This window comes from Komarekiella delphini-convector SJRDD-AB1, from assembly GCF_014831675.1.
Taxonomy (GTDB): Bacteria; Cyanobacteriota; Cyanobacteriia; order Cyanobacteriales; family Nostocaceae; genus Komarekiella.
In genome coordinates, this window is sequence record NZ_VJXY01000041.1 from 1 (window position 1) to 57,486 (window position 57,486).

The 57,486-nt window shown below is 41.5% G+C and carries 58 protein-coding genes, 2 tRNA genes and 1 pseudogene; 36 read left to right on the top strand and 25 right to left on the bottom strand.

What is annotated here, in order from left to right:
* Both FNW02_RS27225 and nagZ read right to left on the bottom strand, forming a co-directional pair.
* Positions 1 to 294: transposase (locus FNW02_RS27225; RefSeq protein WP_191760607.1), on the bottom strand; the 294-nt coding region annotated here is incomplete at its 3' end.
* 919 nt (positions 295 to 1,213) lie between these two features.
* Positions 1,214 to 2,314, bottom strand: a complete 1,101-nt coding sequence (gene nagZ, locus FNW02_RS27235; protein WP_191760609.1) for a beta-N-acetylhexosaminidase — start codon at positions 2,312 to 2,314, stop codon at positions 1,214 to 1,216.
* 924 nt (positions 2,315 to 3,238) lie between these two features.
* Between nagZ and pds the strand changes: the two genes are divergently transcribed.
* From pds to FNW02_RS27255, 4 genes are all read left to right on the top strand, one after another.
* Positions 3,239 to 4,684: a 15-cis-phytoene desaturase gene (pds, locus tag FNW02_RS27240; protein ID WP_191760610.1), complete on the top strand. Its 1,446-nt coding sequence runs from the start codon at positions 3,239 to 3,241 to the stop codon at positions 4,682 to 4,684.
* Positions 4,668 to 5,600 (top strand): 15-cis-phytoene synthase CrtB, encoded by a 933-nt coding sequence (gene crtB, locus FNW02_RS27245; protein WP_191760611.1) that lies wholly within the window; start codon positions 4,668 to 4,670, stop codon positions 5,598 to 5,600. Before pds ends, crtB begins: the two co-directional genes overlap by 17 nt.
* Before the next feature lie 200 nt (positions 5,601 to 5,800).
* Positions 5,801 to 5,892: transfer RNA gene (locus FNW02_RS27250), tRNA-Ser, on the top strand.
* 282 nt (positions 5,893 to 6,174) lie between these two features.
* The gene (locus FNW02_RS27255; RefSeq protein ID WP_191760612.1) at positions 6,175 to 7,500 is read left to right on the top strand and encodes an ABC transporter substrate-binding protein; all 1,326 of its coding nucleotides are present in this window, start codon (positions 6,175 to 6,177) and stop codon (positions 7,498 to 7,500) included.
* 281 nt (positions 7,501 to 7,781) lie between these two features.
* Here the strand turns inward: FNW02_RS27255 and FNW02_RS27260 are convergent, their stop codons facing one another.
* Together FNW02_RS27260 and FNW02_RS27265 are read right to left on the bottom strand one after the other, a co-directional pair.
* On the bottom strand, positions 7,782 to 8,618 hold the full coding sequence (locus FNW02_RS27260; RefSeq protein ID WP_191760613.1) for a hypothetical protein: 837 nt from the start codon (positions 8,616 to 8,618) through the stop codon (positions 7,782 to 7,784).
* A gap of 472 nt (positions 8,619 to 9,090) precedes the next feature.
* Positions 9,091 to 10,032, bottom strand: a complete 942-nt coding sequence (locus FNW02_RS27265) for a serine hydrolase (protein ID WP_191760614.1) — start codon at positions 10,030 to 10,032, stop codon at positions 9,091 to 9,093.
* Between the two features lie 9 nt (positions 10,033 to 10,041).
* On the opposite strand from FNW02_RS27265, the gene FNW02_RS27270 reads away from it, so the two are divergent.
* The 3 genes from FNW02_RS27270 (at position 10,042) to FNW02_RS27280 (ending at position 13,254) form a co-directional block, all read left to right on the top strand.
* Entirely contained in the window at positions 10,042 to 10,746 is a 705-nt protein-coding gene (locus FNW02_RS27270; protein ID WP_191760674.1) for a C40 family peptidase, read from the top strand.
* Between the two features lie 13 nt (positions 10,747 to 10,759).
* On the top strand, positions 10,760 to 11,773 hold the full coding sequence (locus FNW02_RS27275; RefSeq protein WP_191760615.1) for a glycosyltransferase family 2 protein: 1,014 nt from the start codon (positions 10,760 to 10,762) through the stop codon (positions 11,771 to 11,773).
* 248 nt (positions 11,774 to 12,021) lie between these two features.
* Positions 12,022 to 13,254 (top strand): MFS transporter, encoded by a 1,233-nt coding sequence (locus FNW02_RS27280; protein WP_191760616.1) that lies wholly within the window; start codon positions 12,022 to 12,024, stop codon positions 13,252 to 13,254.
* Positions 13,255 to 13,300: 46 nt separating this feature from the next.
* On the opposite strand, the gene FNW02_RS27285 is transcribed toward FNW02_RS27280, so the two are convergent.
* A tRNA-Arg gene (locus FNW02_RS27285) sits at positions 13,301 to 13,374 on the bottom strand.
* 34 nt (positions 13,375 to 13,408) lie between these two features.
* On the opposite strand from FNW02_RS27285, the gene moaC reads away from it, so the two are divergent.
* Positions 13,409 to 13,918 (top strand): cyclic pyranopterin monophosphate synthase MoaC, encoded by a 510-nt coding sequence (moaC, locus tag FNW02_RS27290; RefSeq protein ID WP_191760617.1) that lies wholly within the window; start codon positions 13,409 to 13,411, stop codon positions 13,916 to 13,918.
* 1 nt (position 13,919) lies between these two features.
* Here moaC and FNW02_RS27295 read toward each other — a convergent pair whose 3' ends face one another.
* Together FNW02_RS27295 and FNW02_RS27300 are read right to left on the bottom strand one after the other, a co-directional pair.
* On the bottom strand, positions 13,920 to 14,117 hold the full coding sequence (locus FNW02_RS27295; RefSeq protein WP_191760618.1) for a DUF2795 domain-containing protein: 198 nt from the start codon (positions 14,115 to 14,117) through the stop codon (positions 13,920 to 13,922).
* 418 nt (positions 14,118 to 14,535) lie between these two features.
* Positions 14,536 to 15,207, bottom strand: a complete 672-nt coding sequence (locus tag FNW02_RS27300; RefSeq protein ID WP_191760619.1) for a Uma2 family endonuclease — start codon at positions 15,205 to 15,207, stop codon at positions 14,536 to 14,538.
* 124 nt (positions 15,208 to 15,331) lie between these two features.
* Here FNW02_RS27300 and FNW02_RS27305 point away from each other — a divergent pair, with 124 nt between their 5' ends.
* From FNW02_RS27305 to FNW02_RS27315, 3 genes are all read left to right on the top strand, one after another.
* The gene (locus FNW02_RS27305) at positions 15,332 to 15,589 is read left to right on the top strand and encodes a 2TM domain-containing protein (protein WP_191760620.1); all 258 of its coding nucleotides are present in this window, start codon (positions 15,332 to 15,334) and stop codon (positions 15,587 to 15,589) included.
* 120 nt (positions 15,590 to 15,709) lie between these two features.
* Positions 15,710 to 16,018: a DUF3181 family protein gene (locus tag FNW02_RS27310; RefSeq protein ID WP_191760621.1), complete on the top strand. Its 309-nt coding sequence runs from the start codon at positions 15,710 to 15,712 to the stop codon at positions 16,016 to 16,018.
* A 301-nt stretch (positions 16,019 to 16,319) separates the two neighbouring features.
* On the top strand, positions 16,320 to 16,529 hold the full coding sequence (locus FNW02_RS27315; protein WP_191760622.1) for an acetyltransferase: 210 nt from the start codon (positions 16,320 to 16,322) through the stop codon (positions 16,527 to 16,529).
* A gap of 87 nt (positions 16,530 to 16,616) precedes the next feature.
* Here FNW02_RS27315 and FNW02_RS27320 read toward each other — a convergent pair whose 3' ends face one another.
* From FNW02_RS27320 to FNW02_RS27330, 3 genes are all read right to left on the bottom strand, one after another.
* Complete coding sequence (locus tag FNW02_RS27320; protein WP_191760623.1) at positions 16,617 to 17,096, bottom strand: ABA4-like family protein; 480 nt, start codon at positions 17,094 to 17,096, stop codon at positions 16,617 to 16,619.
* Positions 17,097 to 17,145: 49 nt separating this feature from the next.
* Entirely contained in the window at positions 17,146 to 18,186 is a 1,041-nt protein-coding gene (gene cobW, locus FNW02_RS27325; RefSeq protein WP_191760624.1) for a cobalamin biosynthesis protein CobW, read from the bottom strand.
* A gap of 326 nt (positions 18,187 to 18,512) precedes the next feature.
* Positions 18,513 to 19,229 (bottom strand): biliverdin-producing heme oxygenase, encoded by a 717-nt coding sequence (locus FNW02_RS27330; protein ID WP_191760625.1) that lies wholly within the window; start codon positions 19,227 to 19,229, stop codon positions 18,513 to 18,515.
* A gap of 592 nt (positions 19,230 to 19,821) precedes the next feature.
* Here FNW02_RS27330 and glmM point away from each other — a divergent pair.
* From glmM to FNW02_RS27375, 9 genes are all read left to right on the top strand, one after another.
* Complete coding sequence (gene glmM / locus FNW02_RS27335; protein WP_191760626.1) at positions 19,822 to 21,294, top strand: phosphoglucosamine mutase; 1,473 nt, start codon at positions 19,822 to 19,824, stop codon at positions 21,292 to 21,294.
* 153 nt (positions 21,295 to 21,447) lie between these two features.
* Entirely contained in the window at positions 21,448 to 22,200 is a 753-nt protein-coding gene (locus FNW02_RS27340; RefSeq protein ID WP_191760627.1) for a glycosyltransferase family 2 protein, read from the top strand.
* A 53-nt stretch (positions 22,201 to 22,253) separates the two neighbouring features.
* A complete protein-coding gene (gene hpsL / locus FNW02_RS27345) occupies positions 22,254 to 23,906 on the top strand; it encodes a hormogonium polysaccharide biosynthesis protein HpsL (protein WP_191760628.1) in 1,653 nt (550 codons plus the stop codon).
* 17 nt (positions 23,907 to 23,923) lie between these two features.
* Positions 23,924 to 25,084, top strand: coding sequence for a glycosyltransferase family 4 protein (locus tag FNW02_RS27350; RefSeq protein ID WP_191760629.1), 1,161 nt, complete (start codon positions 23,924 to 23,926; stop codon positions 25,082 to 25,084).
* A 75-nt stretch (positions 25,085 to 25,159) separates the two neighbouring features.
* The gene (hpsN, locus tag FNW02_RS27355; RefSeq protein ID WP_191760630.1) at positions 25,160 to 26,140 is read left to right on the top strand and encodes a hormogonium polysaccharide biosynthesis glycosyltransferase HpsN; all 981 of its coding nucleotides are present in this window, start codon (positions 25,160 to 25,162) and stop codon (positions 26,138 to 26,140) included.
* Between the two features lie 90 nt (positions 26,141 to 26,230).
* Positions 26,231 to 27,406, top strand: a complete 1,176-nt coding sequence (gene hpsO, locus FNW02_RS27360; protein WP_191760631.1) for a hormogonium polysaccharide biosynthesis glycosyltransferase HpsO — start codon at positions 26,231 to 26,233, stop codon at positions 27,404 to 27,406.
* A 57-nt stretch (positions 27,407 to 27,463) separates the two neighbouring features.
* Complete coding sequence (gene hpsP / locus FNW02_RS27365) at positions 27,464 to 28,699, top strand: hormogonium polysaccharide biosynthesis glycosyltransferase HpsP (protein ID WP_191760675.1); 1,236 nt, start codon at positions 27,464 to 27,466, stop codon at positions 28,697 to 28,699.
* 239 nt (positions 28,700 to 28,938) lie between these two features.
* A complete protein-coding gene (locus FNW02_RS27370) occupies positions 28,939 to 29,187 on the top strand; it encodes a type II toxin-antitoxin system ParD family antitoxin (protein WP_191760632.1) in 249 nt (82 codons plus the stop codon).
* 8 nt (positions 29,188 to 29,195) lie between these two features.
* A complete protein-coding gene (locus FNW02_RS27375; RefSeq protein ID WP_191760633.1) occupies positions 29,196 to 29,489 on the top strand; it encodes a type II toxin-antitoxin system RelE/ParE family toxin in 294 nt (97 codons plus the stop codon).
* A gap of 126 nt (positions 29,490 to 29,615) precedes the next feature.
* Here the strand turns inward: FNW02_RS27375 and FNW02_RS27380 are convergent, their stop codons facing one another.
* On the bottom strand, positions 29,616 to 30,329 hold the full coding sequence (locus FNW02_RS27380) for a hypothetical protein (protein WP_191760634.1): 714 nt from the start codon (positions 30,327 to 30,329) through the stop codon (positions 29,616 to 29,618).
* A 167-nt stretch (positions 30,330 to 30,496) separates the two neighbouring features.
* Between FNW02_RS27380 and FNW02_RS27385 the strand changes: the two genes are divergently transcribed.
* The 3 genes from FNW02_RS27385 (at position 30,497) to dhaL (ending at position 32,987) form a co-directional block, all read left to right on the top strand.
* Positions 30,497 to 31,135: a peroxiredoxin gene (locus FNW02_RS27385; RefSeq protein WP_162398153.1), complete on the top strand. Its 639-nt coding sequence runs from the start codon at positions 30,497 to 30,499 to the stop codon at positions 31,133 to 31,135.
* 135 nt (positions 31,136 to 31,270) lie between these two features.
* Positions 31,271 to 32,344: a dihydroxyacetone kinase subunit DhaK gene (gene dhaK / locus FNW02_RS27390; RefSeq protein ID WP_191760635.1), complete on the top strand. Its 1,074-nt coding sequence runs from the start codon at positions 31,271 to 31,273 to the stop codon at positions 32,342 to 32,344.
* A 1-nt stretch (position 32,345) separates the two neighbouring features.
* Entirely contained in the window at positions 32,346 to 32,987 is a 642-nt protein-coding gene (gene dhaL, locus FNW02_RS27395) for a dihydroxyacetone kinase subunit DhaL (RefSeq protein ID WP_191760636.1), read from the top strand.
* A gap of 437 nt (positions 32,988 to 33,424) precedes the next feature.
* Here the strand turns inward: dhaL and FNW02_RS27400 are convergent, their stop codons facing one another.
* Positions 33,425 to 35,359 (bottom strand): serine/threonine protein kinase, encoded by a 1,935-nt coding sequence (locus tag FNW02_RS27400; RefSeq protein ID WP_191760637.1) that lies wholly within the window; start codon positions 35,357 to 35,359, stop codon positions 33,425 to 33,427.
* Between the two features lie 165 nt (positions 35,360 to 35,524).
* Between FNW02_RS27400 and FNW02_RS27405 the strand changes: the two genes are divergently transcribed.
* A complete protein-coding gene (locus FNW02_RS27405; RefSeq protein ID WP_191760638.1) occupies positions 35,525 to 36,013 on the top strand; it encodes a hypothetical protein in 489 nt (162 codons plus the stop codon).
* Between the two features lie 106 nt (positions 36,014 to 36,119).
* Here FNW02_RS27405 and FNW02_RS27410 read toward each other — a convergent pair whose 3' ends face one another.
* Complete coding sequence (locus FNW02_RS27410; RefSeq protein WP_191760639.1) at positions 36,120 to 38,483, bottom strand: dynamin family protein; 2,364 nt, start codon at positions 38,481 to 38,483, stop codon at positions 36,120 to 36,122.
* 184 nt (positions 38,484 to 38,667) lie between these two features.
* Between FNW02_RS27410 and FNW02_RS27415 the strand changes: the two genes are divergently transcribed.
* On the top strand, positions 38,668 to 38,955 hold the full coding sequence (locus FNW02_RS27415) for a type II toxin-antitoxin system Phd/YefM family antitoxin (protein WP_191760640.1): 288 nt from the start codon (positions 38,668 to 38,670) through the stop codon (positions 38,953 to 38,955).
* Between the two features lie 95 nt (positions 38,956 to 39,050).
* Here the strand turns inward: FNW02_RS27415 and FNW02_RS27420 are convergent, their stop codons facing one another.
* A complete protein-coding gene (locus FNW02_RS27420) occupies positions 39,051 to 39,248 on the bottom strand; it encodes a type II toxin-antitoxin system HicB family antitoxin (protein WP_225225928.1) in 198 nt (65 codons plus the stop codon).
* Between the two features lie 209 nt (positions 39,249 to 39,457).
* Between FNW02_RS27420 and ygfZ the strand changes: the two genes are divergently transcribed.
* Positions 39,458 to 40,453: a CAF17-like 4Fe-4S cluster assembly/insertion protein YgfZ gene (gene ygfZ / locus FNW02_RS27425; RefSeq protein WP_191760642.1), complete on the top strand. Its 996-nt coding sequence runs from the start codon at positions 39,458 to 39,460 to the stop codon at positions 40,451 to 40,453.
* Positions 40,454 to 40,813: 360 nt separating this feature from the next.
* Here ygfZ and FNW02_RS27430 read toward each other — a convergent pair whose 3' ends face one another.
* The 3 genes from FNW02_RS27430 to FNW02_RS27440 all read right to left on the bottom strand — a co-directional run bounded on the left by FNW02_RS27430 (position 40,814) and on the right by FNW02_RS27440 (position 43,169).
* Entirely contained in the window at positions 40,814 to 41,707 is an 894-nt protein-coding gene (locus FNW02_RS27430) for a DUF5331 domain-containing protein (protein WP_191760643.1), read from the bottom strand.
* A gap of 54 nt (positions 41,708 to 41,761) precedes the next feature.
* Positions 41,762 to 42,094, bottom strand: a complete 333-nt coding sequence (locus FNW02_RS27435) for a (2Fe-2S) ferredoxin domain-containing protein (RefSeq protein ID WP_191760644.1) — start codon at positions 42,092 to 42,094, stop codon at positions 41,762 to 41,764.
* A 100-nt stretch (positions 42,095 to 42,194) separates the two neighbouring features.
* Complete coding sequence (locus FNW02_RS27440; protein WP_191760645.1) at positions 42,195 to 43,169, bottom strand: cysteine synthase A; 975 nt, start codon at positions 43,167 to 43,169, stop codon at positions 42,195 to 42,197.
* Positions 43,170 to 43,204: 35 nt separating this feature from the next.
* On the opposite strand from FNW02_RS27440, the gene FNW02_RS27445 reads away from it, so the two are divergent.
* A complete protein-coding gene (locus FNW02_RS27445) occupies positions 43,205 to 43,354 on the top strand; it encodes a hypothetical protein (RefSeq protein ID WP_191760646.1) in 150 nt (49 codons plus the stop codon).
* 216 nt (positions 43,355 to 43,570) lie between these two features.
* Here FNW02_RS27445 and FNW02_RS27450 read toward each other — a convergent pair whose 3' ends face one another.
* Both FNW02_RS27450 and FNW02_RS27455 read right to left on the bottom strand, forming a co-directional pair.
* On the bottom strand, positions 43,571 to 44,938 hold the full coding sequence (locus FNW02_RS27450; RefSeq protein WP_191760647.1) for a DUF3370 domain-containing protein: 1,368 nt from the start codon (positions 44,936 to 44,938) through the stop codon (positions 43,571 to 43,573).
* 40 nt (positions 44,939 to 44,978) lie between these two features.
* A pseudogene (locus tag FNW02_RS27455) lies at positions 44,979 to 45,491 on the bottom strand (peptidase C15).
* Between the two features lie 58 nt (positions 45,492 to 45,549).
* On the opposite strand from FNW02_RS27455, the gene hisH reads away from it, so the two are divergent.
* Positions 45,550 to 46,185, top strand: a complete 636-nt coding sequence (gene hisH, locus FNW02_RS27460; protein ID WP_191760648.1) for an imidazole glycerol phosphate synthase subunit HisH — start codon at positions 45,550 to 45,552, stop codon at positions 46,183 to 46,185.
* A 150-nt stretch (positions 46,186 to 46,335) separates the two neighbouring features.
* Entirely contained in the window at positions 46,336 to 46,908 is a 573-nt protein-coding gene (gene rsmD, locus FNW02_RS27465) for a 16S rRNA (guanine(966)-N(2))-methyltransferase RsmD (protein ID WP_191760649.1), read from the top strand.
* A 126-nt stretch (positions 46,909 to 47,034) separates the two neighbouring features.
* Here rsmD and petG read toward each other — a convergent pair whose 3' ends face one another.
* Positions 47,035 to 47,151 (bottom strand): cytochrome b6-f complex subunit V, encoded by a 117-nt coding sequence (gene petG, locus FNW02_RS27470; protein ID WP_162398169.1) that lies wholly within the window; start codon positions 47,149 to 47,151, stop codon positions 47,035 to 47,037.
* Between the two features lie 209 nt (positions 47,152 to 47,360).
* On the opposite strand from petG, the gene FNW02_RS27475 reads away from it, so the two are divergent.
* From FNW02_RS27475 to purU, 6 genes are all read left to right on the top strand, one after another.
* Entirely contained in the window at positions 47,361 to 47,735 is a 375-nt protein-coding gene (locus FNW02_RS27475) for a c-type cytochrome (protein ID WP_191760650.1), read from the top strand.
* A gap of 280 nt (positions 47,736 to 48,015) precedes the next feature.
* Positions 48,016 to 49,029: an ABC transporter ATP-binding protein gene (locus FNW02_RS27480; protein WP_191760651.1), complete on the top strand. Its 1,014-nt coding sequence runs from the start codon at positions 48,016 to 48,018 to the stop codon at positions 49,027 to 49,029.
* A complete protein-coding gene (locus tag FNW02_RS27485) occupies positions 49,030 to 49,842 on the top strand; it encodes an ABC transporter permease (RefSeq protein ID WP_191760652.1) in 813 nt (270 codons plus the stop codon).
* A 118-nt stretch (positions 49,843 to 49,960) separates the two neighbouring features.
* Positions 49,961 to 51,604: a GldG family protein gene (locus tag FNW02_RS27490; protein ID WP_191760676.1), complete on the top strand. Its 1,644-nt coding sequence runs from the start codon at positions 49,961 to 49,963 to the stop codon at positions 51,602 to 51,604.
* Between the two features lie 186 nt (positions 51,605 to 51,790).
* Positions 51,791 to 52,414 carry a DUF4340 domain-containing protein gene (locus tag FNW02_RS27495; RefSeq protein ID WP_191760653.1) on the top strand — a complete coding sequence of 208 codons (624 nt, stop codon included), beginning with the start codon at positions 51,791 to 51,793 and terminating at the stop codon, positions 52,412 to 52,414.
* Positions 52,415 to 52,425: 11 nt separating this feature from the next.
* Positions 52,426 to 53,280 carry a formyltetrahydrofolate deformylase gene (gene purU, locus FNW02_RS27500; protein ID WP_191760654.1) on the top strand — a complete coding sequence of 285 codons (855 nt, stop codon included), beginning with the start codon at positions 52,426 to 52,428 and terminating at the stop codon, positions 53,278 to 53,280.
* A gap of 24 nt (positions 53,281 to 53,304) precedes the next feature.
* On the opposite strand, the gene FNW02_RS27505 is transcribed toward purU, so the two are convergent.
* The 4 genes from FNW02_RS27505 to FNW02_RS27520 are packed head-to-tail and all read right to left on the bottom strand — an operon-like array spanning position 53,305 to position 55,900.
* Entirely contained in the window at positions 53,305 to 54,186 is an 882-nt protein-coding gene (locus FNW02_RS27505; protein ID WP_225225929.1) for a CHAT domain-containing protein, read from the bottom strand.
* A gap of 58 nt (positions 54,187 to 54,244) precedes the next feature.
* Positions 54,245 to 55,264, bottom strand: coding sequence for an aldo/keto reductase (locus FNW02_RS27510; protein WP_191760655.1), 1,020 nt, complete (start codon positions 55,262 to 55,264; stop codon positions 54,245 to 54,247).
* An 18-nt stretch (positions 55,265 to 55,282) separates the two neighbouring features.
* The gene (gene petJ / locus FNW02_RS27515) at positions 55,283 to 55,618 is read right to left on the bottom strand and encodes a cytochrome c6 PetJ (protein ID WP_191760656.1); all 336 of its coding nucleotides are present in this window, start codon (positions 55,616 to 55,618) and stop codon (positions 55,283 to 55,285) included.
* A gap of 57 nt (positions 55,619 to 55,675) precedes the next feature.
* Positions 55,676 to 55,900, bottom strand: coding sequence for a hypothetical protein (locus tag FNW02_RS27520; protein ID WP_191760657.1), 225 nt, complete (start codon positions 55,898 to 55,900; stop codon positions 55,676 to 55,678).
* A gap of 219 nt (positions 55,901 to 56,119) precedes the next feature.
* Between FNW02_RS27520 and FNW02_RS27525 the strand changes: the two genes are divergently transcribed.
* Positions 56,120 to 56,920 (top strand): histidine kinase, encoded by an 801-nt coding sequence (locus FNW02_RS27525; protein ID WP_191760658.1) that lies wholly within the window; start codon positions 56,120 to 56,122, stop codon positions 56,918 to 56,920.
* Positions 56,921 to 57,144: 224 nt separating this feature from the next.
* Here FNW02_RS27525 and FNW02_RS27530 read toward each other — a convergent pair whose 3' ends face one another.
* On the bottom strand, positions 57,145 to 57,336 hold the full coding sequence (locus FNW02_RS27530; protein WP_162397657.1) for a YqaE/Pmp3 family membrane protein: 192 nt from the start codon (positions 57,334 to 57,336) through the stop codon (positions 57,145 to 57,147).
* Positions 57,337 to 57,486 lie beyond the last annotated feature (150 nt).

The following is a 57,486-nucleotide window of genomic DNA, read 5'->3' on the forward strand; positions in this document are numbered from 1 at the left end:
GATTAAGCCTCTTTCCTCTGCAATTCCTAATATCCGTGCTTGTAAATTTTCCAAAGTTCCGTCTGTTTCCCAACGTTGTAACCATCTGTGCGCTGCACTTTTTGATGCCCAGATTTCTCCGGTGGGAACATCACACCAACGGCATCCTGTTATTAATATATACAGTAATGTGTTAAGTACATGACGAAACGGCGCATGGGGCATTCCCCGCCCTTTCTTTTCTGGCTCCTTGGGAAATATATCTTCAAACAACTTCCATTCCAGATCGCTTAACCCTTCAAATCGCCCAGCCATACCTTGATACAACTTACCGTCATCAACAGCAGATTATCATATTGCTGGTATTAGTGGGATAGGTTCTTTGACTGCTAAAAACAGTATTGTTGCAATTCCTAGTTCTGGTAGATGTGCTTTATCGAAATAGCCATCTAAACGCAGAAGCAGAGCTAACAAGGGAGTGATTGAAAAAACAATGATATCGAAAATTAACAAGTGCGTATTTCTCAGCTTCAGCAAATTGTTTAATGAACTGTTAATTAACTTTTGGAAGATTCTGAATAATAAATTCATGCTTGCAAAAACCTCCAGAGCAATTTACAAAACCATCTTCTTTGTGTATAAATATCCAATTCAGAAGATGTTCAATATCATCAATTAACCGAAATAATGATGTTGGGATGCCTGGATTCACTCATTAAATATTCACTTTCTAGGAGATTTATGTAAATATTTTGTTTAAACAACCCTAGCAACCACTGAAAATTACATACATACAACAGTTGCTTAGTCTATAAATAGGCATAGTTGATAATCGAGAATCAAAAATTACCTATGCCTAAACGTATTTGGCACTCAGCCAATAATTTGGTTCAACCTGTACGCAACCGCTATGTAAAAGAAATATCAGTTTGTCGTTGCATGTGTCACGCCAAATTGGCATTATTTTTCTCTGAGCTGAGAAATATTTACGTAGTAACAATTTTCATCAAGTTATCTTTATTCTTACTGATCTGAGCAAAAGCTAGCCAGTAGCTCATAAATAGGTAAGCAAGGTGTGGAAAAACAACAGTAAGTTTAAAGGATTTAACAATTAAGTGGAGAACCCGCAACAGTAGACCTGACTTGGAAAGAAACTAATAAGAAGATCCAAATCTCCCGGAAAAGCCTAGGCGGCTTTGTTTCTTTAGCCGCGATTCCAGCCACCAGGCATAATTTACAAACCACCGTCTTGGAAGCAACAAGCGATCGCTAATTCTGCATGTTGTAGTAACGTATTTTTATCCAAAGCATGGACTATATATTGCGGAGTTACCGCCAGTAGTTTCTCAATTCTGCTTTTGGCGGCTTCCACTACTGATTCATCAAGGCTACCGTTATTGAGAGAATCGGCAAAATCTTCAGCTATTTTATAAGTACGTTCAATAGATGATGAATTTATATTACGGGAAACAATAAACAAATCGCAGCCAGCACCAAATGCTTGCGCTACAGTACCACTCTTAGCAAACATATCTGAAACAGCTTTCATATCCAAGTCATCAGATACAACAACTCCCTCAAAGCCAAGTTCCTCCCGGAGTATGCTCTTGAGGATAGCTTGTGAGAGTGTTGCTGGCACATCAGGATCTATCTTAGGGAATAAAATATGAGCTGTCATAATCAAAGGAACTCGCGCTTCGATGAGTGCTTTAAAGGGTATAAGTTCTCTAATTCGTAGGTCTTCTCTAGTTAAATTAAGTATCGGTAGCTCAATGTGGGAGTCTTTACTAGTGTCTCCATGTCCAGGGAAGTGCTTGGCACATCCCAAAATTCCTGACTCCTGAAGTCCGAGGAAGTAGTCACAAGCACCTTGAGCAGCAGTTTCAGGAGTATTACCAAAAGCGCGAGGGCCAATGACAGGATTTTGGGGATGAGAAAAAATATCTGCTACAGGGGCCCAGGATAAATTTATTCCTAGTGATTTAAGTTCAAACGCTGTTGCTTTTGCTACTTTATGTGATTGCGAGCGCAACAGTAAAGCATGAGGAAATCGTGTAATTGGTAATGGTGTGCGAACAACACGACCTCCTTCATGATCAAGGGTCATAAATATTGAGTCACGTTCAGTATATTGTCTTATCTGGTCGTTCAGATCTTTGAAGCTTTCTAGCCAAACCTCGTAGGGGGTAGCATCTAAAAAGTTCTTACCAAAAAAAATTATCCCAACTGGTTTCAATTCACTGAGTGCGCGTTTATCTTCATCACTTAACGTAGTACCGGAAATACCAAGAATCAGGTGATGTCCAAAGCGCTGGAGCGTCTGCAATACTGCCATAATCCTTTACCTGTTGTGTAACAAACAACTGGGATTTTTAACTTAGAGGAGCTTAGCCCTTATCCTACACCCTTATGGGAAATGGGGAATGGGGACAAAAATAATACCATAAACAAAGTCAAGCTACTCAACTTTTCCACTACGATATGGATGATTATCGCTTTCTAAAATTTTTCTTTTATTTGACTAATGTAGATGAATATAGTAGCCCCATGTATGTATTCGTGGCAGTCAAAAAATGTATAGAAATGAGAAAATATCTTTTCTCCATTCAATATTGCATTACTCGCAGTTAAGCAATGATGAAAATAAGAAGTGTATTAAAAAGATAAACTAGAAAAATTTGCCTTAAAGCCACCTAAAAATATGCATACATCTTATAATTCACGACAGTTATAATACTTAAAACAAAATATACTTTGTCTTATATTTTACATTGTTGATGGATTTGAAAAAGCAAAATATACCAGAAATCAACTAGCAGTTTTTCTCAATACCGGAGAAATTTTTTCAGGGCAAATCCAGTGTATTGCCAAAATCAACTATCTCAAGACAGCATTTGTAACTTACCTGAAGGCGAAATCCAGCAGTTAGGGAATTACTTTTATAAAAAGACGCCTTTTTAGGCCATTGACAGTTGATGGTTAACAGTCAACTGTCAACTGTCTTTCGTGAAATCCCATCCCCTTTTAGAGGTGGGATGAGCTTATTTCTTTGCATCTGCTATACGTAAATCTGTATGAGAAGAAGCAAGCTGCAAACCTATTGCCAACAATGGTATTGGCAATTTGCCTTGGCAGGTGTATTTAGGTAAGATTCCCTTTTACAAAAGTTTTTTGGGGAATAAATCGCACAAAACCTGCTAGATGTAACGGATTGCAACGTATAATGAGAACGGCAAAACGATGTAGAAATTAGGTTTAAATGCGAGTAGCGATCGCGGGAGCGGGACTAGCAGGACTTTCCTGCGCGAAATATCTCACGGACGCAGGTCACACCCCCATTGTCTTGGAAAGCCGAGACGTATTGGGTGGTCTTGTTGCTGCGTGGAAAGACTCTGACGGCGACTGGTACGAAACTGGGTTACACGCCTTCTTCGGGGCATATCCCAATATGCTCCAATTACTCAAGGAGTTGAATATTGAAGATCGACTCCAGTGGAAAGAGCATACGCTGATTTTCAATCAACCGGAGAAGCCAGGAACACTCTCACGTTTTGATGTTCCAGATATTCCATCTCCTTTCAACGTGATTGCATCGATTCTTCGCAACAAAGACATGTTGACTTGGGAGCAGAAGATTCGGTTTGCCATTGGCCTACTTCCAGCAGTGGTTCGAGGTCAGCAGTATGTCGAGGATATGGACAAGTACAGCTTCTTGGAATGGTTGGAAAGGCAAGGTGTTGGCGAACGGGTAACTAGTGACGTTTTTATCGCAGCATGTAAGGCGCTTACCTTTATCAATCCTGATGAAGTTTCTGCAACGATTCTATTAACTGCACTAAATCGCTTTTTGCAAGAACGATATGGTTCCAAAATTGCATTTTTGGATGGTTCCCCTACAGAACGACTATGCAGCCCTATTGTGGATTACATTACAGAACGTGGTGGCGAAGTTCGCCTGAATGCGCCTCTCAAAGAAATCGTGCTGAATGACGATGGGAAAGTGAAGCACTTTGTAATCCGGGGGGTAAACGACGCCCAAGACTACATTGAAACTGCCGACTTGTACGTTTCAGCAATGTCAGTAGATGTCCTGAAAGCGTTGTTACCAAAGCCTTGGAAACAAATGGAATATTTCCAAAAGTTAGATGGCTTAGAAGGTGTGCCAGTGATCAACTTACATCTGTGGTTTGACCGTAAACTTACAGAGATTGACCAATTGCTGTTTTCGCGATCGCCCCTCCTCAGCGTTTATGCTGATATGAGCAATACTTGCCGCGAGTATGCTAACCCCCATCGCTCAATGTTGGAACTAGTTCTAGCTCCAGCCAAAGATTGGATTAGCAAATCTGATGAAGAAATTATTGCCGCAACAATTGCTGAACTGGAAAAACTTTTCCCAGACCACTTTGGGGGAGATAATCCAGCAAAATTGCTGAAATATCATGTGGTGAAGACACCGCGTTCAGTTTACAAAGCTACTCCTGGTCGTCAACAATACCGTCCTGCACAAATTACGCCCATTGCCAACTTCTTTCTGGCAGGGAGTTACACCATGCAACGCTACTTAGGAAGTATGGAAGGTGCCGTACTTTCTGGTAAGCTGACAGCGCAGGCGATCGCTGAAGCTGAAGCCAACCCAGCGGCAAATTCTTCCAGCCTGCAAACGCTAACCCGACCGCCTGCAACGAATGCTGCAACTGCCTGATTCCAAAGCGCGCATGAAAACGCTGGTCTCTGTAGACGAGTCCTACAAACTTTGTCGTCACCTCATAGCCAAGTATTCGACGACTTTTTACCTCAGTACTTTGCTCCTGAGCGAAGAAAAGCGTCCCGCTATTTGGGCAATTTACGCTTGGTGTCGCCGTTTAGATGAACTGGTTGATGGCCCTGCATCTGCTATTACTACACCAGAAACCCTAGACTTATGGGAGCAGCAGCTAGAATCAATTTTTGCTGGATGCCCATTGGATAATTTTGACGTAGCTTTGGTCGATACCACCCAACGCTTTCCGATGGACATCCAGCCCTTTCGGGATATGATTGCTGGTCAGCGAATGGACTTATATCGCAGTCGATATGAGACGTTTGAGGAGTTATACCTTTACTGTTACCGTGTCGCTGGCACTGTAGGCTTGATGTCAACAGCAGTCATGGGGTTGGATAACAGCAAAAATTCAGTTCCGTGGAACTCTCAACAACAGTCATATATTCCCACTGAAGAAGAAATTGCCTTGGGAATTGCCAAGCAACTAACCAACATCCTCAGAGATGTAGGAGAAGATGCGCGGCGTGGACGAATTTATATTCCTCTAGAAGATTTGGCACGATTCAATTACACCGAACAAGATTTATTCAAAGGTGTAGTTGATGAGCGCTGGCGCTCCCTAATGCGCTTTCAAATCACACGGGCACGACAGTTTTATACTAAAGCAGAAAAGGGTATTACTTATCTTTCTGCTGATGCCCGTTGGCCAGTGTGGGCTGCTCTAATGCATTACAGTGGAATTTTAAACGTAATTGAATGCAACGATTACAATGTTTTTACTCGACGTGCTTATGTACCCCAGTGGCAAAAGTTACGTTCTTTGCCCGTAGCTTGGCTGCGATCGCAAGTGCTTTAGAAAATTAGTCATTTGTCCTATGTAGGTCAGCCAGAGTCCAATCCTATTTGCATAGCGTATGTACCAGGAGGCGCATCTTCTGCCATTAGGAACTAGCATTAGCAACGCTCTTGAGTGTCACCCACTACTAATGACATGCAGATGACAAATGACTATTGACTCAATACTAGAAATCTGATAACATTATTATTCGTGACCGTGGAGAGGTGGCTGAGTGGTCGAAAGCGGCAGATTGCTAATCTGTTGTACGGCAGGCAACTCCGTACCGAGGGTTCGAATCCCTCCCTCTCCGTTTTCCAAGCTCAATACACGCATAAAATCACAAATTAAAAACCATGCCCTTAAGGGTGTGGTTTTTGGGTATAAAGAATAGGGAAGATTTACCAATGCCCAATGCCCCAAGCGGTGGGGCGCGTCGCTTTCAATAAATCCTAATCTAGGGGTAAATATATCTACTCCCTGAAGGGGATGATATTATTTATCCTTTGGAGTCTGTTAAGATCAAGCTAACCTAAAAATCTAGATTGAGTCTTACTTTCAGGCTCCTGACTATTCAGAGGAGTGAAAGTAATTTATGCAAAGAATTAGTACTGCTTTAGCCTTAAGCTTAACTACCATCGCAACTGGGTTTTTCCTGGGAGCTTGTGATAATCCTAGTACCACCAATAACACAGCCAACAATGGGGGTAATGCCACCCCAGCGGCAAACTCAACCACCACAAGCAGTGGTGCTCAAGGACTCAAAATTGGTTCCCTACTCCCAACAACGGGTGATTTAGCATCAATCGGACAGCAGATGGCACTTTCTGTTCCCTTGTTAGTTGAAACCGTTAACGCTTGCGGTGGTGTGAATGGCCAACCTGTTAGCCTGGTTGCTGTAGACGACCAAACAGACCCTAAAGCTGGTGCTGCTGGCATGACTAAACTGTCAACTGTAGATAAGGTTGGGGGTGTCGTTGGCTCCTTTGCTAGTAGTGTTTCTACGGCTGCTGTCTCAATTGCTGCTCAAAATAAAGTCATGTTGATTTCACCTGGTAGCACCAGTCCTGTATTTACCGAAAAGGCGCAAAAAGGTGACTTTAAAGGCTTTTGGGCACGCACGGTTCCCCCCGATAGCTACCAAGGGCCAGCTTTAGCCGAACTCGCCAATAAAAGAGGTTACAAGCGAGTATCGACTGTTGTCATTAACAACGACTATGGCGTGGGATTTGAAAAAGCATTTGTCCAAGCTTTTGAAAAATTGGGGGGAACCATAGTTAATAAAAATAATCCTGTCCGTTACGACCCTAAAGCCACTACTTTTGAAACTGAAGCTACAGCTGCTTTTGCTGGTAAACCAGATGCAGTCCTTGGCGTTTTTTACGTAGAAACAGGTAGCTTACTGTTAAAGTCGGCATATCAGCAAGGTTTGAGTAAAGGGGTGCAAGTCATGCTGACAGACGGCATGAAGTCAGACGAATTTCCTGGTCAAGTTGGCAAAGGCAGTGACGGTAAATATATTGCTACTGGAGTAATCGGTACAGTACCCGGTTCTGATGGTAAAGCATTAGAAGCTTTTAGAAAACTCTGGCAATCTAAGAGGGGTGGTTCACCAGGGGAATTTGCTCCCCAAGCCTGGGATGCCTCGGCTTTATTGGTACTGGCAGCCCAATCAGCTAAGCAGAATACAGGTGTTGGCATCTCTAACAAAATACGTGAAGTTGCCAACGCCCCTGGTACAGAAGTTACTGATGTCTGCGAGGGACTGAAGTTGCTTAAAGAAGGTCAAGATATTAATTACCAGGGAGCCAGCGGTAATGTAGATGTTGATGCTAACGGAGATGTCATCGGTGTTTACGATGTCTGGACAGTAGGAGATGATGGCAAAATCAAGGCAATTGACAAAGTTACTCCCAAGTAATAGTCAAAAAAGTCACAAATAAATAGTAAAAAGGCAAAAGAATTGTTCTCTTTTGCCTTTTTCTTTTAATTTTGATGTTCATAGGTGTTTGTAGTAAGGACTTTATACCGATTCAATTAATGATTGCAACAAATTCTTTGGTAGAGACGTTGCATTGCAACGTCTCTACATGGTCTATCTGTCACATTCTTTTTTTAAATTGGTATTAGTCCTTGATTTTTTAAGCACTAAAGTGCTTACTACGAACCTCTTAAAACTTTTGCAACAGACCACTAATTCACTTAGAAGCCAGTAAAGTTGTAACCAACTCCTAATAACAAACCGATATCAGTTTCATCGAAAAATCCGGCATTTATAGCAGCCGTTGCCGTAAATTGAGGGTTTAGCGGCACGTCAATACCACCGGTTACTAAAACGGCAACTTCCGAGTTATCACCAGTTTGCAGGGCTGCACCTACTCCTACATAGGGCGCAATAGCTAACGGTTCGCTAAATGGATCTGCTTGCTGCAAGGTAAAGTCGTAGGTGACGGGAATTAGAACTGTAGTATTGTCTCCAAACACTGCCGATGGTCGTACCGATATGGCATTTGCCAGACCGACTTTGCTGATGACCGCGAAGTTGCCATCGCCTAAAGATGATGTACCACCACTAATACCAATGTTACCAGCAACACCTATATAGCTTCTACCACCACGGGTAGGTCTGCCTATATCAATATCTGATTGCGCTAATCTAGAATCAGATGATTGAGAACTAGGCTCAGATATAGGTTCTACATATTCAGAAGTCAGCGCTACAGATGTAGCTGTTACTGTCCCTGGAACGGGTGTAAGTATTCTACTAGCGGTTTCCTGTGTGGCAGCGTTGGGAAATTGCTGCACTTCGGTAAAATTAGTTACTGAGGGTTTTTCGGTTGTCTCTGTAGAGAGGTTTTGGCTGTTAGTCTCTAGTTCAGCATCTAACTGGTTGCGAGACATTGCAGCGGAAGGCTCGGTTAAGGACTGATTGCTCACTATGTCCACTGTTTGAGCAACTGCTGGTAAGCCATTACCTAAGACTGCGATCGCAGCTAAACTTGGCAACCAAAAAACACCTTTGCGAAGAATAGTATTCACATTCACTCCTAAAAGAATATTGCCACAATAAATAAAGGATTTTGTTGATTTTATTCAACAAATCTGGGCAATATTCAAAATTTAACACCAAAAAATATATTTTTACATGCCGACTTTAACTTAATATATTTAAGATTTGCCAGCAAAAAATTAAATATTATATCCTGCATTTGATAGATGACAAAGATATTTTGATTTTGTATACTCCTTTATTTTTTATACTGGAGCCCAATGCTTTTATTAAGAAGGTAATTAGGAGATTCCATAATCATTTACTATCGTAGCTGCACATATTTTGTGAGAAGTCGCGGTGTTCAGATCCCCGATTTCTTTGAGAAGTCGGGGATCTTGGTTCTCGTTTGTTTTTAATACCTGATTAGCGATTGGGAAGAAAGAGTAAAGGGGAACAAAAATAATTATGTTGTTACTTTCTTGACTCCCCTACTTCTTCACTCTCTCAACGCAAAGAAAATTATAAAGTAGTTATTGCTTCGGCAACTAGCTGAGAAACCAAGGGCAAAATAGCGCGGCTCTTAGCGTGTGCTTTGCCTTCAGTAAATACCACTAACAAGTAAGGGCGTTGATCTAGTAACTCAATATACGCTGCATCATGGCGAACTTGACTTGTCCAACCTGCCTTTGACCAAATTTGGGCAGTTTGGGGAAGACCACCACCCAAAAAGCCTGTCACCTGATCTTCCTCTACGTCAGTGGGCAAATCATCAGCTTTGAGACTACGTTTGAGCAAAGCCATCATCGCTTGCGATCGCCCGCTGGATACCGCCACCCCACCAACAATACTATGTAGCAACCTGGCGATCGCATTTGTTGTCACCATATTGCGATTTTCCAGCATCTCCCCATAAAATGCTCTCTCACGACCATAAGGCCCATCACACCAAGTTTTTTGGCAGACGTTAATTGTCTGCATTTCTTCCCATCCCAAAGACTGGTAATAGCGGTTAACAATATTACGTTGGTATTTCCAAGTTTCAAATGGGCCTGTTGGTAATTCAGGCCCAGAAGTGGTACCACTTAAAATATCTATAACCAAGCTGGTAGCATCATTGCTAGAGTCTACAATCATATCTTGCATGGCTCGCTCTAACTCCTTAGAAGTTTGCTGGATCATGCCTTTCTCTAGCCATTCATTTACTGCCACTAGGTAAAGCAGCTTAACTACGCTCGCAGGATAAATCCGCTCAACACCACGATAAGTGAAACCACGGACTGAGTGGTTCCAAAAAGCGTTAGGAGTTAGAGCACCACCAGTATTCACTGATACTGGTGGATCGTAAACAATCCAAGTCAGAGCAATTTGATTACGGGCTAACGTCGGAAAAGCTGCCCAAGTTGCCTCTAAAATGCCATTACCAAGATTTTCGAGTTGTCCGTCTTTACTAAAAAAAATCATTCTCGAATGATGTCCTTTAATCTAAAATCCAAAATCCCAAATCCAAAATCAGGAGAGTATCAGTGTCTTGCTGACCTGAACTTATATGATTCTCCTGAATGTACGCGCTTGGCGACTCAAGCCACATCTGGGCGACATTTACGGGTAACATCAAATCAACAGGATTCAGCAGTTGAGGTGAATTTAAGTGAGGATGACTATCCGGGATGGGTATCCTTTTCAGATTTGGGTTTATTACAACCTGCTACTGTACCTTATAGGGCTGCAACATTTTCGGAATCTGAGATTAAAAAACTGCTAACAGAGGTCATCGATTTTACTCAAAAAGCGATGCAACAATCAAATTATTATCTTTGGGGTGGTACAGTCGGGCCAAATTACGACTGTTCTGGATTAATGCAAGCGGCGTTTGCTTCAGTAGGTATTTGGTTGCCTAGAGATGCCTATCAACAAGAAAATTTTACCCAGGTAGTTACTGTTGCCCAATTAGAGCCGGGTGATCTAGTTTTTTTTGGAACTCCCCAAAAAGCGACTCATGTAGGGCTTTATTTGGCGGATGGATACTATATCCATAGTTCTGGCAAAGATCAGGGAAGAAATGGGATTGGGATTGATATTCTTTCGGAAAACGGAGACATGGTGAGTCAGTCATATTATCGTCAGCTGCGAGGTGCTGGCAGAGTGATTAAAAGTTACAAACCACAAAAACGTTAAGGAAGCTGAGAATATGAGGAGTGGATTGATTTCTGGAGAGATTAATCAGGAAAATCAAGCAATTCCAACAATTGCTCCAGATGTGTCGGTGGTAGTGCCGATTCATGACGAAGTGGAAAGTTTGCCGCTTTTATTAGAGGCGATCGCATCTACCTTATCTGCTAGTCAGTTAAGTTATGAAATCATTTGTGTGGACGATGGTTCTACAGATGGCTCAGGGGAATTTCTCAAAAAGGAAGCGCAAACACGCAATAATTTAAAAGCAGTGATTTTACGTCGCAACTACGGTCAAACTGCGGCTATGTCAGCGGGGTTTAACTATGCAATAGGCAAAGCGATCATCACTTTGGATGCTGACCTCCAGAATGACCCTGCTGATATCCCCATGCTAGTGGCAAAGCTAGACGAGGGTTACGATTTGGTGAGTGGTTGGCGACAAAAAAGACAAGATGGTGCCGTGAATCGGTTACTTCCTTCCAAAATTGCCAACTGGTTAATTCGGCGTACCACTAGCGTCAATATTCATGACTATGGCTGTTCGTTGAAAGCCTATCGTGCGGAGCTAGTGGCAGATATGCACCTCTACGGGGAATTGCACAGATTTTTACCTGCTTTAGCATACATTGAAGGGGCAAGAATTACAGAAATGCCCGTGCGTCACCACGCTCGTCGCTTTGGTCGCAGTAAGTATGGACTGTCGCGGACGTTCCGGGTGTTAATGGATTTGTTAACCATTTTGTTTATGAAAAAGTTCCTTACACGCCCAATGCACGTTTTTGGGCTGTTGGGATTGATTTCGATGGTTTCAGGAGGGCTAATCGGAATTTACTTGACTTTCATCAAATTGGCTTTAGGCCAAATGATTGGCAATCGCCCTTTGCTGATTTTGGCAGTTCTCCTGCTAGTGACTGGAGTGCAGTTATTTTGCTTCGGTCTTTTGGCAGAATTGCTTATGCGTACTTATCATGAATCCCAAGGACGCCCCATCTATCGTGTGCGGGAGGTGGTAGCAAAAAATGTTAACTAAAGTAACAATAGTAGTCAATAGTCATTTGTCCTCTCTTACAAAGTTGAGCCAGTTGCTTGGGCGGGTTAAGAGACTTGTGCATTAGCGTAGCGGTAGCGACGCAGGAGCGTCACTGGCGTCTGTTCGCCGGAAGCCGGCGCTCAGACTTTACGCTTGGTCATTAGTAAATATTGGTTGACTCCAGACAAATAACAAGGGACAAATGACAAATCACAAATAACAATAAACTCAATTAAATTGCATCTACCTTGAAAGCATTTAATACCTTTGACGCCGAATTGCGGCGCAACCTGCTGATTTTATTTACAGCAGGTTTATTATTCTGGTCTAGCTTGGCTTCGCTTTTACCAACTCTACCGCTCTACATTCAAGATGTAGGCGCAAGTAAGCAGCAAATTGGCATTGTCATGGGCAGTTTTGCCATTGGTTTATTGCTATTTCGCTCAATGCTAGGAAGATTAGCGGATGAACGCAGTCGAAAAATTGTCTTGTTGATTGGCACGATAGTAGTTGCGATCGCCCCTTTTGGTTACTTGGCATTCAAATCGATTCCATTATTGATACTGGTGCGGATTTTTCATGGTATTAGCCTCGCAGCGTTTACCACTGGATATAGTGCCTTAGTGGCAGATTTAGCACCTATTGAGAATCGGGGTGAAATTATTAGTTATATGAGTTTGACATCTCCCATTGGTTTAGCAATTGGGCCTGCTTTGGGAGGGTATTTAGAGGCTACATCTGGTTATGCAGCTTTATTTCTAGTTTCCGCTGAATTGGGTTTTGCTGCTTTTTTGTGTACTTTACAAATTCCCAATCCACCAGTAAACAAACAAGGGCAAGTTGAGAGCAATAACAGCAAATTTTGGCAAATTTTGGGCAGTCCACGAGTGAGAGTTCCAGCTGTGGTAATGTTGCTGGTTGGTTTAGTAATTGGTGCTGTGCATACCTTTGTGTCATTATTTATCAAATCAACTGGGGTAGATTTGAATGCTGGATTGTTTTTTACAGCTGCGGCGCTTTCTAGTTTTATTCTCAGGCTGTTTGCCGGTCGGGCAAGCGATCGCTTAGGACGTGGTTTATTTATTACTTTTGGTATATTCTGTTATGGCTTATCATCACTAATGCTATGGCAAGCCAACAGTGCGATCGCGTTCTTATTAGCTGCGATCATTGAGGGCTGTGGTGGTGGAACGATGTTCTCTATGATTACCACAATGATGGCAGACCGCTCATTACCACAAGAACGGGGACGAATTTTTGCTATATGTATAGCCGGATTTGATCTTGGCATTGCGATCGCAGCGCCTCTTCTAGGTTCTATCGCTGAGCAAGTTGGCTATCGCAATATGTTTGGCTACTGTGCAGTTTTAACTTTTCTGGCACTTCTCATCTTCCTTACCCAGTCCAGCAAAGACTTACGAAACTCCTTGCGCTTTGCTCTAGGTCGTGCTCCAGATGCTTATGCCCTGAAAAAAATTTAGATTGTAGAAACGCGCTTAAACGGATCTCTACAATCTTTATAATAAACGGGCGAGGAGGGATTCGAACCCCCGACACCGTGGTCCGTAGCCACGTGCTCTAGTCCACTGAGCTACACGCCCTTACCAAGAGATCATACTAACATGTCTTAACCAAATGACGCAAGAAAATTTTCTATTGAATTCTGCTGGCTTAACCCATCTGGATCGCCAGGGACAAGCACAGATGGTTGATGTGTCTGCCAAAGTACCCACTATCCGGCAAGCAGTAGCAGTAGCCAAAGTGCGGATGCTGCCAGCAACCTTCGCCGCAATTCAAGCCGGAAATGCCCCCAAAGGAGACGTGTTAGGAACTGCAAGGATAGCTGGGATTATGGCGGCTAAACAGACAGCTACTTTGATTCCTCTGTGTCATCCATTGCCTTTGCAAAAAATTGCAGTTGATGTTAAACCTGATCCGCAACTACCTGGTTATCAAATTTACGCTACAGTCAAAACTAAAGCTGAAACTGGTGTGGAGATGGAAGCTTTAACCGCTGTTTCTATTGCAGCTCTGACTCTATACGATATGGCAAAAGCTTTAGAAAAGTCGATTCAAATTGAATCAATTCACTTGGTTAGTAAGAGTGGCGGGAAATCAGGGGATTATTCCCCGCCAGAACAATAACTTAGTCGATCTCACCTATCGCTTTATTAAGATCAGTTGGGCTTTCGTACTCTTCTTCTTCTGGCAATTGCTCTAACAGGGAGAGAATTGCCTGATCAGCGCCTTGCTTTTTAGCGTGTTTAATCAATGTTTGCTTATTAGCTGGATAGTCAACACCTTTCAAGTGTTTTTGTATTGCAACTGGGTTTGCTTTAGCCATCTTCATCTACCTATAAAGGTCATTTCCATATTCACTAGCAGATGTATTTGCTCCCTCTATCAAAAAGATGAATCATTTTTAACTAATAAAGAATCAAAGGTCATCCACTCGATTGATGAACAGATTGTTTGCCTTTGATAGTTGTTCTGTTGGCGAGAGTAACCTAGACGATTGATAGTTTAAATAACAAAATAAGGCATTAATTGATTAAATAATTTTCTATCAACCGAGAGTCATAATGATAGATAATCTTTCATTTAAATGAGTTAACTGTATTTGAGCTATGAATCAAAAAAGGTATATAACTATCGTTAACCTCTTTTGTTTATGACATCGGCTTTTTTCCATAAAATAACGCGCGTCTCAAATGAAAGGCGTTTGTTAGAGGCGCACGTTAAAATAGCTGGGTTAAATTCCCTTATGGGAGATTGTCGGGGTCAATGCCAATACCACGTAAGTATGCTGCTAACTGGTCTGCGCGTTGGCGTTCTTGTGCTAGCAATAACTCAGCCTGTTCTGCCCGTTGATTGAGTTCTAACGAGTTCAAAAATCTCTGTCCATCTGGACGGTAAATTACTAACTCTCCCTGTCCAGCTTCAAATCTAATTCCCAGGCGTGGGCTTACCCAACTATCCATTTGCCATAGCTTACTCAAATGGTTGTTTTGCCGCAACCAGCCATCTAGTTGAAAACTTTCAGGGTCGTACAAATAGTATTCTTCAACACCGTAGGTATCGTAAAACTCTAGCTTGCGATCCATTTCCTTGGCATTGTTACTAGGAGAGAGAATTTCAAAGACTACTTGCAGTGGGGTATTGTCTTCTTGCCACTGACGATAGGAACGCCGTTTGCCCTTTGGTCTATCAAAGGCAACCATCACGTCAGGTGCAGTCGGTGTAATCAATTGAGAACGGACGGGATACCAAAGCAAATCTCCTGCAATCAAAACATTTTCATTGTTTGCAAACAGAATTTCTAAATTCTCCTTAATTAGGACAATCCAACGATACTGCTCCGTGTTATCTGCTATTGGTTTGCCGTCACTGTCGGGATAAAGGAGGTCGGGGTCTGTTTGCTCAAAAATAGTCATAAGATTTAACCCAACTGCTCTTTACTTTCAATTTGATTATGACTGGTTGTAAAAGTCTAATAGCAACCGCACCCCCAAAAACCTTAGAATGATTAAGGTGTATTCAAATTTGTAACAAATATTTATGCCTCCTCGTTGGCCTCGCAAACCTGATCGCAATGACCCAGAGTTCCGCAAATTAGATGACCGGATGAATTTTGCCATACATGTGGCGATTGCTGCTGCTATTAATTCCGGGTTATGGTTTGTCCATAACTTGAAAGCAACTACCTGGGAGTGGTTGCCCTGGTTAACAGCCAGCTGGACAGTAGTATTATTGGTGCATCTCATTTATATTGCTGCGATCGCCAACTACACCGAAACACCATCCAAATCCGCCTGAAGACGGATTACTAATGCTAGGGCGATTGTAACCTGTGGCAGTAGAATCAGCCTGGTTTATTGAGCGATAATGTGAAAAAGCCTGAGAGTTAACACTCTTTCTTAATTTAGGGTTATTTTTATGGCTAAGACTAACACTACAGAAATGCTAGAAGCCCTAGCATCTGAAATTGGCGAAAATGTCTATATAGATATTGCCAAATGGCATCTTTATTTATCTGATGCCAAACTGCATACAGTAGTTGCCGAACAACTGTATCCTTTAATCAGTTCCAATACTATAAATGAAGACCGAGTTGTAAAAGTCTTGGAATCTATTCCAGTAAAAATTGGTGGTGGAAGACGTGAACTTCCTCTAATCGATTTATTACCACTACAATGTCAAGTCACCCTAGTAGATATTTTAGAGAAATATCAACGCGAAATCTAATCAATTAATCGAGGGTATATCTTAGTTAAACAGTTTACTAAGTAAACACATCTTAATTCAATTTAGATTTGAGATTTGGAGTTATAAATCTGTTTAACTAGAATTAAAAATTCTGTAACCCGCTTTTATAAAAATCAAAACACAGATGCACATAGATAAATCTTGTGAATCTGTACACATATTTGGTAACAATTTTCCTTAACTATTAAGGAATTTTAGTGTTCCAAACTAAGTCAAATGTGAGCAAGTTTATCTTGAGACTCACAAATGATTTTCATGCAAACTTATTGAGGATAGTTACATGCTTCTACAAATCAAACAGTCTGGCGAATTAGTAGAAATTGAGGAAATCCAAGAATTAATCGATCCAAATAATGATGTTATTCACGGACGAGAACAACAAGGAGAAGAAGAACAGCCACCTGAATCTTATAAAAAAGAAAATCTCGTTTTTCCTTCTGGTGAAGATTTACCACGCTGTTGGTTAGATGCCGACTATAGAAAAGCCTAAGTTACCTGATTTTAAAATCAGGTAATAAGTAATTGGATAAATTCAATTACCTATCACCACAATATTTGAGTCTACCTCTTTCTCTAATTATGTGCTAGTTGGCGACGCAGCCTTTTGTGCTGTAGTCGCCTCTTTATTTGGCTGCAATTTTGGGAAAAATGTCTGCGAAATCCAGTTAGTCAAAATATGAGACAGTAATCCTAAAGGGCCAGCAAACAAACACAATGCTAGGGAGTGAACTGTCCAAACACCTGTTTTCTGACCTTCCCAATATATCCAACGACCAACAAACAAATCCATCACCAAAAAATGAATCCAACCCGCTGCTGCGACTTTTTCATCGGCAAAAAGTCGTGCAACATCAGCTAACTGAATATTTGAAAAATCTTGAGCATTTTCGGGTGTAATGCTGTTAATAAACAAATATAAATATACTCCAGCTAACAGCACAAAAGGTAAATATGATTCCATTACCCATCGTGTAACTTTCCAGTTGGGCAAAAAAATCATCAGGGCCCAAAAGGGCAAAACAAAAAGATTGGCAACGTCAAAAACTTGAGAGATCATAAAAATGAGGACAAGGAATGAGGGAAATAGGAAATTACTTACTCAACACTCACAGAGCTACTAATTGTGATTCTATTTCGGAAGATTTCAAATCACGACCGATGAAAACTAAACGCGTTTGTCTTGCTTCTTCTGGTAGCCAGGGGCGGTCGTAAAATTTATCAAATCGTGTTCCCACGCCTTGCATCACTAAGCGCATGGATTTATTGGGCACAGCCACAAAGCCTTTAATCCGATAAATTTCTTGTTGGTGCGCCAGTGTTTGTAACTGATTTTGCAGCTTTTCTGGGTCAAAGGCACGGTCTAAAATGAGGTGAGTCGAGATAATCTCTTCGTCGTGGGTGTGGTCTTCTTCAATATCATGATGACTGGGACGAGAATCTAAGTTATCTTCAACTGCGGCTTGGAACCCTAATAATATAGATGGGTCTAGTTGAGAGCAATTGCTCTCTACAATCTTCACAACTCTGGGCAACTCTTGTTTAATCAACTCTTCAACTTGAGCTAATGTCTCGGCATCAACTAAATCGGTTTTATTTAACACCACTAAATCTGCACAAGCAAGCTGGTCTTCAAACAATTCTTGCAAGGGTGTTTCATGTTCTAAACTATCATCTGCTTGCCGTTGGGCTGCTACTGCCTCTGGATCGCTAGCAAATGTCCCCCCTGCCACAGCTGCACAATCTACTACGGTAATCACCGCGTCTACAGTAGCAGCGTTGCGAATTTCCTGCCAGCGAAAAGCTTTCACCAAAGGTTTTGGTAAGGCTAAACCAGAGGTTTCAATCAAAATGCAATCAATGCTATCTCGCCGCTTGATTAACTCTTGCATTGTGGGAAAAAATTCTTCCTGCACAGTGCAACATAAGCAACCGTTTGTTAATTCAAAAATATTACTGCCACCATCAGCGTCTTCGGGGCAAATTTGACAAGATTTCAACAATTCGCCATCAATACCAAGTTCGCCAAATTCATTGACTAAAACAGCAATGCGGCGTCCTTGGTTGTTTTGTAGTAGGTGGCGAATTAGGCTGGTTTTACCACTACCTAAGAAGCCTGTGATTACTGTGACAGGAATTTTTGCAGCCATATTTTTGCCTGAATTTATCAGTATGATAAGTTCTAAAAATTACAAACTTAAATACTGAGAATGAGCTTAGCTTAAAGTTTGACTTAGTTATTCTAAGCTGATTATTCAGCAAGCTTTGCAAATAGATCTATTAAACATCATTGAGGGGCAATCTCCCTATGGTTGCTTTCATCAATGTAAAGCAGTCACAGGGCTATTGCCCCTAAATATTTTGAGCATTTTTAGCGCTCATTCTTTCTCTAAAGACACCTATGAATTATCTTTCGTTAGGCTGTCTGGACTTATGACCCCACACTCCACACTCCGCACCCTGTATTGGGAACTCATTATTCAGCAGTAGCGAGTTCAGTGCTGCCGCGTGCGCGTCGCCGTGTGAGGCTGTTGTACAGCATTAAACCGATCGCTTTGATCAAATTACCTTCTAATTCTTGGAACATCTTCATGTTCATGCCAAAGGCGGCGTTAGCTTCATCAACTATGCGATCGCTTGTAGCATCATCAAGTGGCAATTCATCCAAAGCTTGACGATATTTGGCTTTAAATGCCTTCTCGTCAGAAATCTCATCAAATTCATAGAAGGCAGTACCTTGTCCATCAGACAGATTCATCGCCGTTTGGGCAATGCCTTTGAGAATTTGTCCTCCAGATAAATCGCCTAAGTAACGTGTGTAGGAATGTGCAATTAGCAGTTCCGGTTCTGTTGCAGATATTTCCCGGATGCGCTGTACATAAGCTTCACCTGCGGAAGACAGTTGGATTTGCTCCCGCCAGTTGTTACCAAAGTAAAAACTCAGGTCTTTCTCTAGAGTATGCTTGCGCTCTAGCTGGGGAAAGTTAATTTTAGAAACAATCGGGTGCTGACGGTGCTTTTCCATCTCCTCTTCCATCGCTGAGTAGATGAAGTAGAAGTTAGCAACTAGCTTTCGGTAGGAGTGTTTTTCCACCACTCCTTTTAAAAAGCACTTGACAAAACCCACATTTTCCGCCATCGTGTGGGCTTTTTTAGTACCTACACGTAATTTGGTTGCTAAATTGCTGCTCATGCTAAATTTCTCAACTTTAAAAAGTTAATTGTCGGAGTTTTGATTTTACGAACGGCTAAAAAAGCCATTAAAACGTTACCTTAAAACTTTTTGATGAGAATTTATATTAAAATTTTTTAAGCCAGGATATTTTTGAGTTATTAACACAGCAAAGGCTATAAGACAATATAAGCGCTGTCCAAGAGTTTTAATTTTTTGTTTTTATTAGCTAAATTTCGCTTTCATTCTTAGCTTCGCTGAGAAATACTTGCGATTACTCTAAAAGTAGGATTATCATAGCTTGTTTTGGATCTGTGGCATTGTTCAAGTGTGAACTAATACTTGCATAAAGCTAAGACTGAAGTTGGAATTATATAAAGTAATAATTAGCTAGAATTATGTAAACCTCACTCTTAACGTCAAAATCCATACTCAAATTTATGAAAAATTTACATAAAATAGATATATTTTTACGTGTTTTTGCGGAAAAATAGTTTTATTAGAATAATTTTTTAAAAAAAAATAAGAACAATTATAGATAAGGTATTCTGTCGAAGTGGAATAAAGTTTCAAGTACTATTTTTCAGTGTGATTGTGTGGAGTGTTTAAACTTATGGTTTCATCTATAACTCGGACTCCGGGCATTCCTGGGGGTTCTGCTTCCGAAATTAACGGATTAAGCAAAGGTATTGAGGGCAGTTTTGCACTGAATTTAATCCCACTACCAGCAAGTGCTCTATTTGGTACAGATGGCATTCGCGGACGGGTGGGAGAATTGTTGAATGCGCCTTTAGCATTGCAAGTTGGTTTTTGGGCAGGTATTGTTTTACGTACACATGCTGCTCAAGTAGGGCCAGTTATTCTCGGACAGGACTCTAGAAATTCCAGCGATATGTTGGCAATGGCTTTGAGTGCAGGGTTAACGGCCGCAGGAATAGAGGTTTGGTATTTGGGCTTGTGTCCCACTCCTTGTGTTGCTTATCTAACTAGCATTAGTGATGCCATCGGCGGAGTTATGATTTCTGCCAGCCACAATCCCCCAGAGGACAACGGCATTAAGCTTTTTGGCGCAGATGGTGCGAAGTTACCTCAAGTATTGCAGGCCGAAATCGAGGCGGGGCTACGTGGCAAGATATCATCTATTACTAGTATCAGTAATTGGGGACGGCATCACTCACGCTTCGAGTTAGTGGAGCATTATGGTGAGGCATTGAAAAAACCCTTGCACAGTGCTGTAAATCTTCAGGGGATGAAGATTGTTTTAGATTTGGCGTGGGGAGCAGCAGTCGGGTTAGCACCATCCGTTTTTCAAGAAATGGGGGCAGAAGTGATCTGCTTGCATAATGAAGCAGATGGCGATCGCATCAATGTCAACTGCGGTTCTACTCACCTAGAAATTCTGCAAGCTGTTGTTAAAGAACATAATGCTAACTTGGGTTTTGCCTTTGATGGCGATGCCGATCGCGTCTTAGCTGTAGATAATACAGGACGGCAAGTTAATGGCGATTACATTCTCTATCTCTGGGGACGCCACTTACAACAAAAGCAACAATTGCCAGACAACCTGATTGTATCCACAGTCATGGCCAACTTAGGCTTTGAGAGAGCTTGGCAGCAACAAGGTGGAAACTTAATTCGCACCGCAGTTGGCGACCAATATGTGCAAGCAGAAATGCTGCGAACTGGGGGAATGCTAGGCGGCGAACAATCAGGTCACATTCTTTGCCGTCATTATGGCGTGACTGGCGATGGTCTATTAACAGCATTGCATTTAGCAGCTTTGGTAAAAGAGGCGAGTGTTTCCTTAGCAGAATTAGTAGATCAAAGCTTTCAGACCTATCCGCAACTTTTGCATAACGTGCGAGCAAGCGATCGCGATCGCCGTTTAGGATGGAAAGATTGCCAATCTCTGCAACAAGCGATCGCCCTTGCCGAAACAGCAATGGGTGATTCTGGTAGAATCTTAGTTCGCGCTTCTGGTACAGAACCAGTAATTAGGGTTATGGTGGAAGCCGTCAACGCTGAACTTGCCAACCACTGGACAAGTGAATTAGTCTCAAAAGTCCAGCAATATCTAATGAGCTAAGTTAGCACTATCCTAGCTTTTAACAAGCGCCAATTATTCCCTTACAGCTTTTGCAAACCTAAATCATTCGTGAACAACAAGATTTCCGAATTCTTTGAGAATTCGGGAATCTAAGCCTTTCAATTTTCACAAATTAAATAGGATTGCTACATAATGCTGGTTTTTATTATTCCACTCAAAAGCCCCCAATTTTCTAATTCATGGGAGCGTGTTACACAATTATTTGAAAGATGCATTAAATCAGTTTGCAATCAAACCTCAGCCAACTTTCGCGTTATTGTTGTTTGTCACGAAAAGCCAAAAATAGAATTTAATCATTCTCACATTACATACATTACAGTTGATTTTTCACCTGCAAACGAGACTAACCCTGTAGCTAAAGGAGACACAGATAAAGGACGTAAAATCTTGAAAGGATTGATTTACGCTCGTCAATTTTGTCCTACTCATACTATGGCAGTAGATGCCGACGATTGTGTCAGTAAAAAGTTAGCTAAATTTATTCAACAACATCCTGATTCTGATGGATGGTTTATAAATAAAGGTTATAAATATCAAGAAGGAAGTAAATATATATATATTAAAAGAAACAATTTTTATAAAATGTGCGGCACTTGTAACATTACTCGATATGATTTGAATTATTTACCAGAAGCTCCAGAATATAATCGTGGCTATGGATACTACAGATATTATATAGACCACGGCAAAGTTAGAGATATTCTCAAAAACAAAGCGAAAGCCATTAAATCATTACCATTCCCCGGTGCAGTTTATATTCTGGAAACAGGAGAAAATCTTTTTGATAATTCCAAAAGATTAAGATTCAGCATTTTTAATCGCAAACTATTAAATCAATCAATTAGAGACGAATTCGGACTGTACAAATTACAGCAATTTTCATAAATTTATCAACTATAATATATTATTTTCCAAGGCTAATAGGCTACAGTGCCACTATGCCAAAATTCAAATCAAAATCTCAGTCATCTAAAAATTCAAAAAAGCAGGCTAAAAAGGAAACTCCTACCCTTAGCCTCAAAGAAAGGTTAGCTCAAAAGCGCAAAGCAGCCCAAGCCCGTAAAGAACTCATTAGCTTGCTTACCACCGCCACCTTTGGCGGTGTCTTTGTTGGCATTCTGCTCTTTTTCGTAGGTGGAATTAAAATGGCGGCTCCTGCGGTCTTGGGGATACTTGTCATGTCTTTTTCCTTCAAATACCCCCGCCAAGCGCTATTTGCTTTCATTATTTACGTGCCTATTGGGGGTACTATCACTTACTATTTGGGCAATAGTCCCATACTCCAATTAGCTAAAGATTCCTTTTACGTTCCAGCATTAATTGGTTTTTGGCAAACTTGCCGCAAGCAAGGACTACCTCTAATTATTCCCCAAGGCATTAAAATACCGCTGTATATTGTCTTGGGTTGCAGTCTGTTAACGCTGTTGTTTATCAATGGTGGACAGCAGTTCAACCCGCCTAGTATCGGACTATTAGAAAATGCACCCAAAGAAATACCTATAGGTATGGGAATTTTGGGACTGAAAGTATTTTTAGGCTACGTACCTTTGATTGGTTGTGCTTACTATCTAATTCGCAACAAGCAGGATTTTCTATTTTTATCGCGCTTACAGATTGTTCTAATCATCATCTGCTGTGTACTAGGACTTATTCAGTACTTATTACTACTAACTGGTGTATGCCAAGGCACTAGAGGACTCGAAGGAGACGCCTTATTTAGAGCTACACTCGAAGCCCGGTGTTATTTTGGTGGAGCGCTAGTATATAGTCCCGAAGAAGGGATTATTCGCTTACCAGGAACTTTTGTGGCTCCTTGGCAATGGGCGTGGTTCTTAATTGCTAGTACCTTTTTTACCTTTGCCACAGGCTTCACCGACCCATCGATAATATGGCGGATGCTTGGTTTAGGTTCTTTGGCATTGGTCTTTATTAATGCTGTAGTCTCTGGGCAGAGAATTGCTTTGGCTTTAGTACCAACCTGCTTCGTTATTTTACTATTGCTTACTGGTCAAATTGCTAACCTCAAACGGTTTATCCCCATTGGTATAGGACTTGCGTTGATTCTGGGAATTGCGATGGTAACTAACCCTGCTGTCGTGCAAGAGAGAACCGAGAGTTTTACGAGCCGTTGGGACGCTTCACCACCTCAAGATTTTATCGTCCAGCAATTTGAAGAAAATTGGAAAAATGTAGACGGCCCCTTGGGAAGTGGCTTAGGTCGAGCAACTAACTCTGCCCGTGCAATGGGTTCAACTAAGTTAGTGGAAACCTACTACCCCAAAGTACTTTTTGAAGTGGGAATTGTTGGATTATTAGCGTTTTTGGCTTTGGTGACAACTTTAACAATCATTGCCTTCAAAACGTATCGCTCCATAAAAAACCGTAATTTCCGCAGTTACGGAGCTGCTTTATGGGTGTTTATATTGTTTATTAGCTACAACACCTATTACTACCCTCTGGATGTAGACCCGGTTGCTGTCTATTATTGGTTTTTTGCGGGAGTTCTTTTTAAATTGCCAGTCTTGGAGAAGCAAGAGAAGCAAGATACTGACCCTCAACAAAAAACCAAGCAAAAACGGTTACAAACATAAATTTGAGTGAGATAAAAATGGTAAAAGTTATTATAGGAGGTCAAAAACACCTCAGTATTCCTAATCTACCTCGTAATTCCAGACATACATTAATTCGCCCCAAGCCTTTTCCCGCAGGCAGATATCCAATAGAAAAAATTTGGTATCCTTTAGGCAGTTTTATCGCTTGGCAACCTTTATGGGGAAGATATCAAGCTATTCATTCTTTTAATAGGATTTTATATACGAATAAACCTTGGTTTCTCACATTTGAAGATCATCGGGTTTTATATAGAAATCCTCAAAATCAACAAGAAGCTGTAATTTACGAGTTATTAAATAATCGCTTAGCGCTCGATAATTGCCAGAAAATTATAGCTATCTCAGATTACGCTAAGTTGAGATTAGCCAAGCGGATAGAAGGCTGGAAGATAGAAGAAAAAATTAGCAATAAGTTAGATGTTATTCATCCAAATTTTCCTGTCAGATCTCATTCATTTAAACGTTATCAAGAACAACAAAATCTCCAGTTTGTCTTTATCGGAAACCACTTTGCTAGAAAAGGTGGGATTGTTGCTTTAAGGCTAGCGAAAAAAGCCGAGAAACTAGGTTTACCTATTACCATACATATAATATCTGGACTGGAATATGGTTCAGGAGTACCTACTGATTTCCCTGAGCGCAGCAGATATATAGATGATTTAAAATTACTTAATTTAAATAATATTGTTTTTCACAAAAATATTTCTAACGAAAAAGTTATTGAATTATTATCACAAAGTCATTTTCAACTAATGGCTACATTACATGATACGTACGGCTATAGTATCATCGAAGGATTTTCGGTCGCTACTCCTGCAATTACGACTAATGTCTGCGCTTTGCCAGAGTTTATTCGTCATGGTGAAAATGGATATATTTTAGAATTACCAGTCAATGAAATTAGGCACTGGAGAAATTGGCTGCACGGAGAAAAAACCAAAACTGATGAATATTGGGATATTGTGAATAGCACTTATGATTATTTAGCAGAGCAAGCATTACAACAAATAATCAAATTTCTTGATAGAACAGATAAACCAGAACATTACGAATATTTAAGTGCAGGAGCGTTAGCTCAAGCTCAAAATTTGCATAACTCCGAAAAACAAAATGAGTTATTTGACAATCTATATGCAGCAGCGGCAGGAGTATACTGAAGTTTCCTCAAACTAATTATTACTTGGTTATCATCTAATTATCAAAATCGCAAAACTAATTTAGTATAAAAATTTATGAATGATTGGCCTTTAATTTCAGTGGTTATCCCGACTTACAGTCGAGAGGAACCGCTACGAGATAGTATTGTAGATGTCCTCAAGCAGGACTATCCGAATTTTGAGGTTTTAGTGGTAGACCAAACCCCAAAACACCAACCAGAAATTCAAGCTTATCTAGAGGAACAGGCGGGAGCAGGTAAAATTAAATGGTTGCGTTTAGATTGGGCGAGTTTGCCAGGAGCGCGAAATTATGCTGTGCGGCGGTCATCTGGTGAAATAGTATTGTTTATTGATGATGATGTTCAGTTAACCCCTGGATTTTTAGCAGCCCATGCAAAAAACTATGTACAAAATCCAGAAGTTGGGGCGATCGCAGGGCGAGTATTTGACAGAATGAAATTGGGTGACTCTGGCGGAGAGATGCAGATTGAATATTTGCCTCCCCAGGCAATGGATCCAGGCATTGCTTGGTATCATATTGATTTAGTACATACAACTAAACCCCAGCAGGTGTTGACAGCTAGGGGTTGCAATATGTCTTTTCGCCGCGAAATTTTTACTAAGCACGGACTGAGGTTTGATGAGAGGTTTCGCGGTAGTGCAGTGCGAGAAGAATCAGATTTTTGTTTGCGAGTGCGCCAAACGGGGTATAAAATTTGGTACGACCCAGAGGCCCACTTAGTGCATTTAGGAGAAGAAACGGGAGGTTGCCATGATATTAGTATGCGATCGCTCAAATATCAACTCACCTTCTACCACAACCATTTCTTACTGGGGCTAAAAAATCTCACCGCTACCCAAGCCTTACGCTTATACGCCCGTTTGTTTGACTGTCACGTCTTGGGACGCCCACCCTGTCACAAAAGCGGTTCCCCCATCAAAATTGCAACTCGCGCCGTTTTCTACACTTTAGGTTTTTTCAAAGCCCTGAGTACTGTCATCCAATCAATATGGAATGATGGTCAAATTTACAGTCGATTAGATCAACAAGTTTAGTCATTAGTCATTAGTCATTAGTCATTGGTTAGTAGCAACAAACTAACCAATGACAATTGACAACGAACACATAATAATTACCAAATATCAATGAAAATCTTAATTGCTAGTCATACTTATATTGTAGACCTTAACTGTGAAAAATTACGCGCTTTATCACGACTAAAACCAGGAATTGAAGTCACAGTTGTTGTTCCAAAGCGCTGGAAACCCGGTGGCGTGCAAAACAAAATCATTGAAACTGAATACCGTGATGAAGGTGCATTTAAAATAGTCCCTATTTCTAATTTTAGTCAAAATCATCAGGGACTTCTCACTTTTGGCACTGATTTAATCACATTATTACAGCAGTTTCGTCCCCAAATCATCCAGGTAGAACAAGGTTCTAGAGGACTTGCTTATAGTCAGATGATTGCCTTAAATCAGCTATTAGGACTCAAAGCCAAAAATGTGTTTTTTACCTGGTGGAATCTACCATACGAACTAAAATTACCAGTTGCTTTATTAGAAAAATATAACCTGAATCACAGCCACGGCATCATTTCTGGCAATCAGGACGGAGCAGAAGTTTTACGCCAACGGGGATATCAAGGCCCGATTAAAGTTATGCCACAACTAGGTGTAGACGAAAGTCTGTTTACTCCCCAGATTCAACCAGAATTAGCGTCAAAATTGGATATTAAAACAGGAGATTTTGTAGTTGGATTTGTCGGACGTTTTGTGCAAGAGAAGGGATTATTAACACTTTTGCAAGCATTATTCAGTTTAAAAGATAAACATTGGAAATTACTACTGCTAGGACGAGGAGAATTACAATCTGAATTAATTAAATTAGTAGCAGAGAATAATTTTCAAGAACGTGTGATTTTTGTAGAAAGTGTTGCTCATAACGAAGTTGCTAATTATATCAATTTAATGAGTACTTTAGTGTTACCTTCAGAAACAACTTACAAGTTTAAAACATTAACTGCCGTTGGTTGGAAAGAACAATTTGGTCACGTGTTAATTGAGGCAATGGCTTGCCAAGTACCTGTAATTGGTTCTAATTCTGGTGAAATTCCCCATGTAATTGGCGATGCTGGTTTAGTATTCCCTGAAGGTGATGTTCAAGCTCTTGCTAATTGCTTAGTTCAATTAATGGATAAACCAGATTTTGCCCAAACTCTTAGTGAAATGGGTTATCAAAAAGCAATGGTTAAATATACGAATAAAGCTTTAGCTAAACAACAATTGGAGTTTTATCAAGAATTAGTTAACAGTCCTTAGTCATTAATCATTGGTCATTAGAAAATAACAAATGATAAATGATAAATGACAAAAAATATGAAAATCCTACAAATTGTCCCCTCAATTTCTCTAATTTACGGCGGCCCCAGTCAAATGGTGCTGGGACTAGCGCCAGCATTGGCACAAGAGGGCGTAGAAGTTACAATTCTCACAACTGATAGTAATGGCGATATTGGTCAAAAACCCTTAGATGTTCCTTTAAATCGCCCAATAAAACAAGATGGCTATGAAATAATTTACTTTCGTTGTGCGCCGTTTCGTCGCTACAAATTTTCTCTAGACTTACTACAGTGGCTAAAACGTCATGCTCATGAGTTTGACTTAGCGCATATTCATGCTCTATTCTCTCCCGTAAGTAGTACCGCTGCGATCGCATGTCGTCAGCAAAAGCTACCTTACATTTTGCGTCCTCTGGGCACTCTCGATCCAGCTGATTTACGTAAGAAAAAGCAGTTAAAGCAGCTTTATGCCGCAATTATAGAACGTCAAAATTTAGCTGGTGCAGCAGCAATTCATTTTACCAGCAATCAAGAAGCCAAAATATCAGAACGATTTGGAGTATCTACGCCTGATTTGGTGATTCCCTTGGGAGTTAAAGGAGAGGTAGGGAAGGGGAGGGGAGAGGATATCTTGCGTAAGCAATTTAATATTCCTGCTGAAATCCCGCTGGTGCTGTTTATGTCACGAATTGACCCGAAAAAGGGGTTAAATCTGTTGATTCCGGCGCTAGAAAAGCTGCTAGAAGTTGGATATAAGTTTCACTTTGTCTTAGCTGGGACAAATCCGCAAGATCCAGATTATGAACAAAAGATAATATCTCAGATTCAAAATTCACCATTGCGATCGCACACTACAATTACTGGCTTTGTTACAGGTGAATTAAAAGTTAGTTTACTGCAATCTGCTGATTTATTCGTATTACCTTCGTACTATGAAAATTTTGGGATTGCTGTAGCTGAGGCGATGGTTGCAGGCATACCTGTGATAATTTCTGACCAAGTGCATATTTGTCAACAGGTGCGTGATAGTGAATCTGGTTGGGTGGGTGCAACAGCGGAAAGTCGGAGCGGAGGTTTCCTCCGATCTGAACTTTCAAAGAGAGATGTACAAGCACTGGTAAACTTACTGCAAGAGGCTTTGCAAAATCCCGAAGAAAGCCAACGACGGGGATTAAACGCCCAACAATATGCATTACAGCATTTTAGTTGGCATGCGATCGCTCGGCAAACAATTCAAGCCTACCAGAAAATTCTGACAAACAAATTATTGTAATTGCCCTTTTTGATTTGATCTCATTTTTTGGCGTTGCTCCTTATTGCCTTGTCACAACTGCCTATGAGTGGAAAATGAAAGGACGAGCAAAACTGAGCCGGAATCCATACTTGGGAAACTCGCCCCAGTCCAAATACAAGTTTGCTAACTCACGTGGAGAGTTTGTTGAATTCAGCAATAACAACAATTGCTATTTACTGTTATAAAATGGAGAAAAAGTATAAATAGCATAGTTACTTATGAATGTCTCCCTAACATCAGAGCTTGAGCACTACGTGCAGGAAAAAGTCAAGAGTGGAATGTACTATTCGGCAAGTGAAGTTATCCGCGAAGCACTACGCTTGCTGCAAGAACGAGATCATCTTCAACAAATGCGTTTGCAAGAACTTCAAAAGGAAATCCAAGCAGGACTTGATAGCGGCGAAGCAACCCCATTAAATATGCAGGAAATTAAAGCTCAAGCAAGACAGCGCCGCAAGAAGAAGTAGGGTTGAGTATGACAAATATTTTTAAACGTCCACAGGCTGAATTGGACTTGCTAGAAATTTGGGAGTTTATTGCTGAAAATAACTTAGAGCGAGCCGATGAATTTTTAGATTTTTTGGATGAAAAACTGCAAATTCTGGCTCGTAACCCCGGTATTGGTAGACGACGAGAAGAGTTAGCTCCGGGTTTACGCAGTTTTGTTGTGAAGAATTTTGTAGTTTTTTACCAAGAGATTGAGAGTAGAATTGATGTAATTCGAGTTTTGCATGGTTCGAGAGATATTGAGTCGATTTTTAGAGAATAATTAACCTGGAAATTATTACAAATAAGGTTTTACTCTAGGAGTATCATCATAAGTGCGATCGCTCGGCAAACAATCCAAGCCTACCAGAAAATTCTGGCGAACTTGTAACGATGTATGGAAACCTCTCTAACTCAACGCATACAACAGCAGTTTTTGCCAAATAGGTGCTAAAACTGCTTTGACAACGATATCCGCACTCACAAAACCAATTCCAATCAGCATATAAGACTTAGGAAAAGCAGACTTAGGAACTTTTCCTCTGATGCGAGTTACTAGATTTAATCCTAAAGCAGCTAAAGCAACCCAAGTTGCGATAAACCCAATAATCCGTAGTATAGACCAGGGATACCATCCCAAAATAGCCGCTAGCCAAGGTTTAGCACTGAGTTTCACCAATTCTGCAACATAGAAATTCATATAGTTCAGCATCCAAGTACCGAAAACTAATGCCACGCTACTAAAAGTGACAACGCAGAGAATACAAAAAATCCCGTAGTGTAATAAATGATCTGGTAAAAACAAACGGAGTGACCCTTCCATACCTTCTCCCGTGCGAATCCAGTGCAACATCGACTCAGTGTATGACTGTCCACGGATGATGACTTTGGCTGCGGTATCCGGCGCTATGGTCGTTGCGACAATTACAGCAATACTCTGCAACACACCCCACATTAGCATCCACCAGAACGCACTTTTATACTGTTGACGACGCACTTGTGACAAAAAAATCGGATAAGGGACAGCTGCACCGAAAATCGGCATTAACCAAGGAATTCCGAGAACAAAACTTGCAGCTGTGCTGAGGATGACACCAACAACAAAAAATATTACTATCATCATAAGCAATTCAAACTTGTCAAATATATTTGGTTTCCCTGTTTGTATCAGAGAAAGCCGATAACTTAAAATTTTGTTTCAAACAGCTAAAGCCCGATTGGGGAATCGGGGTTTTGTGTCATGATGGCAAAGTAGAACATACATGCCTTTTTAACTACAGGGAATCTCTCATGGCTCTCCGTCTAGGTGACACAGTACCCAACTTTACGCAAGCCTCTACACACGGCGACATTGATTTTTACGAATGGGCAGGTGACAGCTGGGTTGTGCTGTTCTCTCACCCCGCTGATTTTACACCTGTTTGCACCACAGAATTAGGCACAGTTGCCAAGCTGAAACCAGAATTTGACAAGCGCAACGTCAAAGCGATCGCACTCAGTGTTGATGATGTAGAATCCCACAAAGGATGGGTAGGAGATATCGAAGAAACTCAAAGCACCACTCTCAACTACCCAATTTTGGCAGACGCGGATCGCAAGGTTTCTGACCTTTACGATATGATCCACCCCAATGCTAATGCAGCTGTGACAGTGCGATCGGTTTTCGTTATTGATCCCAATAAGAAACTGCGCCTAAGTTTCACATACCCTCCCAGCACTGGACGCAACTTTGATGAACTTTTGCGGGTGATTGATTCTCTGCAATTGACTGATAATTACAGCGTGGCTACACCAGCTGACTGGAAAGACGGCGAGGATGTCGTAATTGTCCCCTCACTCAAAGATCCAGAAGTCCTCAAACAAAAATTCCCCAAAGGCTACGAGGAAATCAAACCCTATCTGCGGATGACTCCCCAGCCTAACAAGTAAATCTGCAAATGATTTCTTGTATTAGACGCAAAGACGCCATATAACTTGGCGTTTTTGCGTTTTTAAGTATGAAAATGTCAAAGTAGCAATATTCCTTTATCTTGGTTTTAGCACCCTCAAAACCAGATCTAGACTATGAAAAAGCTGATTAATAAGCCAGAAGACTTTGTGCGAGAAAGTCTAGAAGGTATGGCGGCGGCTCATTCTGATTTAATCAAGGTGAACCATGACCCTACCTTTGTCTACCGAGCCACTGCACCTATCCCAGGAAAAGTAGCAATTATTTCTGGTGGTGGTAGCGGTCACGAACCGATGCACGCTGGTTTTGTAGGCAAAGGAATGCTTGATGCTGCTTGTCCTGGGGAAGTTTTCACCTCACCCACACCTGACCAAATGCTGGAAGCAGCCAAGCAGGTAGATGGCGGGGCTGGTATCCTTTATATCGTCAAAAATTATAGCGGCGATGTCATGAATTTTGAAATGGCAACAGAGTTAGCCCGTGCTGAAGGCAACCGAGTTCTCAATATTTTGATTGATGACGATGTGGCAGTGAAGGACAGCCTGTATACACAAGGACGCCGGGGTGTAGGAACAACGATATTGGCAGAAAAAATTTGTGGGGCAGCAGCCGAGCAGGGGTATGATTTGACACAAATAGCAGATTTATGCCGTCGAGTGAATCTGCATGGGCGGAGCATGGGAATTGCTTTGACTTCATGTACAGTGCCCGCTAAAGGTACACCGACATTTGAATTGAGCGATCGCGAAATCGAATTGGGTATCGGTATTCACGGTGAGCCGGGAAGAGAACGCACAGATATAAAACCAGTAGATGAGATTACAGAGATTTTAACGCGCTCAATAATTGAGGATGCAGCCTACAGCCGCACAGTGCGCGAGTGGAATGAAGATAAAGGAGAATGGACAGATGTGCAACTAATTAATCCACCATTGCAAAAAGGCGATCGCCTGTTAGCTTTCGTCAACAGTATGGGTGGGACTCCCCTTTCTGAACTGTATATTGTCTACCGCAAACTAGCCCAAATCTGCGAACAGCAAGGATTGCAAATTGTGCGAAACTTGATTGGGCCTTACATTACATCTCTGGAAATGCAAGGTTGCTCGATTACCCTACTAAAGTTGGATGATGAGATGATCCGGCTGTGGGATGCACCAGTAAAAACGCCGAGTTGGTACTGGGGAGCTTAACATGGTAAATCAGGCGCAGATATTAGAATGGTTGCAGGCGTTTGCAACCGAGATCGAGCAGAATAAAGAATATTTGACAGAATTAGATGCTGCGATCGGGGATGCTGATCACGGGATTAATATGGATCGCGGCTTTAAAAAGGTGAGCAGTCAATTACCGAGTCTTGCAGATCAGGACATCAGCAGCATTTTGAAAACAGTCAGCATGACCTTGATTTCCTCTATTGGTGGTGCTAGTGGCCCTCTCTACGGCACTTGGTTTCTCCGAGCAAGTACAGCAGTAGCGGGTAAACAAGAATTGACAGAGCAGGATGTACTAGAACTACTCCAAGCTGGGTTAGACGGTGTGCTAGGTCGTGGCAAAGCCCAACTGGGAGACAAAACAATGGTGGATGTGCTATCTCCTGCTGTGGAGGCTTTTGAGCAAGCTATAAGAGAGGGTAAGAAGACACAAGAAGCTTTGAATACGGCTGTAGTAGCCGCTGAACAAGGGTTGCATAACACCATACCAATGCTAGCAAAGAAGGGACGAGCCAGCTATCTTGGCGAACGAAGTATTGGACATCAAGATCCAGGAGGAACTTCTGCTTATTTGATGTTGAAGAGTTTTTTGGAAGTACTGGAAGGTTCTGAGGGGTTGTAAGTAGCTAAACGTAAATAAATTAAAGTTTGTAGTGAGTTAGCGCGGTCTTCTCTACGAGACGCTACGCGAAGGGGGTTTCCACGCCACTCCCCACAACGGAGGGAACCTCCGCAAGGGGGTGGCTCCCCATGAGCGACTAACGAACCCAAAGGGTGAGGACTTTAGTCCTGATAATCTTTATTTTGAGCGATGAATCTCACTTACGAACTAAGATTTTATTTATCTTTAATTATGCCTACCTACTTAAAAGGCCATAAGTTTATCTCGTTCCTAACCCCCGGCTGGGAATGCTTTTTGGGGGCTGCTGCCTCAAATTACAGTGAAGGCGGAGCCTTCCTTAATTCATTCCCATGCTCAGCATGGGAACGAGAATAATAGCAGGACATGATATTACCTATTACCAATAGATGTTTAAATGATGTGATTAACCAATAATATTACAATTCATTTTTAGGACTTTCTGGAGTTATAAATTTGTCAGTATTGAAGAATTCCCGTTGAGAATTATCTTGGTTATCTACTTTCGGGAGTTCTGGTTGAGAATTATCTTGATTATCTACTTTAGGTAGTGCCTGTTTTACAAGATTTTCGGCTGCTTGTCTAAACATTGGTTCTAATTTATTTCGCCAATATTGAGTATTAGGTAACTTTTCTGGATGGTTTTTATAATCTAAAACTTTATCCCATTGACCATCTTCAAGTGCTCTGTTGATGTCATTAAATAATGCATCTGCCTTAGCCCAGTCTTCTTGCCACTGGGTAATCATTTTGCCTGTTTCTTTGATATTAGAAACCGTATTTGCCGGAATAGACCGCAGAAGTGCGATCGCACCTTGCAAGTCTCCAGATTCATACTTCTGTCTTGCTTGTTCTATAATCTTGGTACTGTTAGCATTAGGCTGTGATTGATCTAATGTCTCATCGGAAGTTGACCTATCAGATTTTTCTGGCAATGGCGTTACTACATCACGAGATTTTGATCTAGGCTTGGGAATTGGTCGAGTAGCAATCAGAGTATTATCATCTACTGTCTTAATTGCAATACCTTTGTCGCGTAAACAAGAAACCCATTGGTCATTATTATTTATTACATCCGAGTGTGCCCAGGCTAAACGACCAGAATTAAGTTTAACTTCTACCCATCCCCGTTTTGTCCGCTTGCCAGTAACCTCAAAATTGGCGTCTTTAGCAACAGTTCGCACAATATTGTCAGAATTAATTGAACTAGGTTCAGAACGGATATTGGAGTTTTCCACAACAACAGCTAAGCAATTTTCTGCCAAAGCAGTATCATTACCCGTAAAATTAGCAGCTAAGTTTTTCACATTTGGATATACATTTGCTACCAAAGCAGCAGCACCACCCGCTAATAATACGCCAATTAATAGCGGCCATGGGTCTGGTGAATCTTTGCGAACAGGTTTAGCGGGTACAGAATTTGCGGGTGCAACTGCGATTGTTTGCTGACGAGATACTTGAGATAAAGATTTGGTTTCTTGGTAACTAGAATTTTTGACGGATGCTTGAGGTATGGAAAGTGCAGGTACGGGATTAATCACGTCTTGACATGCTTGCAGTGCTTCCGTTGCACTTTGATAGCGGTCTTTGAAGTGATAACGCACCATCTTTGTTAACACTGCTGCCAAACGGTAGTTTACAGGTACTAAATGCTGCCAGAGGATTTCACCTGTTTCAGAATCTTCTTGCAATTCTGTTGCCGATAATCCTGTTAATGCTTGAATAGCAATGATACCAAGAGAATAGATATCACTGTTGGGGCGTGGTTTGCCTTGCCCTTGTTCCGTAGGCATATAGCCAGGAGTGCCAATAACTACTGTGGCAGTAGGTTGTCCACCAGGTGCGATTACTGATGTACGCAGTTGCTTGACTGCACCAAAGTCTACCAAAACTAATTTCTGATCAGAGGCGCGACGGATGATATTATCTGGTTTGATGTCGCGGTGAATCACGCCTTGGTGGTGGACAAAATCCAGAATGCTCAGAACTTCCTGCAACAGTTGAATGACTTGGCTTTCACTCCAGCGCTTACCGGGTATAAGTTCCTCGGTTAGGGTATGTCCTTCAATATATTCTTGGACTAAATAGAATTCCTGATTTTCGTCAAAGTAAGCTAGTAGCCTGGGTATCTGATCGTGGTTTCCCAGATGTTCTAAGGATTCGGCTTCACTGTTGAACAGACGCTTAGCAGTTTCAAAAACTCTGGGGTCGGAATTTGCAGGTTTAAGATGCTTAACAACACAGATAGGATTACCTGGCCGCCTGGTATCTTGGGCAATGTAGGTTTGACCAAATCCTCCCGTCGCCAGGACTCGAATTACTTGGTAACGATGGTCTAGTAGCTTGCCTATCATATTCCTCTCCCCAGAGTTATTACCTAATTTTCCAGCTGGTAATAAATATCTCCAAATTTTCTTCAATGAAATCCGCTATCTTGAGAAAAGATTTAGATTAAAAACGCAGCTTTTTAATAAACGCAGACTAGATTATTTTTCTTTTAGTGCCCCTGTTTATTACCAATGCCACCCAGAATCACAAACCCAGTTGCATGGCAGCAGGCTGAAATCCTCATGCAACCCGCTTTCATTCGCGTTGTCGATAATCTTCGCAAGCTGCTTGATGCATCTAACTGGACGGGAACCTACCACGACGTACTAATTTGGCCGCCTAACACCACTGATGAGCTAAAAGCATTGGTGACTCGTCTGTTGCAAGAGATGGAAACTGCAACACCAGAAGAAGCAGAAAACATCAAAGAGACTCTTACTCGTCTGCCAATGCCCCATCCAGGATATCATTTACGTTTGCAGCGTCAAGGGCAAGAGATCAGTATCGATTTGTGGGAACTGTGTTATCAAGTGTGTTTTCTTGAGTATGACCCGGATAATGAAGCGGTTAATATCGATACTAGTTTAATGGATGAGTTTGGGGAAGTGGATTGGCAGCGTTTGGATGCTAAGGCTAAAGAGTTAGTTGAGCAGGCATTTGCAAGTTTACCAGAGAGTTAAAGCCCTCAGAATTGAATTCTGGGGCTATACGAAAAAAGCCCACCTGCGTGGGTTAATGAAGTAAAGCAAGGCTTTTTCAGCTTATTTGGGTTAAGGAGGCGAATATTTATCTAACTGTTTGTAATGGCTTCCAACTCTCCAAAGATGCTCGAATAGCAGTTAATTCACGCAGGTATTCATTCAACTTGTCTTTATGAATATTAAGGATTTCACGAATTTTATCAGCCTCGAATTCTCTCATTTCACGTTCTTTCAGCAATCGGTCAAAATCATCTTGAAATGTTTTAATATAGTCGTTGATTTGCTGTTCTGCGCTTCTAAAATCTTCTTCAACTTGTTTTTCAATGACTCGCTGTAACAGTTGTTCATTTTTTGACACTTGCTCATCTATCTTTTGCTTAATTAGTTTTATTGTTTGGCGTAAGTCAATTTCGTAAAATTCCTGTTTATCTTGGTAGGAAACATCTACATAATAGACTTTATCCGATTTACAGCAACCACTGTCTCTTTTAGCTTCTTTTCGTGTGCGAGTAAATACTTCTTGCTGATACTGAATTTTTGCGTCAATCCCTGAAAACTCGAAGCTAGGAAACTGAATATCGTTTACATTTATATGAACATGCAAAGATTGTCCAATATATTCAGAAAGTTCATTTGATATTTGTTGAATATCTTCTTGTATTTTATTAACTAGAGCTTCTCTTATTTTTGTACCATCCCTAACTAGCTTATCTTGAGTATCTAGCCACCAACTTTGAATATGAGGAGCGCAAAAATCATTGATGGTACTGCCAATTTTTTGAGCTTCTGCTTTAGTTTTTGCTCTAATGATGTATGAGTCTGATATGTCTGACAGATTATCATACTCAGAATCAGAAATATTTAATGAGTCTGGAACAGATTGCATCATACTGTCTAGCAAAGAGTTGGATGTTTTTAGCACTGTTTTAAGTCCTTTTCCTAAAACTTTGCCTATACCAGGAATAAACTCTAGCAATGTTCCGCCTATTTCTCCAGCAATACCAAACCAGTCAACATCTTGATGTACGTGGTTTTGCAAATTATTAGACTGTTTAATATTATGCTTTGTGGATTTGCCCACCCTAGATTGAGCAATCTGATCAATTTCATGTTGGATTTTATCTTTTGCCTCGTAAGCAAATATACTAACTCCTTGAATAAAACCTTTTATTAGTATCTGTTTTTGCTTTTCTACAGACTTTTTTACAGTTTCAACCTTAGTTTTAGCAGATTCCGAATGTCTCTGGTAATCTTCTACTTGTATTTTGAGGGATTCAATTGTTATATCCCAACCACTGAATTGAGTGTTCAAAGAATTTTCAATCGTCTTTGCTGCTTTATCAAGTTTTGCCAAAGCATCACTCAAAAGATTCCAACCAGCATTTTGAGTGATGGTTTCAATGACTGTTTCTTGAATAGTAGGTAAGCCACTATCCTTTAAAGCTTTTGGTGCAATTTCTGATGGCAAAGGTATTACCTTTCTACCTCTAGAATCTCTTTCAGCGTATTTTGCACTAAAAAAATCTTCAAAATCACTTATCTGGCTTTCTGTTGCCTTTTCTCGTTGAATTAATTTCGCCAAAAGTCCTTGTCTAGAACTTACGGGGTAGATTATTGGATTTGGAAAACCAAAGCTAGTTAACTCTAACTTCAAGTCCTTTATAACATCAGCTATCTCTTTATCCTTTTCTGTTTTCTGATCGACTTTATTAAGGATGAAGTAAATCTTACCCGTATTTTCAGTTAAAATTTCCTTACGATTTTCTACAACGTCTTTAAACAAATCTGAAATAGCATTATCTTTGTAAGAAGCGTAATTTAAAACAAACAAAATTGCATTGCAGTTTCGCAGCGCTTCCAGCGTAGTTTGTTTTAGTTTTACATCGAAATTAGCAGACTCCCACTCATTGGGCCCAGGAGTATCAACTAAGGTAAAGCCAGCAAGTGATGAAAGTGTGCCAATAGCTTCAATAGGATGCTCTATCTTAAAGCTAATAGTGTTGTCAGAATTGCCTTTCTCTCGAATCTCGCGGGTACGTTCCAGAAATTTTTGCTGAATTTTTCCAGCGTCACCCTCAGCAATAAGAAAAGGTTGTCTTTGTCCATCTCGGTATTCCAGAAGTCTTGGAATTTGCCCAGATGAAATATGTCGAACCTCTGTACGGCAGATTGTACATGCTGCTGTTTCACTTGCTAGAACATCAGCACCAATCACGGCATTCAGAAAGGTACTCTTGCCAGCTTTCATTGCTGCAATGACAGCCACCTGATACTTTTGCTCTTTCAATGCGTGTAGGGCTTTGTTGATCTCAACCTCGACACTCTGCAAACCTTTAGTTTCATCTCCTTCACTGAGGCGACTTTGGCGAATTTCTTGAAGGTACTGTAAGAGATTTGTGCCAGCGCTGTAGATACTGTCATGTGCTGCCTGAAACTGTTCAGAAGACATAATTACGTAAGTGTTGAGGTAAAGATTAGCTAAAGCACGTGTAGCTTAAATCACTAATCAAAAGATTGACGTCGGTGATTGCACTGCTACGTTAAAAGCGATCGCACCTTATCCTTCTAGCCACAAACACATTGAAGTTGAAAAAACAGCAAAATGGAAGAATAGATAAATTGAGGAATAAAAAATGCCTAACCAGACAAACTACACCGAAGCTTGCAACAATTTTGACAAAATTTATGAAGAGGCAATTCAAAGCCGTGAACCTGTAGTTATTAATAGTGAAGGTGCTGAAAGTGTAGCCGTAATTCCTACTGCGGAACTTAACAGCATCATAGAGACAGCGTATTTGTTTCAATCACCTGAAAATGCAGCACGTCTTTTAGCAGCTATAGAACGTGCGAAGGCGCGTACATTTGAGCCTCGAACAATAAATGATCTGTGTCAGGAGTTTGGTTTTGTTGAAGAAGAGTAAAAAATCCAACTCGGACAATGTAGAAATTCAAGCTAAAACAGGTCTTTAGTTAATTACAGTAAAGAGCGATCACACTTACAAACTGTCAAACTCTCTTATATTTGAGGAATAATAGTAGCTACTGGTGATTCAAAATGCAGTGACAAAGCTTCCTCAAGATTAGCCAATGCCTCAGTTTCAGTCTCGCCTTGGCTAGCAATATCAATCTCTAAACACTGTGCCACAAACCAATTACCTTCCTGCCATACACTCGCACTAAAAGTTCGTTTCATAACTTTTTTAACTTTTGCCATTATCTTCTGATTTTATTACATATATGGAAGTCGAAAATGCGGAAAATCTGGCGGATGTAAGCAGTATTAAAAAACTCAAAACAGAAAAGATGTTTACAAATACTTTCCGTAATTTCGTCCCTTCCGCCCCTATGCCATTGAAGCCGTAAACTCTTATTTGCTAAGATTTCCAGTGCGACAACATTGAAACAGGGCAACTTCTCATCACCATGCCAACATCTACAATTGACGGTAAAGACGCAGCAGCTATCGAAGCCGCAAGAGTTGGGGTTGCTGTATGCGATCGCTCTCACTGGGGACGCATCAAAGTAGCTGGCGATGATCGCCTCAACTTTTTGCACAACCAAAGTACTAACAATTTCCAAATACTCAAGCCAGGACAAGGTTGTGATACTGTCTTTGTCACTTCCACAGCTAGGACAATTGATCTAGTAACCGCCTACGTTAGAGAAGATGCGGTAATCTTGCTAGTTTCACCTAACCGCCGCCAGTTTTTGATGGAATGGCTGGATAAATATATTTTCTTTGCTGATAAAGTGGAATTATCAGATATTACACAATACACCAACACTTTTAGCCTCATCGGCCCAGGAAGCGACGCTGTTATGGAAAAGTTGGGTATTAGTGAACTAATTGGGCAACCGTACGCTAGTCACCAAGTATACACAATTCCTCCTGCCGAGGGTGTGCGAATCGCTGTAGGTAGTGGGTTAGCGGCTCCTGGATACACCTTTACTTTCCCCTATACTGATAAAGCCACGGTGTGGAACAAACTGTTAGAGGCGGGGGCGGTAGAGATGAGCGATCGCGCTTGGGATGCATTGCGAATCTTAGAAGGACGCCCATCCCCCGATTTGGAATTGACTGATGATTACAACCCTTTGGAAGTTGGTTTATGGCAGACTATTTCTTTTAACAAGGGTTGCTATATCGGACAAGAAACTATTGCTAGGTTAAACACATACAAAGGTGTAAAACAACACCTTTGGGGTATCCGTCTTAGTGCCCCTGCTGAAATTGGAAGTGCGATCGCAGTTGGAGATGAAAAAGTTGGCAAACTTACCAGTTACACAGAAACTCCTGATGGTCACTTTGGACTGGGTTACATCCGCACCAAAGCCGGTGGTGTTGGTTTAAAAGTTCAAGTAGGAGAAACTGAGGGAGAAATAGTAACAATCCCCTTTGTTTCTCACGAGTACCCATAATTTGTATCGTTGCAGTAAACAGTGAACAGTAAACAGTAAAAAGTAAACAGTTGGGGGATTTAAACCCGCCAGATAGCGCCTTTTACTAATCGGCTTTGGGTTATTAGTTTTCAGTTGCAAATGAGCGCCGATATAGTAGTTATCCTTAAACCCAATACGGTTCAGTTAAGGCTAAAACTCTTTGTCAAATTCAATTTTTTAACGTAGACGCGGAGCGGCTTCCCGCAGGGTAACGCGTTCGCGTAGCGGACGCAAAGAGGAGGAAGAAATTCTTAACTGAACTGCATTGCCCTTAAACCCAATTATCTTGATTGATAGCTGTTTACCGTTTACTGTTAACAGTTTACTGAAACTATTGACTCAATCCCTTCCAGTGCCTTGACAAAATTCATCTACCCAGGAAGCTAAACTATGGGCATTAGTGTTGAGTGATAAATTGAGTTTTTTCTTAACGTCTTGTAGTTGTATATTCACATGTTTGCCATTGGTATTTGGCAGTGATACTACTGAAGGGAGCCGCTCAATGGGTCGCATACCATTACTAGAAACCTCAGTAGTCAATGCTAAAGAGGGCATGGTTTTGACCTTGCTGGGAACCTCAGTGGTAATTGTTAGCGATGTGGCTGAAGGGAGTCGCTCAAGCTGCGATGTCTGACGACAAGCTGCAAAGCTACGCGCTTGTTTTTCACGTAGTAAAGCGGCTGGTGACTTGGTAGGAGGCTCAGGTGCAATTTTAGTAGCAGTTGCGAGCGATGGCACAGGTTTGTGTGTGCGAGCCACTTCCGTAGTAACTGTAAACAATGGTATTAACTTGTGTGTACGTAGCATATCTGAGGCCAGCTTTTGGGAGTCTAATGTCTTGGCAATAGGCTGGGGAGCTACCTTAGTAGCAGTTGTCATAGGCATGGCTTTACTCTCCTCTAAACCCATCTCCTCTGAAAATGCGTGCTCAACAAGATTTGCAGCCACAGGATGCTCTAATTTGATTAAACTTAACTCTTCATCGGGATTGAAGTTGAGGCCTAAAGCTGCAACTATTTTATCAGGATTATTACTTAGCTCAGCGATAAAAGTAAGTATTTCATCAAACTGTGGTTCCAAAACAGACAGCGTTGCCAAAATAAAACCAGATAAAGGACGCCGCACACCATCGTAAGTGCCCCAAATTCGCATTTTGACAAGCCAGGGACAATTTTGCTCGTAGTAAGTTAGCCACTTCTGTTTCAAGGATTGACGCAGCAGCTGGATGTTCATTGGATGCCTCGCTTCAGTCAACAAGAGTGCAGACCTGTATGATTTTAATTAGGTTTATCCTTGTGGATGAAATCGATAATAAAGCATCTGTTTGACTCTTTTACCACTTCGTAAATGTTGTTCTACCAATAAAGGTACTTCATTAGGTTGAACGCCGCTATACCAAACCATATCGGGTAATGTCAGTACCATCGGGCCGTTACCGCATTGTCCCAAACAACTGCTAGCAGTTACCATCACTTCCGGGACTGGTAAAGCCGCAAAAGCTTCTAATACCTTGGCTGCGCCTTGCTTTTTACAAGTGCGATTTTGACACACCCGCACGCATTTAGGAGAAGAGGGTTGGTCTGTTGTGGGGAAGTTTGATGGTTGAGTTATGTTTGTCATTTGTCACTTGTACTGAGCAGCTTGCCTTGAGCGGAGCCGAAAGGAGCCGAAGTATTTGTCATTTGTCAAAAGTCCGAGAGTAAGGACTAATAACTAGTAACTAATCTACTGACAGTCCTTTTGAGGTAAGCCATTCGCGGTTAAATATCCGTGACTGATACCGGGAACCACTATCACATAAGATGGTGACTATGGTATGTCCTGGGCCCAATTGCTTAGCTAGGGCAACAGCTGCACCGACATTAATACCCGTGGAACCACCCATTAACAGCCCATCTTTTCGTAGTAGCTGGTACACTACCCGCAATGCTTCTGTGTCATCTATCTGGATAGCATCATCAGCAGGTGCGCCTTCCATATTGGCTGTAACACGACTATTACCAATGCCTTCGGTAATGGAACTTCCTTCGATCTTGATTTCACCGATTTTGATATAGCTATAAAGTCCGCTACCCAGCGGATCGGCAACAATGCATTTAATCGCCGGATTTTGTTCTTTCAAATACAACGCTACACCAGCAAAAGTACCACCAGTACCAGTTGCAGCTACCCACCCATCAATTTTACCATCTGTCTGTGCCCAAATTTCCGTCCCTGTGGTTTCGTAGTGGGCGCGGCGGTTGGCTAAATTATCAAACTGATTTGCCCAAATGGCATTTTCCAACTCAGCAGCTATTCTGCCAGATAGTCTGACGTAGTTGTTGGGGTCTTTATAAGGTACAGCAGGAACGGGACGAACTTCTGCCCCTAATGCTGTCAGTGCATCTATTTTTTCTTGTGATTGGGTATCAGGAATAATAATTAAGCATTTGTAGCCTTTGGCGTTGCAAATATGTGCTAGTCCAATGCCAGTATTACCAGCAGTTCCTTCTACGACAGTGCCACCAGGTTTGAGTAGACCTTTCTCTTCTGCGTCTTTGATAATGTAAAGTGCGGCTCGGTCTTTGACGGAACCACCAGGATTCAGAAATTCTGCTTTACCAAGGATTTCGCAACCTGTTTCTTCACTGAAGCTGTTTAAGCGAATCAGGGGCGTGTTGCCAATAGTGCCTACAAAGCCATTTTTGATATCCATTTTGACTTAACCTTACGTGAGTATCTATAAAAATTTTGGCTTATAGTGGTGGCAAGATAACGATCGCCTATTTCCATTCTCTAGGCAAGTGCGATCGCTACCATACCTTACTCAAATTTAGAATAAACCCTAGTAACACGCGATCGCCCCTGGCGTTAGCAAGATTTGCTGGATTATTTCTCTAACACATCAGGTTGATTTTTTAGCTTTGTCAGCAATCCAATACCGCTTATAAAAAGGCGTCGGGAAAACCCATGCCTTCTAAGGATGGGGTGAAAGACGCCCTGACGCCTTTAACAGTCAACAGTCAACAGTCAACGTAAAAATGAGAAATCGCTCACTACGAACAAAAGTTTTATCTTGGATTTAATTACGTTTACCTACTTATTACCTATCACTTGTTACCGTTTTTCAGCCTGGGTTGACACCGTTAATACTTGCGGTGGTGTAGCATCGGGCGGATAGAGAAAGTCTACTTCTACTAAAGAGCGATCGCCTGGTTTCATATTTAATAAAACTAACGGTTCTCCTGGTTGACCTCTCTTTTGCACTAGATGTACAAACTTGGTTTGTGACTGACCTTGGTCATTCTTGTAACGTACCCGCACTGTTCCCCGGAAGAAGACTTGACGGGCTGGTGTACTAAAAAAGCGTAAACCTGGTTTTACCAACTGATCCTCTTTTAGCGGCGTTTGCATGGATACACTCACAGTTTGAGGACTTTGATTATTGTTATATAGCGGCAACTTGAGACTATATTGAATTCCATAGTTGCCGTGAGCGCGATATGCGGTGTCAGGATAGCGTACCAGCATGGTTGCACTCTGAATTTGACCAGTTCCCAGAGTACCGCCATGCAGAGTACTTAGAGCGTAAGAAAACACTTGGCCAGGCTGCGGAATAGTTAGATACCTAGCTTTAGGACTATCCACTAAAAAGGTTCTCCATTGGGAGCCCCCAGCTACTCCAGCAACACGTCCATAAATTCTAGGCTTGCCAGTATCTTCCAGAGGTGTAGGGGTTTTATCACGTGGGCCAGCTAAGTCGCTATTGTCTAGTAAATTTTGCCACTCTGCTAAAGTAGGCGATCGCTCACTACCATCAGGATTCGTACGTGCAAACATAGCTAGGCTAGCTGCATAGACAGTACTATTACTCCACAGTCGCATTAACGTAGACCGACCATTTAAAGGCGGTGTCAATCCTTGCACAGGAATTGGCAGATTTAATAACATCTGACTTTGCCCTGCTGGAATCTCAATTTGAGCAGGGAAGATTTCTTGTCGCCTTCCTCTTAACACATCAGACATGACGCGATCGCCCGGCCCTGCAAAAACTGTACCCAAAAGATTTTGACTCAAAGATGGTAACTGAATAAATGGCGCATCGGGTTGACTCAAATAACTCGCAGCTTGCCAAATATTTACTTTTGCTGGTTGTGAACCAGGATTGTGCAAAATTATCCCCAGATATAGCGATTGCAAATTCTCTGGTGGATCAGCCTTAGCAACGTGGTGGGCAAAAATATCAAATCGCCCCCGAAAGGGAAAATTCAGATGTGCCGTTGGCACTTTTTTACCATCTGGTGGAAAGGTAGAGAGTAAAATCCCTTCTTTCAAAACTAATTCGGGACTATTGCTGTTAAACGTTGGTACTGTATCTAGCTTGCCTGGTAAAGGACGCACTTCTTGCGGTTGTACCACTTCTTCAGGCGGTGGCGTAGGAGGAGTTAATTGGGCGATCGGAAAAAATAGTAACAATGACCACATATCTTTAGATGTTTTGTCCTCCAAAAAGACGCTGACAACTTTATACAAGTGCCAGATTGTTAATAATTAATACGAAATTTCCCAGAATACCGAGCAAATTTTCTTGATTTATAACCTGAACGTGGACAAAAATACAACACGTTGTGAGTTGATTTTGACACAGGTAGTTCAGAACTAAATAATCAAGGCTATTACAAACAAATTTCCCGCAGTCTTGGCTAATCTCAATTGCCGCTGCTCCCACCACTAATTTTTATAAATCAACTCCTGTATTTAAAATGCGTTCTCCACAGCTAGCACCGACTTCCACACTTAATTGTCTACGGCTTACGACCATGCCACAACAGATGATGCAATCAAGTTGCATTTCATTGATTTTTTCAATTACCTGAGAACTGGCAAGCTGAACATCTACGGATAACTGGCGCAGAAAAGTTAAATCATGGGGGAGCAAGTCAACTTTGGTAACTTCTAGTAATAAATCATCAGCAGAATTTGACTGTTGATCCCTTAGCCAAGTGGCAAAAGAAATTAATAGTATTCTTTTCTTCATAACAAATATTATTTAGAATAGAAAAACCCTCCATAATAAATTTACAAGGAGCAGGTAAATGCCAGTAATTGCGGTCGTAGATTATGAGATGGGAAATTTGCACTCAGTCTGCAAAGGGTTGGAAAAAGCTGGGGCAACTCCTAATATTACTTATTCTCCTAAGGAATTAGAACAGGCAGATGCAGTTATTTTGCCCGGAGTAGGTTCATTTGATCCCGCAGTGCAACACTTACGGGCCCGGGGTTTGGAACAACCCATTAAAGATGCGATCGCATCCGGCAAACCTTTTTTAGGAATTTGTCTGGGACTGCAAATTCTCTTTGAATCAAGTTCAGAAGGTACTCAACCAGGACTGGGAATTGTTCAGGGAAAAGTGCGACGGTTTCTTCCCGAACCTGACATTGCCATACCTCACATGGGCTGGAATCAGCTGCAAGTGACTCAGCCAAAAAGTATTTTGTGGGAGCATTTGCCATCAGATCCTTGGGTATATTTTGTCCATTCCTATTATGTTGACCCAATTGACCCGCAAATCCGTGCAGCAACCGTTACCCACGGTACTCAAACTGTAACAGCTGCGATCGCCCGCGAAAACCTCATGGCAGTTCAATTTCACCCAGAAAAATCCTCTAATATTGGATTGCAAATCTTGTCTAATTTTGTTGCTCAAGTCCGCGAAAAAATTGCTGCATAATCCCATTTTTAATTTTGTTTTTTGTTTTCTCTTACAAAGTTATGCTTGCCGGAAGCAAGCTACAGAGTTTGTGCTTTGTCATTTGTCTTTTGTCCTTTGTTAATATCCAATGACTAATGACCAATGACCAATGACTAATGACTAATAATCATGAGCCTGAGAATTTACGGCAATCGTCAGCTAAAAACTTTACCGGGGAAAGAAACTAGACCCACCAGTGGGCGGGTAAGGGAGGCAGTGTTTAATATTTGGCAGGGAGGAATCGCAGGTTGTCGCTGGCTGGATGTATGCGCTGGTACTGGTTCAATGGGCGCAGAGGCTTTGTGTAGAGGAGCCAGCTTAGTAGTGGGAATTGAACAATCGAGCCGAGCCTGTGTAATTATTCAAGAAAACTGGCAGGCAGTGGCTAATGGTGAACAAAAATGGAAGGTATTGCGGGGAAATGCAATCCAACAGTTAAAGACCTTATCAGGAAAGCAGTTTGACAGAATCTACTTTGATCCGCCTTATGCTAGTGGTTTGTACCAGCCAGTCATAGAAGCGATCGCTCACTATCAACTTTTAGATCCTAGCGGCGAAATTGCAGTTGAACATAACCCCCAAGGTTGGACACCGCCACTGATTCCTACTTGGGAAATTTGCCGCGAGAAAGTTTATGGCAACACAGCTCTTACTTTCTACAAAATTGTCAAATCAGGGGAATCTGACGATGAGGGAGATTAGGGGAGCAGGGAGAGCAGGGGGAGCAAGGGAAGACAAGGGAGAAATAAATACTCTCGTCTCCTGTCTCCCGTCTCCTGTCTCCTGTCTCCTGTCTCCCGTCTCCTAACTCAGCACTTCAAAACTCATTCACCCCCCTCCCAACTGGTTATCGCGCTTATATTGCTTATAAGCAGCGTAAAACAGTCCAGCGAGTGTGACGACAATTAAACCAAGGACAATTCCTGAGAGCAGGGGTTCAACCACTGTAAATCTCCTCTTTGCAATTATTAAATATTCGTTTCCTGTTTTTGATTTTACCAAATCCGGCACAAATCCGCGCCCTACAGCGTTTTTAGACCCTGACTACTGACCACAAAATCATATTTTGTGCTTGCAGACACAATCAAGAACTTTTAAGCTATGTGTAGGAAATGATAACTTTTTAGTACACCTAGACTTTCACAGCAAACCTTTTGGATAACCAGATTACCAAACCTGAAATTCTGATTCAGCGGATCGCTTTGTTGGCTCTGGCGATACTGCTAGCAGTCCCTTTGGGCTTTTTTGGTGTTCAGTTGGTTCGAGCCTCTGATCCCTATGTCAAAAGCGTTCTATCTTTGACAGGAAACTCAGTTCAAGGACACGCTATCTTTCAAATCAACTGTGCTGGTTGTCATGGACTGGAAGCAGACGGGCGAGTAGGGCCCAGTTTGCAAGCTGTCTCAAAACACAAGTCTCGGTATGGATTGATTCACCAAGTGATTAGTGGCGAAACACCGCCAATGCCAAAATTCAAGCCTAGTGTCCAAGAAATGGCGGATCTTTTAAGTTATTTAGAGTCGTTGTAGTGGTTTGTCTCATTAATTTGGTCATACGTGTTTGTAGTAAGGACTAAAGTCCTTGATTTTTTTAAGCACTAAAGTGCTTACTACGAACCTCTCAAAACCTTTGCAACAGGCCAGTAAGTTGAATCTGCTCGAAACTAATCGTAGTTGAAGACAATAAATCTCTAACGCGACGCGTAGCTTGCTTCGCCGTAGAAGTACGGCTTAAAAGAAGCGGCACGTCGCCCCCTTGGGTGATCTAAGATTGTTGGGTATCTAATAATTAGCGATCGCCACAAGACAGATGATTGAAGTTGAACATCTGAGTAAAATATACGGTTCTACCCCAGCCATTACTGATGTCACTTTTAGCGTTGAGCCAGGGGAGATTTTAGGGTTTTTAGGGCCAAATGGTGCTGGTAAAACCACAACCATGCGAATTCTGGCTGGTTATTTACCTGCAACAAATGGTAAAGCTAAGATTGCTGGTTATGATGTCAACGAAAATTCCCTAGCTGTACGCCAACGGATTGGCTATTTACCGGAAACGCCGCCGTTATATCCAGAGATGACGGTAGAGGGATTTTTGCATTTTGTCGCACGAATTAAAGGAGTATCAGCAGGCGATCGCTCTAATAAAGTGACAGCAGCAATAGAACGTTGCAATTTAGAAGAAAAGCGTCGAGTAATTATTCGCAAACTTTCTAAAGGATATCGCCAAAGAGTCGGCATTGCTCAAGCGATCGTTCATGATCCCCCAGCAATTATTCTAGATGAACCCACCGTCGGACTAGACCCCCGACAAATTATTGAGGTGCGAAATTTAATTAAGAGTCTTGCAGGTACTCACACAATTATTCTTTCCACGCACATCCTGCCAGAAGTGAGCATGACTTGTAGCCGCGTAGCCATCATCAATCGGGGAAAAATTGTTGCAACTAACACACCAGAAAACTTAATGATGCAGTTGACAGGTGGCTCTGGATATGAATTAGAGATAGAAGGAGAAGCCGCCTTAGCGAAACAAGTTCTGCAAAATATCGCGGGTGTAGCTTTAGTAGAATCGTTTCCGACAGCAGGAATGCATAATCATACCCCTCTGCAAGGTAAACGCGCTTACCTGCGGGTGATATCGCAACCAAGAAAAGAACCAGGACGAGATATTGCTACAACATTAGTGCGTGCCGGATTTGGTTTACATGAAATGCGGCGTGTCAACGCTACTCTGGAAGATGTGTTCTTGCAACTGACCACAGAAGAAAAGAATTTAGACACAGAAGTAGAATCAACCGCAACCAATGAAGGAGAAGCAGCATAAATGGGTGTAGTACTGGGTAATATCATTGCCATTTATCGCCGAGAGTTACAGAGTTATTTTGTATCACCTTTGGCTTATGCGATCGCTGGCGTGTTTTGGTTCATTGCGGGGTTGTTCTTCGTAATGATTTTGTTGGGCCCAGATGGTATCTTGCCAACAGTTGCGGCAATCGATTTACAAGGGCAACAAATAGGAGTACCAGTACCGCCAATAGATGTTCCTTACGAATTTGTCCGGGCATTTTTGGATCGGATGGGATGGCTATTGTTGTTTGTGCTGCCAATTCTCTCAATGGGACTTTATGCCGAAGAACGCAAGCGAGGCACTTTAGAACTGTTAGCCACGTCACCAGTCACCAACTGGGCGGTAGCTATAGGTAAATTATTAGGAGTGCTAACATTTTTTACAGCAATGATCGCGCCTATGCTAATTTTTGAAGCGATCGCAATCAGTGGAGCAAATCCACCAATGTCACCTTCAATACCCTTACTAGGTCATTTTGGATTAATCTTGCTAGCAGCAGCGATTTTATCTTTAGGAATGTTTATTTCCTCTTTAACAGAAAGCACAATTCTGTCTGCTGTTCTTACCTTTGCAGTCATCTTATTGCTATTATTCATTGATTTAATCGCCAAACTTATCCCTGGCCCTATAGGCGGAGCATTAGGTCATCTGTCGTTGCTAAAACATTACAACACCCTAATCCAAGGAATTTTTGATACCAGTAGCTTGATTTTATTTGCTAGTTATATTTTTTTAGGTATCTTTCTCACAGCTCAATCAATTGATGCACTACGTTTTCAGCGTCAGTAGTCATTAGTCATTAGTCATTAGTAAAGACAAATGACCAAGGACAAATGACAAAGCGCAAAGTCTGGGCGCTGGCTTCCGGCGAACAGAACTTTGTAAGAGAGGATAAATGACAAATAACATGAAGAAAATCGCAAAAAAAACACTGTGGCAATATCTGTTTTGGCTGGGGCCATTTTTATTTATTGTTGGCTTAACAGCGGGGTTAGTGTCTGAACAGTGGGGAGCAATTCCATTAGCATTCCTGATTTCAGGACTTGTGATCACTGGGTTGTGGGTAGTATGGCAAAGCCAGCAGAGTAGCTGGTGGAAGCGTCGTTCTACCCAAGCTGGGACTAATGCCTTGGTGGCGACTTTAGCAATCTTGGCGATTTTGGGGTTGATTAACTTTTTAGGCGATCGCTACCATTTACGGGCAGACTTAACAGAGACTCAGTTATTTACCCTTGCCCCCCAGTCACGAGAATTGGTGAGTACACTACCACAACCAGTTAAGGTGTGGGTATTTGATGTAACTCAAAATCCTCAAGACCGAGAATTGTTGAATAATTATCAGCGACAAAGTTCAAAATTTAAATTTGAGTATATTGATCCCCAATCTAGACCTGGATTAGCAGATAAGTTTGGCGTCAAAGATTATGGAGAAGTTTACCTAGAATCTGGAGATAAACGGCAATTAGTACAGGTGGTAAATGAAAATGAACGCCTGTCGGAAGTCAGATTAACTAGCCGCCTGCAACAAATCACTAGTGCAACCACAGCTAAAGTTTATCTACTCCAAGGTCATGGTGAACGCCAACTCTCAGCCGCTAAAGGTGCAATATCACAAGCAATTCAGGGGTTAGGCGACAAAAATTACACAACATCACCGCTGAATCTAGCAGACAACCCCAAAGTTCCTGGAGATGCTGCTGTTGTAGTAGTAGCTGGGCCCAAGCGAGGGTTGTTTGAGGGCGAAGTCAAAGCGTTACAAGAGTATCTCAATCGCGGCGGTAACTTACTGCTGATGATTGATCCCAATACAGATCCCAAACTTGACAACTTGTTGCAAGCATGGGGTGTTCGCCTAGATAATCGTTTAGCTGTGGATGTCTCCGGTGAAAAAGTCGGACTTGGCCCAGCTGCTCCCCTAGTGACAGAATACGGACAACATCCAATTACCAAAGATTTTGGCAACGGTATTTCTTTTTATCCACTTGCAAGACCTATAGAAATTACCCCGGTAGCTGGTGTTGAAGCTACTCCCCTACTGCAAACTAAGCCTTATCCCAACAGCTGGGCTGAAAGCGACCTACAAAGCGAAAAATTAGAGTTTAATCCCGACCAAGACCTCAAAGGGCCTCTGACTTTGGGCGCGGCTTTAACAAAGAAACTACCAACTAAATCTACTTCCACTCCTCAAGTACCAACGCCTTCACCCCTACCATCACCAACTACCCAAAGTAAAATTCCCCCCTCTCCCCTTTCTCTTCCCACTCCCTCATCTCAAACAGCCACCGAATCACGGTTAGTGGTTTTAGGAAACTCAGATTTCGTTACCGATGGCTTATTTCAACAGCAATTAAATGGAGATGTGTTTCTCAACTCAGTTACCTGGCTGAGTCAACAAGATCAGCAACCCCTTTCCATTCGCCCCAAAGAAGCCAAAAACCGACGCATAAACCTAACAACCATGCAAGCCAATCTTTTAATACTGTCGTCTCTATTGTTTTTACCCCTAATTGGCTTGATTGCCGCAGCTGTTATCTGGTGGAAACGACGGTAAGAGAGAGTGGCGAAGGGGGCAGAGGGGCAGAGGGGCATAAGGGGAATAAATACTGATTCTTGAACGCGTCGCCTCAAGTCGGGAAACCCGCCCACAGCGCTGGCTCCCCTTGACTCTTGACTCCTGTACAAACGCGATTAATCGCGTCTGTACTCTTGACCTTGACCAATGACAAATGACTAAAAAATGAAATTGCCGCGAACGACTCTAATTTTAATATTGCTAGCGCTGGGTTTAGGTGGTTTTGTTTACTTCTATGAAATTCAAGGCGCGACTCAGCGAGAAGAAATTAAGGAGAAAAACCAGCAAATTTTCTCTTTTGGAGAAGATGATGTGCAGTCTTTGATAGTAAAGACTAAAAATATTACCCTGAACCTGGAACGTAACACTCAATCTAGTAATCCTAAGTGGTCGCTAAAATCTCCCACATCTGGCCCAGCAAATGATGCTATTGTTTCTTATTTGATGGATTTGTTGGTCAAAGGTAAAAGCAATCGCACTTTATCAATTCCAGCAAACCAACGTGGAGAATTTGCCTTAGATCAACCCCAAGCAACTATTAATATCATTCTAAAGAATCAGCAAAGCCATCAGTTGATTTTGGGTAAACCTGACTTTAGCGGTCGTTTCTTGTATGCTCAAGCTGACCCCGCTGCTAAACCAGATGGAAATATAGATGTATTGTTGGTGTCTACAGATTTTGCAAATGCGGTGAATCGGGAACTATCAGAATGGAGACAACCCGTAGATAATAGTCAGAAACTACCTCCGCTAAATATTCCTCTCCCGACTCCGACAAAGAGCAACTAAGCAATATTTCCATGACTAACCCGACCGCAACATTGCTAATTTCTTGCCCCGATCAACGGGGACTGGTGGCGAAAATTGCTAATTTTATCTATGCAAATGGCGGTAATATTATCCATGCAGATCAGCATACAGACTTTGCTGCTGGCTTGTTTCTCACCCGTATTGAATGGCAGTTAAATGGATTTAATTTGCCGCGTGAGTTAATTGCACCGGCATTTAATGCGATCGCTCAACCTTTAAATGCCAAATGGGAAATACGCTTTTCTGATACTGTACCACGCATTGCTATTTGGGTAAGCCGGCAAGACCACTGTCTATTTGACTTGATTTGGCGGCAACGTGCCAAAGAATTTATTGCAGAGATTCCTTTAGTTATCAGCAACCATCCTAATTTAAAGGTAGTTGCAGAGCAATTTAATATTGATTATCAGTACCTTCCTATCACCAAAGACAACAAACTAGAACAGGAAGCCAAACAACTAGAATTACTCCAAAATTATAAAATTGATTTAGTTGTATTAGCAAAGTATATGCAGATTGTTAGTGGAGATTTTATTGCTAAATTTCCACAAATTATTAATATTCATCACTCATTCTTACCAGCCTTTGTAGGTGCTAATCCCTATCACAGAGCTTTTGAGCGTGGTGTCAAAATTATTGGTGCTACCGCTCATTATGCCACCGCTGATTTAGATGCCGGCCCGATTATTGAGCAAGATGTGGTACGAGTTAGCCACCGTGACGAAGTTGAAGACTTGGTAAGAAAAGGCAAAGATTTGGAGCGAGTTGTATTAGCTAGAGCAGTGCGTTTACACTTACAAAACCGGGTGTTAGTCTATGGCAATCGCACAGTAGTATTTGAGTAATGTCCAGGCGACTGTAAGTCGGCGCTATACATCTTCTGTCTTCAGATTACCCTTGTTAGCAACCTGTCCCGGACAACCAGAGAGAAAAGTTACACGTGGCCAGCGTCCCCGAAAGGCTCTAGCTAAGTCGTTGACGGTAGTTAGTTGCATATTTCCCACCTCATCCTCGGTGATGAAGCAGGGGGTATTGTCTGCTAGGGTTACACCTTTTGGCAGCAAAGAGCCGTAGTCTTTTTTGGTATAAATTATCCCGTGTCCCGTGAGGTGAAAGACATCAAAATAGTCTTCGGGGTAGGATTTCACCAAATTAGCTAACTCTGCAACGGAGCCACTTTCTTCAACAATCAACGCCAAAGGCTGCTCCTTAGTTGCTTGCAAAATGTTCGCTTCTTCCTGCTCAAACCCCAGTGGAGGAACTCTCGGATCTTCAGGTGAAGTCGCCATAAACAGCAACCGCAAGGGGCGATTTTGCACGCCAATGATTTGGGTTTGACGCTGCTGCACAGAACGCACTGGTAAAACGGAGATATTTTGACGTTGCAGTAAAAACCCTGCACCATCATGTAGCAATTCCCAAGGCAGATGTGCTAATCCCAAGGCCACCCGTTCTGTTTGGGGGTTCAACCCCTGCACTTCGCTGGTTTTAATCAAATCTAGATGAATCGTTTGCTCATCCGCCTCATCCAGTGCCCTTCTCAGCCATCCCTCTTTACCATCCAGCCATTGATAAAGTTGCCGTCCCAACTGGGTGAGATTAGGTAAACTATCTTTTTGTTGAGCATAGTAGTTTTGCTCACACAGATCAATGAGTGCTGCCAACTCCGTTTTATCCAGGCGACGTGAGCCATAATCACAGCGCAGTTCAAAAGTCTGCTGTTGACTGAGGGAGAAGGTGAATAGGGGCATGGTTGGCAGCAGTAATTTCCACAGTAACCTTCACCGTATTATCACCTTTTTCCTAAAATTATCGGCGATATTCGTCGCCGCAATCGCCGATTAGCTGGTACAAGTCGCGTGATTGGCGAGATACGGCATTGATGCGATCGCGATCGTCATCATCTAAACTCAAACTAAATACTTTGGCGTTATCTTCTATATGTTCAGATACACCAAGTCTTGCACCAACTATCACACCTCCGACACTTGGCTGATCTAAAATGTAACGCACTGCCACATTGGAAATGCTAACTTGATGCTTATCAGCAATTTCTTTGAGAATAGCAACCAACTCTTGAAATAATTGCCAACCGCCCCAACCATCTACCATATTTTTGTATTTTCGCAAGCTAACAGTAGCCAATTCCGAACCACGCGGTTCAGGTTTTCCCAAATACTTTTCTGATAGCAAACCACCGCAAACTGTACCGTAAGTAAAAAGTTTTATATCATGCTGTTGGCAAAATTGAATCATATTAACTTCGGGACGGCGGTCAACTAGAGAAAATTGCACTTGGTTGGAAACAATTTTGATACCTGCTTCAGTAATAATTTTTAGGTGTTCAGTATCAAAGTTAGTCAAAGCTAAATGCTTAATTTTTCCCTCAGTCTGAAGTTCCGTCATATACTTGAGCGCATCCAGGTAGTTTTTATCCTGGTATTCCCACCAATGGAATTGCATCAAATCTAAGGATTCCACATCCATCCTTTTCAAGGAGATATTAATATTTTCCTCTACTAATTTTTTCGTCATTTTGCCAGGACGAGGAACCCATTTTGTGAAAGCTTGAAGATTAGATAAAGCCTCTTTACCACGTGTAGCAGTGAGTTGACGTCGGAACTCACCAATCAAGTCTTCGGCGGGGCCATAATGGTCTGCTAAATCCCAAGTTGTAAAGCCTGCATCCATATATTTAAACATAGCTTGAATGGCAGCTTTTGGGTCAATGCGTCCGTGTCCGCCAGACACTTGCCACATGCCATTTAAAATTCGGCAAATGTTTAAATCAGGGGTAAATTGAAGACGACTTGCTGTTGGTAGATTCATGTTTTAATGTTTGATTACTTAACGCCAGTTGGTTTCAGCTTGTTCGAGAACGTAAGCCGCAACATCTTGAATTTCCTGTTCAGAGAGGCGGTCTTTATAGGCTGACATATTATTTTTACCATTAGTCACAATGGATGTAACTGCCTCTATTGAATCCATACCATATTTTTTTAGCGCTTGCTTTTTGAGATTCTTACCTCGCCTGATGATGTTACCGCCATTCACATGACAACCAGCACAATGAACGCTAAAAATTTGTGCTCCGTCAGCTATATCTGCGGCACTAGCAGGTAAAGTAAAAGTACTCGTAAATAATAAAAATATTACTAATACTAACTTGAGTAATCTCTTCACTCAGTTTCTCCCAATTTTGTAATGGTTTTTTAGATATATTGAAGATTCAGAACCATACTACAAGGATTCAAAATCAGCTACAAATCCATCAAAGTTGGCACAATCTTCCTGAAACGCTTCCGCATCGCTAACATCCTCAATTTTATATGCCATAATCCGTGTACCATCGGGCATTTTTTTGGAACTAATTAATTCGCCTTGATACTTCTCTGCGATCGCCTTAAATTCAATAGCATAACGCTTCCAGGCATCGCCTGAACAAGTAATGTTTACTCGCCACATATTTTATTCTCACTTACTAGTAGTAAATATCAATCATCCCACAAATAAGCAACATAGTATCACCTTAGATACCCGACTTCTTTAAGAAGTTGCGTATCTTGTTATTTGTAGTTTTCTATCTAAAGGAAGTGCCTGACCAAAGAAGCCTACGCCATAATATGTATATAGCATGATGTCTAGAAATCTTTATCCAAATTAGTTAAATCCCAAGAGTTGAAGATGGCTAACAATATCAAACAACAAATTCAATCCGATCTACAACAAGCCAAAGAAACCGGACAGTTAAGAACTGAAAGGATTCGAGAAATTGTCAAAGCCGCAGTTTCTCAGGTAGCTTCTGAATTTAAAGAAGGTTCAAGTGAACTTCGTGGACTTGTTAAAGATGCTGTATCTGCTGTGATTGAAAACTTTCAAGAAAAAGGTACTGAACTCAAAGAAGAAGTGACAGCATCGATTGAAGGTGCGCTAGAAGGTGTTAACGCTAAAAGACACGAAGCTATTGTTAAAACTCAAACAGATTTGAAGAGACTACAAGCTCAATTAGATGGTGAAGAGGAACAACTCCAGCAAGAGGTTGATGTAATTTTGGCAGAGATTGAAGAGACTGGTAAAGAAAGCACTGATGGGACAAAAACTGCAATTGATTCTGCTGTCAATTCCATCAAAAACAGTGAAGAAGTAAGCTTGTTAAAGAAACGCTATGCTCAACTGCAAGCGCAACTAGCGATTGTGCGAGCTAATTTAGCTGCACGCTACGGCGGACGTTCTATGGAGGTTCAAGATTATCTAGACGAGGCTAAACACTGGTATGGTCAAGCTCGTCCACAAGCTGAAAATATGGCTGTACAAGTAGAACAGAAGCGATCGCAACTAGAAGATAAACTTGGTGAAGCTGGTACATCTATAGCGAGAAAAGAGCGCCAGATTAAACAAACATTAAGAGAGTTACTGCTCACCGCAGCTGATTTATTCAAAGAAAAAGAACCTGCTGATAAAGAGCACGATATTGTTCACAAGTAGACTGCATCTAAAAATAACCCGACATGGTGTTTGTCACGAGGAATGTACACGAAGGTAACGTTAACTTAGTAGATAGCATAAAAAAATAGGGTGGATATACTCCACCCTATTTTGTTTGCTTGAGAAGAAATTTTGAATATTTAATAATAACTTATATTGTAATTACAAAAATTATTAATGGGTAATGGTAGTGTTACAACCATTACCCAAATTAACATCAGTTATTAGTAAGTCCCTGGCTGTCTATCAAGTTGTTCTTCATGCTTGGCAATCACCCAAACTGCATGAATACTACCAGGAAGCCAACCTAAAAGGGTCAGCAACACATTAATAATTAGCGTTGGGCCAACTCCAACTGTGAGAAAAACGCCTAAAGGAGGCACTACCAAACCTAGAAGAAAACGAACTAGTTTCATGATTTTGTTACAACTTTGTGATTTTGTTTAATTACATTCTCTTGAAGATACCGAATTAGAAAATCCATCTAATGAATTATCTTAATTCGGAGATTTATTTGGAGTAGAGACATGAAGATATAAATAAAATATATTTAGTGTTTCTACTCC

Coding starts and splice junctions, on each gene's coding strand:
- nagZ (WP_191760609.1), bottom strand. CDS start 2,314: ATGGCAGTATTGCAGACGCTCCAGCGCTTTGGACATCACCTGATTCTT.
- pds (WP_191760610.1), top strand. CDS start 3,239: ATGCGAGTAGCGATCGCGGGAGCGGGACTAGCAGGACTTTCCTGCGCG.
- crtB (WP_191760611.1), top strand. CDS start 4,668: ATGCTGCAACTGCCTGATTCCAAAGCGCGCATGAAAACGCTGGTCTCT.
- FNW02_RS27255 (WP_191760612.1), top strand. CDS start 6,175: ATGCAAAGAATTAGTACTGCTTTAGCCTTAAGCTTAACTACCATCGCA.
- FNW02_RS27265 (WP_191760614.1), bottom strand. CDS start 10,032: ATGATTTTTTTTAGTAAAGACGGACAACTCGAAAATCTTGGTAATGGC.
- FNW02_RS27270 (WP_191760674.1), top strand. CDS start 10,042: ATGTCCTTTAATCTAAAATCCAAAATCCCAAATCCAAAATCAGGAGAG.
- FNW02_RS27275 (WP_191760615.1), top strand. CDS start 10,760: ATGAGGAGTGGATTGATTTCTGGAGAGATTAATCAGGAAAATCAAGCA.
- moaC (WP_191760617.1), top strand. CDS start 13,409: ATGACGCAAGAAAATTTTCTATTGAATTCTGCTGGCTTAACCCATCTG.
- FNW02_RS27295 (WP_191760618.1), bottom strand. CDS start 14,117: ATGGCTAAAGCAAACCCAGTTGCAATACAAAAACACTTGAAAGGTGTT.
- FNW02_RS27300 (WP_191760619.1), bottom strand. CDS start 15,207: ATGACTATTTTTGAGCAAACAGACCCCGACCTCCTTTATCCCGACAGT.
- FNW02_RS27305 (WP_191760620.1), top strand. CDS start 15,332: ATGCCTCCTCGTTGGCCTCGCAAACCTGATCGCAATGACCCAGAGTTC.
- FNW02_RS27310 (WP_191760621.1), top strand. CDS start 15,710: ATGGCTAAGACTAACACTACAGAAATGCTAGAAGCCCTAGCATCTGAA.
- FNW02_RS27315 (WP_191760622.1), top strand. CDS start 16,320: ATGCTTCTACAAATCAAACAGTCTGGCGAATTAGTAGAAATTGAGGAA.
- FNW02_RS27320 (WP_191760623.1), bottom strand. CDS start 17,096: ATGATCTCTCAAGTTTTTGACGTTGCCAATCTTTTTGTTTTGCCCTTT.
- cobW (WP_191760624.1), bottom strand. CDS start 18,186: ATGGCTGCAAAAATTCCTGTCACAGTAATCACAGGCTTCTTAGGTAGT.
- FNW02_RS27330 (WP_191760625.1), bottom strand. CDS start 19,229: ATGAGCAGCAATTTAGCAACCAAATTACGTGTAGGTACTAAAAAAGCC.
- glmM (WP_191760626.1), top strand. CDS start 19,822: ATGGTTTCATCTATAACTCGGACTCCGGGCATTCCTGGGGGTTCTGCT.
- FNW02_RS27340 (WP_191760627.1), top strand. CDS start 21,448: ATGCTGGTTTTTATTATTCCACTCAAAAGCCCCCAATTTTCTAATTCA.
- hpsL (WP_191760628.1), top strand. CDS start 22,254: ATGCCAAAATTCAAATCAAAATCTCAGTCATCTAAAAATTCAAAAAAG.
- FNW02_RS27350 (WP_191760629.1), top strand. CDS start 23,924: ATGGTAAAAGTTATTATAGGAGGTCAAAAACACCTCAGTATTCCTAAT.
- hpsN (WP_191760630.1), top strand. CDS start 25,160: ATGAATGATTGGCCTTTAATTTCAGTGGTTATCCCGACTTACAGTCGA.
- hpsO (WP_191760631.1), top strand. CDS start 26,231: ATGAAAATCTTAATTGCTAGTCATACTTATATTGTAGACCTTAACTGT.
- hpsP (WP_191760675.1), top strand. CDS start 27,464: ATGAAAATCCTACAAATTGTCCCCTCAATTTCTCTAATTTACGGCGGC.
- FNW02_RS27370 (WP_191760632.1), top strand. CDS start 28,939: ATGAATGTCTCCCTAACATCAGAGCTTGAGCACTACGTGCAGGAAAAA.
- FNW02_RS27375 (WP_191760633.1), top strand. CDS start 29,196: ATGACAAATATTTTTAAACGTCCACAGGCTGAATTGGACTTGCTAGAA.
- FNW02_RS27380 (WP_191760634.1), bottom strand. CDS start 30,329: ATGATGATAGTAATATTTTTTGTTGTTGGTGTCATCCTCAGCACAGCT.
- FNW02_RS27385 (WP_162398153.1), top strand. CDS start 30,497: ATGGCTCTCCGTCTAGGTGACACAGTACCCAACTTTACGCAAGCCTCT.
- dhaK (WP_191760635.1), top strand. CDS start 31,271: ATGAAAAAGCTGATTAATAAGCCAGAAGACTTTGTGCGAGAAAGTCTA.
- dhaL (WP_191760636.1), top strand. CDS start 32,346: ATGGTAAATCAGGCGCAGATATTAGAATGGTTGCAGGCGTTTGCAACC.
- FNW02_RS27400 (WP_191760637.1), bottom strand. CDS start 35,359: ATGATAGGCAAGCTACTAGACCATCGTTACCAAGTAATTCGAGTCCTG.
- FNW02_RS27405 (WP_191760638.1), top strand. CDS start 35,525: ATGCCACCCAGAATCACAAACCCAGTTGCATGGCAGCAGGCTGAAATC.
- FNW02_RS27410 (WP_191760639.1), bottom strand. CDS start 38,483: ATGTCTTCTGAACAGTTTCAGGCAGCACATGACAGTATCTACAGCGCT.
- FNW02_RS27415 (WP_191760640.1), top strand. CDS start 38,668: ATGCCTAACCAGACAAACTACACCGAAGCTTGCAACAATTTTGACAAA.
- FNW02_RS27420 (WP_225225928.1), bottom strand. CDS start 39,248: ATGGCAAAAGTTAAAAAAGTTATGAAACGAACTTTTAGTGCGAGTGTA.
- ygfZ (WP_191760642.1), top strand. CDS start 39,458: ATGCCAACATCTACAATTGACGGTAAAGACGCAGCAGCTATCGAAGCC.
- FNW02_RS27430 (WP_191760643.1), bottom strand. CDS start 41,707: ATGAACATCCAGCTGCTGCGTCAATCCTTGAAACAGAAGTGGCTAACT.
- FNW02_RS27435 (WP_191760644.1), bottom strand. CDS start 42,094: ATGACAAACATAACTCAACCATCAAACTTCCCCACAACAGACCAACCC.
- FNW02_RS27440 (WP_191760645.1), bottom strand. CDS start 43,169: ATGGATATCAAAAATGGCTTTGTAGGCACTATTGGCAACACGCCCCTG.
- FNW02_RS27450 (WP_191760647.1), bottom strand. CDS start 44,938: ATGTGGTCATTGTTACTATTTTTTCCGATCGCCCAATTAACTCCTCCT.
- hisH (WP_191760648.1), top strand. CDS start 45,550: ATGCCAGTAATTGCGGTCGTAGATTATGAGATGGGAAATTTGCACTCA.
- rsmD (WP_191760649.1), top strand. CDS start 46,336: ATGAGCCTGAGAATTTACGGCAATCGTCAGCTAAAAACTTTACCGGGG.
- FNW02_RS27480 (WP_191760651.1), top strand. CDS start 48,016: ATGATTGAAGTTGAACATCTGAGTAAAATATACGGTTCTACCCCAGCC.
- FNW02_RS27485 (WP_191760652.1), top strand. CDS start 49,030: ATGGGTGTAGTACTGGGTAATATCATTGCCATTTATCGCCGAGAGTTA.
- FNW02_RS27490 (WP_191760676.1), top strand. CDS start 49,961: ATGAAGAAAATCGCAAAAAAAACACTGTGGCAATATCTGTTTTGGCTG.
- FNW02_RS27495 (WP_191760653.1), top strand. CDS start 51,791: ATGAAATTGCCGCGAACGACTCTAATTTTAATATTGCTAGCGCTGGGT.
- purU (WP_191760654.1), top strand. CDS start 52,426: ATGACTAACCCGACCGCAACATTGCTAATTTCTTGCCCCGATCAACGG.
- FNW02_RS27505 (WP_225225929.1), bottom strand. CDS start 54,186: ATGCCCCTATTCACCTTCTCCCTCAGTCAACAGCAGACTTTTGAACTG.
- FNW02_RS27510 (WP_191760655.1), bottom strand. CDS start 55,264: ATGAATCTACCAACAGCAAGTCGTCTTCAATTTACCCCTGATTTAAAC.
- FNW02_RS27520 (WP_191760657.1), bottom strand. CDS start 55,900: ATGTGGCGAGTAAACATTACTTGTTCAGGCGATGCCTGGAAGCGTTAT.
- FNW02_RS27525 (WP_191760658.1), top strand. CDS start 56,120: ATGGCTAACAATATCAAACAACAAATTCAATCCGATCTACAACAAGCC.
- FNW02_RS27530 (WP_162397657.1), bottom strand. CDS start 57,336: ATGAAACTAGTTCGTTTTCTTCTAGGTTTGGTAGTGCCTCCTTTAGGC.